Raw genomic sequence first — 48,026 nt, 5'->3', positions numbered from 1 at the left:
TGCTGCGCGGCGCGGAGAGAGATCCGAAACAAGGCGGCGACCTCGAGCGCGTCGAACTCGCCACCACTGGCCGCCGCGTAGACGGCGAGTTGCTCCAATGAGTGTCCCTCGTTCTGCCAGGCCGCTCGCGTGAACCCGCGTGCCGTCGCCAGCGGTATGGCCTCGGGGGTGGGGTCGTCGGGTAGATCGACAATCGGCTCGCACATATGGTCGATTCTACCCGAACCGCAGCACGGTTTCCGTTTCACAGCAACGGTTTCACCCCATCGAGTCGGCACACACCCACCGTGTCCGCAGGCGGAACTCCGACCGCCACCTTTCCTGGCCACTGACGTGACCAGCGAGCACGGGAACCGTCGCCGTGATCCCGCACCGGCGCAGATGACCACGGACAGCCACGGATAGCCCGGCTGGAGAAAGTCTTGGAGAGGACGACCTCTCCTACCGGAGCTCCGCTCCCGCTACCGGCACCGTATGGCATTGCGACTAGCCGCAGGTGGCGAGCTCGAACAAGGTGGCGAGCTCCTCGGTGTAGGCGCCGAGGTCGGCGTCCTGGTCGGCGGCGAGCCGGTTGAGCACGCCGTCCAGCACCGACTGGACGGCTATCGCCATCACGTCGACGTCGAAGAAGCGGAACTCGCCGTGGCGCTGCCCGGCCCGCAGGAGCCCTGCCAGGCCGGGCAGGTCCACCTGGAACGCCGGCTTGCGCTCGGCGCGGGCGACGTCGAGGGCGGCGAGCAGCCGGGTGCGGTGCTTGCTGGCGAACTCGACGTTGGCGGCGATGAACGCGCGGAGCTCTGCCGCCGGCCCGGCCTCGGCGTCCCTGCGTTCCTCGACGAACGCGGCGAACTCCGCGGCCACGAGCCGGACGACCTCGTCCATGAGCTCCTGCTTGCCGGCGAAGTGGTAGGAGATGAGGCCGGTACTGGACAGCCCCGCGGTGCGGGCGATCCGGGCGAACGATGCGCGGGCGAGCCCCTCGGCGGCGATCGTGTCGATGGCCGCCTCGATGATCTGTGCGCGGCGGGCGGTTCTCATCGGCTCATCCAAGCGAGACTTGCTCGTTCGACCAAATCCATCGTTGGCCGGGCGGCGGCGTGGGTATGCATGACCGACCCGCCAGCCTGCTCGGCGCGACCCCGCCGGCGGTGACCGACCTGATGCTGGCGGCCGCGACCCGGGCGGCCGGGGTCGGCGTGAGCGGCGCGGCGGCGCTGGTGATCCTCGCCGACGACCCCCGCCTGAGCGTCACCGAGCTCGGACGGTGCATCAGCCTGACCCAGTCGGCGGCGGCGCGGATGGTCGACTCGCTCACAGCCGCCGGCCTCGCCCAGCGCCACGGCACCGCCGGCCGCGCGGTCGGCGTCCGTTTGACGGCCCCGGACGTCGACGCGGCGGGCCGCCTGCTCGCCGCCCGCGCCGAGCCGCTGGCCGACTTGCTGTCCGATGTGGACGACACGGACCGCGAGCGGCTCGCCGAACGCTGTCCGCGCTGCTGGTGAAGCTCCACGACCGGGTGAGCCTGTGCGGTCGCCCCGCCTGCACGGCGGACGCGGTCTGCCCGGTCGGCGAGGCCAGCAGGCGAGCCGAGCTGATGGGAGCGCTGCTCGCTCGGGTCGTCGGTGCTCTACGGCATCGCGGACCTGGCCGGAGGCCTGCTGTCCCGGCGGGCGGGGTTCGCGGTGGTCGCCGCTAATCGGCCAGGCGGGCGGGTTCGTGCTGATGCTCCTGCTTACGCCGCTGCTGCCGGGGCGCGCCATACCGTGGCGGGCCTGGCTCGGGGCGCGTTGTCCGGGGTGGGGCACCGGGGTCGGCATGGCGTTCCTGTACCGCGGCCTGAGCCGGGGCGCGATGCGCGTGGTGGTGGCGGTGACCGCGGTCGGCGGACCGACCATGCCGGTGCGCGTCGGCATCGTCGTGCTCGACGACCGGCCGACGTTGCTCGCCATGGTGGGCATGGGGCTGGCAGTCCGGCGATGTGGCTCGTGTCCTACCGCGGGAGCGCGGAGGCCGGCGCCGCGGACGGCCTGCTGACGAGCCTCGCCATCGCGGTTCAGTACCTGGCCCAGGCCACCCCGGACGCGGGCCTGTGGCCGGTACTGGCCGGCCGCGTCACGGCGACACTCGCGGTCCTCCCGATCGCCTGGCGCGTCACCGCGCGAACCGACGAGCCCGCCGAGAACGCGAGAGCACGGCTCGACGCGGCCGCTGTCGGGTGCTGCGGCCACCCTCGCGCTCGTGGCCTACCTGCTGGCCACACGCGATCAGCTGGTGTCCGTCGCCATGGTGTTGTCCTCACTCCACCCCGCCATTCCCGTCCTGTCCGGGCTCGTCGTGCTACCCGAGCGCCTCGGGCAGCGCCCGGTCGTCGGGTTGGTGGGAGCCGCGGCGGCGGGGACGGCCCAGCAGTCGCCGGCCGGACTCCATGAGGTGCTGGCGCAGCTCATCGTCCGGCAGGTCGGTCAACGCCGGGGAGCCGCCGGCCAGCGCGATGCCAGCCAGGGCTACATGGGCGGCCACCGCCGTCGCCGGGTCGGGGTCCGGGCCCACCAGCAGCTCCGTCAGGCAGTCCTTCACGTTCTCCTCGCCGTGCAGCGACCGCTCGAGCGCCCTGGCCACGCCGGGATCGCTGGCGAACACCGCCGCGAGCGCGCGGTGGCTGATCACCATGTCCACGACGCCGGCGAGCACGTGGTCGACCTGCGCGCCCCGTCGCCGCAGCGCACCGGCCTCACGCACGATCGCGCCCAGGCGGCGCAGCGCCGGTTCGGCGACGGCCTCGGTGATCTCGTCCTTCGTCCTGAAGTGGTAGTACACCGCGGCCTTCGTGACGCCCAACGCGTCCGCGATCATCTGCAGCGACGTGCCCTCGACCCCGTGCTTGGTGAACAACGCCAGCGCGGTCTCGAGCAGCCGGGTCCGAGTATCACCGTCGCGGGCCGCCATGGCCGTCATCGTGACCTCCTCGCTGAGAGTTCGACCCTACTCTCTCAGCTAGCCATTCGACAAGTCGACAACTAGCCGTGCGGCAAGTCACAAACTTGCCGATCGGCTTGGCGCCTGCTTGCCGTTCGGCTAGCTTCGGAAGGGAGCACATCAACGAAGGAGTCCACAGGTGGCGACATTCCTCTACCGCCTCGGCCGCGCGTCCTTCCGCCGCCGGTGGCTGGTCACCGGCGTCTGGGCGGCCCTGCTGATCGTCCTCGGCCTGGGCGCCGTCGGCCTGTCCGGCCAGTTCACGAACGCCGTGAGCATCCCCGGCACCGAGGCCCAACGCGCCATCGACCACCTCAAGACGACCTTCCCCGAGGCCGGGATCGGCGGCGGCACCGCGCGGGTCGCGATCGCCGCACCGGAAGGTCAGACGCTGACCACGCCGGCCAACCAGGCAGCGGTCGAGCGCGTGGTCGCCGCCATCGAGGACGCCCCCGAGGTCGCCCGGGTGGCCGATCCGTTCCGGACAGGGGCCGTCTCGCGGGACGGCACGGTCGCCCTGGTTCAGGTCGGCTACGACCAGCAGGCGTTCGAGCTGACCGACGCGGACCGCGACGGGCTGGAACAGGCCGCCCGGTCCGGCCAGGACGCGGGCCTGACCGTCGAGCTCGGCGGGGACGCCACCCGTGCCGCGCCCGAGACCGGCGCCACCGAGATCCTGGGCGTGCTCGTCGCCGCGCTCGTCCTCGTCATCACGTTCGGCTCGCTGCTCGCCGCCGGGCTCCCGCTGATCACCGCGCTCGTCGGCGTCGGCGTCGGCATGGCCGGCATCACCACCGCGTCCGGCTTCCTCGAGCTCAACGCCAACACCCCGGTGCTCGCGCTGATGATCGGCCTCGCGGTCGGCATCGACTACGCGCTGTTCATCGTGTCCCGCTACCGCCACGAGCTGGCCCGCGGCGAGAGCCACGAGCGGGCCGCGGGCCGCGCGGTCGGCACCGCGGGCTCGGCCGTCGTCTTCGCCGGGCTCACCGTGATGGTCGCGCTCGCCGGCCTGACCGTCGTCGGCATCCCATTCCTCGGCGAGATGGGGGTCGCCGCCGCGATCACCGTCGTCGTCGCGGTCCTCATCGCGATCACCCTGCTCCCCGCGATCCTCGGCTTCGCCGGTGACCGGGTGCGCGGCGCCCGGATCCGTGGCCTGCGCGGTGGGCCCAAGCCGGGCCGGACCAGCATGGGCGAGCGCTGGGCCCGCCTCGTCGCCCGACGCCGGGTGCCCGCCCTGCTGATCGCGCTCGCCGGCCTCGCGCTGGTCGCCGTGCCGGCCGCGAGCATGCAGCTCGGCCTGCCCAACGACGCCAACTCCGCACCGGAGTCCAGCCAGCACAAGGCCTACGAGCTCGTGAGCAAGGGCTTCGGCCCGGGCGCCAACGGTCCGCTCACCGTCGTCGTCGACACCGCGGACGCGACCGACCCGCGGGCCGCCGTGCAGCAGACCGTGCAGCGGATCGACGCGCTGGGCGTCGCGGCGATCCCGCCGCCGCAGCCCAACCGCGCCGGTGACACCACGCTGCTGACGGTGATCCCGCGAACCGGTCCGAGCGACGCCGCCACGGAGGATCTGGTCACCGACATCCGCGCGGCCGCCGGCACGCTGCACGACACGACCGGCGCGGAGATCTCGGTGACCGGCCAGACCGCAGCCAACATCGACGTCTCCGACAAGCTCGCCGGCGCGATGGTCCCTTACCTCGCGCTGATCGTCGGGCTCGCGTTCCTGTTGCTGATGCTGGTGTTCCGCTCGGTGATCGTGCCGCTCAAGGCGACGCTGGGCTTCCTCGCCTCGGTCGCCGCGACGTTCGGCGCGGTGGTCGCGGTGTTCCAGTGGGGTTGGCTCGCCGACGCGCTCGGCGTGGAGAGCATCGGGCCGATCATGAGCATGCTGCCGATCCTGCTGATCGGTGTCCTCTTCGGACTCGCGATGGACTACCAGGTGTTCCTGGTGACCAGGATGCGCGAGGAGTACGTGCACGGCGCGCCCGCGGGCGAGGCGATGGTGGCCGGCTTCCGGCACGGCGCCCGCGTCGTGGTGGCCGCCGCGCTGATCATGACGAGCGTGTTCGCCGGGTTCATCTTCGCCGAGGACACGCTGATCCAGTCGATCGGCTTCGCGCTCGCGGTCGGTGTCGCGGTGGACGCGTTCGTCGTCCGGATGACGATCGTGCCCGCGGTGATGTCGCTGCTCGGCAGGCGCGCCTGGTGGCTGCCCCGCAGGCTGGACCGGGTGCTGCCCAACGTGGACGTCGAGGGCGAGCGGCTCGCCGAGCCGCCGCGCGAGGACCAGCCGGACCGGACCCCGGTGCCGGTCTAGCCGGTCGCGGCGCGCACCAGCCGGAACCGCTCGGCGACCACCAGGGTGTCATCGTGAACGGTGAACCCGGAGTCGCCGAGCTCCGCGCGCACCTCCGGGCCGTGCCAGAACCGTTCGTGCCCGGCCCGCCACTGCGCGACGGACTCGTAGCCCTCGCCCTCGTCCACGGCGTGCCGCAGGTCGACGTCGGCGAGCCGGACCACGCGCACCTCGGTCACCTCGATCTCGGCGACCCGCCGGTCCGCGGAGTCCACGATCGCGAGCCGCTGGCCGGCCACCGGCAGCGGCTCGTTCTCGCGCTCGTAGTCCATCACCAGGCCGGAGGTCGAGGTCTTCGCGCCGGACAGGATCGCGGCCACGAGCTGGTCGCGCAGCGGCCCGGGGAACGCGAACTCGACCCGGGGAAGATCATCGAGAGCCATGCCGCCCAGGGTACGGACCTAGGACAGTCCGGCGCGCAGGGTGTTGACCCTGGCCAGCGCGTCGCCGAAGGCCCCGCTGTCGAGGGTGCCGTCGGCGAGCGCGTCGGCCAGGGCGTCGGCTGCCTGGTCACCCTGGTTCACGTCCCGGGCCGAGGCCAGGATCAGGTCGACGCCCGCCTGGGCGGCGAGCACCGCGCGGTTGCCGGTCGAGCCGTAGTCGCGCAGGGCACCCGCCTCGAGCGCGTCGGAGACCGTGACGCCGGTGAACCCGTTGCGGGAGCGCAGTTCCTGCCGGACTACCACGGAGGACAGCCCGGCCGGGCGGGAGTCCAGCGCCGGGTAGACCGCCCAGGACAGCATCACGAGCTTGGCCCCTGCGGAGATCGACGCCTGGTACGGCGCCTCGTGCACACTGCGCAAAGTGGACAGTGAGACGTTCAGCGTGACCGGGCGGGTGTCGGTGTTGTCGGCCGCGTTCGCCGTGCCGAGGCCGGGAAAGTGCTTCACGGTGGCGGCCACGCCCTCGGCCTGCTGCGCGCGCACGTAGTTGGCGCCGAGCGTGCTCACCGCGGACGAGTCCGAGCTGAACGACCGCTCGTACTGGTCCATCAGGTCACCCGGCGCGTGGAAGACATCGAGCACCGGCGCCAGGTTCACGTTCATGTCGACACCGGCGAGGTTCTGCCCCGCACCGTGGCCGGCGTTCGTGGCCGCCGCGCCGGGGTTGGCGGACTGACCGATGTCCTTGTGCGACAACGCGGGCTCGCCGGGCAGCCTGCGGATCTGGCCGCCCTCCTGGTCGGTCATGAGCAGCAACGGCTCCTGCGCCGGGCTCTGCGCGGCCGCGGCCCGGAGCTGCGCCACGACCCCCGAGATCTGCGTCAGGCTGGACACGTTCTCGCCGAAGAAGATCACGCCCGCCGCCTCGCCCGCGCGGATCCGGGCGAGCAGGCTCTCCGGCGGGGTGAGCCCCGGGTAGGAGTAGACGACCCGCTGCCCGGCCGCCTGCCGCGCGAAGGCCATCACCTCGGCGTCCACGGCGTCGACCGCGCCGGCCGCGCCCCTGGTCGCCGTGACCGCTCCCGCCACCAGGAGCACCGCCGCAAACCACCGGAACACCCGACCACGTCCCATCGGACCCGACCTCCTCGACGCTGCGTAGGTTAACGATAACCCATCGCATCAGTAGATCGTGAGTTTCCAACAAACGGGTCAGGGGACCACGACCACCGGCCAGTGGCCTGCCTTGATCAACCGGTTCGCCACCGAGCCGGCGAACCGGTGGCCCGCGCTGGTCGACGCGCCGACCACCACGGTGTCCGCATGGGTGCAGTCCGCCGCGTCACGCAGGGCCGTCACCGGGTCGCCGTGCACCATCAGGAACGTCACCGGCACACCCAGCTCCTCCGCGGCCGACCGGACATGCGCGCTCAGCTCCTCGCGCAGCTGTTGCTGGGTACGGAGCTCGAACGCGGCCGCCGGCCCGGTCAGGGTGAGCCCCGACCGGGTCGCGACGAAGGCCACCAGCAGCCGGCAGCCCTGGCGCCGGGCGAGGCCGAACGCGTAGGCCGCGGCCCGCATCGCGGTGTCGCTGCCGTCGACGCCGACGAGGATGGTCCGCCCCGGCCCCGACGGGGGGCCGAACCGTTCCACCGTCGGCTCGTACGCCCGGGAGGGCTCGCCCAGGTCGGCCGCACCGCCACCCACGAACAACCACCTATCCCACGATCGGGTCGGACACCGGGTCGTCCTGCTTCACCTTCTCGAGGTCGATCGTGGTGCGCAGGGTAATCGGCTTGAGCAGCAGCGCCGCGATGACACCGACCACCGCCGCGGCCGCCGAGATCAGGAAGATGTGCGCGGTCGCGTCGCCGTACACGGTGCGCACCACGTGCTGGATCTCCGGCGGCAGCGCGGCCAGATTCAGCGCGCTGGTGTTCCCGCCGCCGGACGTGAGCCCGTGCCCGCCGAGCGCGGCGGTGAGGTCGGCGGTGACCCGGTTGGCCAGCACCGCGCCGAGCACCGACACGCCGATCGTGCCGCCGAGGGAGCGGAAGAACGTGACCGACGCGCTGGCCGCGCCGAGATCGCGCAGTGCGACCGAGTTCTGCACCACGAGCACCAGGTTCTGCATGGTCATGCCGACTCCGGTGCCGGCGAGTGCCATCCCGCCGCCCACGAGCCACAGCGACGTGTCGTGGTCGATCATGCCGAGCCCGAGGAACCCGATCACCAGGATGACGGCGCCGGCCACGATGTAGGGCTTGATCACCCCGGTGCGGCTGATGATCCGGCCGACCACCGTGGACGCCACGAACACGCCGGCCATCAGCGGGATGGTCAGCAGACCCGCCTCGGTGGGCGTGTAGCCGCGGCCGACCTGGAAGTACTGGCCGAGGAACACCGCGCCGCCGAACATGGCGAGGCCGACCGCGAGGCTGGCGACGATCGCGAGCGCGGCGGTGCGGGTGCGCACGATGTGCAGCGGCACCACGGGTTCGCGCACCCGGGACTCGACGATCACCGCTGTGCCGAGCACGAGCACGCCGCCGATGACCATGGCCGCGGACTGCCACGACATCCAGTCGAAGGAGTTGCCCACGAAGGACACCCAGATCAGCAGGTCGCTCACGCCGACCGCGATGAGTGCGGCGCCCGCGTAGTCCACGTGCACGTTCTGGCGGCGGATGGTCTCCAGGTGCAGCGTCTTCTGCAGCACGATGAACGCGACCAGCGCGATCGGCACGCCGACGAAGAAGCACCACCGCCAGCCCATCCACGGCACGTCGACGATGAGACCGCCGAGCAGCGGGCCGCCGACGGTCGCCACGGCCATCACGGCGCCGAGGTAGCCGTTGTACCGGCCGCGCTCGCGAGGCGGGATGATCGCCGCGATCACGACCTGGACCAGCGCCTGCAGGCCGCCGACGCCCAGGCCCTGGAACGCGCGGGCGGCGATGAGCTGCTCGGCGTTCTGCGCGAAGCCCGCGGCCACAGAGCCGAGCACGAAGACCACGATCGCGATCTGGACGAGCGACTTCTTGTTGAACAGGTCGGCGAGCTTGCCCCAGATGGGCGTGCTCGCGGTCGCGGTCAGCAGGGTCGCGGTGACCACCCAGGTGTACTGGGCCTGCGACCCGTTGAGCGAGCCGATGATCAGCGGCAGCGCCGTGGACACCACGGTCGAGCTGATCATCGCGACGAACAGCACCAGCAGCAGGCCGCTCAGTGACTCCAGCACCTGCCGGCGGGGCATCACCTCGTCAGCCGCGTTCCCCTCGGCCATTCCCTTCCTGCCTCCTCCTCGAGTACCCGTTTGGCACAATTCTTGCGCAGAGTGCAAAATTGCACAACAGGAACTTACCACCACCGATAGGGTGAGCACTGTGGAGTCCGTGAGCCCGCTCCGTGAGCGCAAGAAGGCCGCGACCAGGCTGTCCCTGCACGAGGCCGCCCTGCGCCTCGCGATGGCCGGCGGGCTGGACAGCGTGACGATCGAGGACATCGCGGACTCGGTCGGCGTCTCGCGGCGGACGTTCTCGAACTACTTCGCGAACAAGGAGGATGCGGTCCTGCACGCGGACCGCGAGCGGACCCACCAGATGCTGGACCTGGTCCGCAGGCGGCCGGCGGCCGAGAAGCCGTGGCTCGCGCTGCGGCGGGCGGCGGGTGAGCTGTACGGACACCTGACCCTGCCGGACCCGGACTGGGTGGCGCAGCTACGGCTGCTGCGCAGGCATCCGTCGCTGCTGGCCCGGCAGGCGGCCGACCAGATGGCGTTGGAGCGCGACCTGGCCGAGGTGCTGCTCACCCGGGGCGACCTCGACCTGGAGGTGGCCCGGCTGATGGCCGCGACGTTCCTGGCGACGGTGCGGACGGCGGGCGCGCTGTGGCTCGAGCAGGCCGGCGAGTTCGCACTGCCGGATCTGATCGACCGCCTCCTGCACCGAGTCCGCTTCCACTGACCGCCCCGCGCACCCGACCCGCGAGTCCCTCGTTCCCGACCCGCGAACGTTGGACTCGCGGGTCCCGAACGTTGGACTCGCGGGTTCTGGGTGTTGGACTCGCGGGTTCTGGGTGGGTCAGGCGATGTTCTCGTCCGGGCGGCGGTGGTAGGTGTTCACGTACTCCTGCTGGGACAGCTCGCGGATCGCGGCCATCACCTCGTCGGTGACCGCGCGGCGGGCGCGCAGGTTGCGCTCGGTCACCGCGGTGAAGTCCAAGGGCTCGCCGAACCGCACCGCCACCCTGGCCGGCCGCGGGATCTTGCCACCGCGGGGCATCAGCTTCTCCGTGCCGAACAAGGCCACCGGCACCACCGGGGCACCGGTCGTCAGCGCGAGCACCGCCACGCCCGTGTGGCCCCGGTGGAGCCGGCCGTCGCGCGACCGGGTGCCCTCTGGGTAGATCGCGAACACGCCACCCGCGTTCAGCGCGTTCTGGCCGGCGTTCAGCGCGGCGAGGCCGGCGTGGGCGTTGCCGCGCTCCACCGGGACGAAGCCGAGCGCGTCGACGAACGCCGCCATCAGCCGGCCGCGCAAGCCGCGACCGGTGAAGTACTCCGCCTTGCCCAGGAAGCGGACCTGCCGGCGGACCACCAGCGAGATCACCGCCGTGTCGAGGACCGCGCGGTGGTTGGCCGCGATGATCACCGGGCCCGACGCGGGCACGTTCGACAAGCCCTCCACGCGCGGCCGGTAGCCGAGCCGCGCCAGCGGCGCCAGGACATAACGGACTAGGCCATGTCTCGCGGATCTTGGATCGTGGTATTCGCGCCCAGCTGCCCCCTGGCCGCGTTGTCGAAAGGCCCGAATACAACCCGGTATGCGCGACCTTCCGCCGCCTTGCCAGGAGACATCTGGATCACGAATCCCATCGACCAAGACCCACGAGACACGCCCTAACTGGGTCAGCAAGGCCCTCTCCCGTCTCGACAAACCGACCCAGGATACAGAACTACAGCTCCTGGCCCGCCTCCCGCGCCGCGTCCGCCAGCAGCGGCGCCAGCTCACCGATCCGCTCCCGGGAACACCGGGCGGACGGCGCGGCGATCGCCATCGCGGCGACCGTGCGGCCCGTCGCGTCGATCACCGGGCAGCCGATCGCGGAGATGCCGCGCTCGCTCTCGTTGATGTTGGTCGCGTAGCCGCGGCGGCGGACCTGCGCGAGGTGACGGATCAGCGCGGGCAGCGTCGCGACCGCGTTGTCGTTGCTGCGCGGCAGACCCCGCGGGTAGAGCGCCCGCAGGTCGTCCGGGGACAGCGCGGCGAGCAGGGCCTTGCCTCCCGATGTGCAGTGCGCGGGCAGCACCACGCCGGTGCGCGGGCCGACGCGCAGCGTGTGCGGACCCTCGACACCGTCGACGAACCGGACGCCGTTGCCTTCCAGGACCATCAGGTGCACGGTCTCGCTGACCTGCTTGCTGCAGCTCAGCAGGTGGTCGTGCAGCGCGCGGCGCAGGTCCGGCAGCGTGCTCGGGGTCGACGTCAGCGCCCGCAACGCAGGGCCGGGCCGGTACACCCGCCGGCCGTCCTGCACCGCGAACTCGCGCGCCCGGAGCTGGTTGAGCAGCCGGTGCGCGGTGGACCGGGCCACCCCGAGCGCGTCCGCTGCCTCGCTCACCCGGATCTGCTGGGCCTCGTTGAGCAGCAGCACCAACGCCAGTGCCTTGTCGACCGACGTGGCGCCGGAGGTGTCGTTCCCCATACTCGAACTGTATTGCCGCCATGTTCCGCTGGGCAATACTCGGCGTACGCTCCCCGCATGTCCGAATCGACCAGGCTCGTGGTCGGCATGTCCGGCTCGAGCGCCCCGCAGCTCGGCGTGACGTTCCTGAAAATCGCCCGCGAGCTCGGCGCGGTCGAGACCCACCTGGTGCTGTCCACCGGCGCGCGCAAGAGCATCGAGCTGGAGCTGCGGACCGACCCGGCGGAGGTCGAGAAACTCGCCGATGTCGTCTACGACGCACATGACCTGGGCGCGTCGATCTCGTCCGGCTCGTTCCCCGTCGCCGGCATGGTGGTCATCCCGTGCTCCATGCGCACGCTGGCCGCGGTGGCCACCGGCAACTCGGACAACCTCGTGGCTCGCGCGGCGGACGTGACGCTCAAGGAGCGCCGCCCACTCGTGCTCGTCACCCGCGAGACCCCGCTGAACCTCATCCATATCCGCAACATGGAGACGGTCACCCTCGCCGGCGGCACGATCCTCCCGCCGGTGCCCGCGTTCTACCACCGGCCGGAGACGATCGACGACCTCCTGCGCCAGACCTGCGGCAAGGTGCTCGACCAGTTCCGCATCCCCAACGCCACGTTCCGCCGGTGGACGGAGTGAGCCCGGACCTGAACCCTGGGTTGGCCCGCCTGCTGGAGCCGTGGCCCGAACCGGACCTGGACGAGCAGGCGTTCCCGTTCGTCACCGTGGACGAGGCGGGCTTCCCGCACGTGATGTTGCTGTGCACCCCGGAGCTCCTGCCCGCGGGCGACGCGCTGCTCGTCGCGATCGCCAGCACGACCGCGCGGGCCAACCTCACGCGCACCGGCACGGCCACGCTCATCGCCGCCGACGGCGAGGTGGCGCACTACGCGAAGCTGCGCGTCCTGGCGACCGAGGAGCACCCCGGGTTCGCCTGCCTCACCTGCGAGGTCGTCTGGCACATGCGCGACTCGCTCGGCATCCCGTTGCGTCCCATGGAGTTCCACGCCACGCCGGCGATCGCCGCGAACGAGCGGTGGGCCGGCACCCGGGCCGCCCTCGTCGCGCTGCGCGACCGGTCCGTTCGGCCGTGATTCCGCTGTGTCGAATTTCGTCGGCTCCTAGTTCCACATAGCGAACGGCCGACCTACCGTTCCCTTCGTGAACGTGACGATTGTCGGGGCCGGAATCGGCGGGCTCACCCTCGCGTTGCAGCTGCACCGCGTGGGCATCGACTGCCGGGTCGTCGAGGCGGTCGACGAGATCGCCGGCATCGGGGTGGGCATCAACGTGCTGCCCCACGCCATGCGGATCCTCGCCGACCTCGACGTCGACACCGCGCTCGCCGGCGCGGGCGTGGTCACCCGGGAGTCGGTGTTCTTCAACCGGTTCGGCCAGCTCGTGCACCGCGAGCCGTGCGGCACGCTCGCCGGCTTCGACCACCCGCAGGTGTCCATCCATCGCGGCGACCTGCAGAAGGTGCTGCTCGACGCGGTGCTCGACCGGCTGGGCCCGGACCGGGTGCACACCGGCCACCGCTGCGTCGGGCTCACCGAGGACGAGTCCGGTGTGGACGTCCAGGTGGACACCGCGGGCGGTGCGCGGACCTTCCGCGCGGACGTGCTCGTCGGCTGTGACGGCATCCACTCGGTGGTGCGCAGGCATCTGCACCCCGACGAGGGCGCCCCGGTGTACTCGGGCATCAACATGTGGCGCGGCACCACCCGCGGCAAGCCGTTCCTCTCCGGCGCCAGCATGGTCCGCGCCGGCTGGTTCACCACCGGCAAGCTCGTCGTCTACCCGATCCGCGACGATGTCGACGCCGAGGGCAACCAGCTCCTCAACTGGGTGGTCGAGATCGAGACGCCGCGGCACGCCACCCGGGACTGGAACCGGCGCGGCCGGCTCGCCGACTTTGTCGACGCCTTCGCCGACTGGACGTTCGACTGGCTCGACGTACCGGCCATGTTCCGGTCCTCGGAGACCATCCTCGAGTACCCCATGGTGGACCAGGAGCCGCTGGATCGCTGGTCGTTCGGCAGGGTCACCCTGCTCGGCGACGCGGCCCACCCCATGGTTCCCCGCGGCTCCAACGGCGCCGGGCAGGCCATTGTGGACTCCGAGGTGCTGGGCCAGGCACTCGCGGCGGCCACCGACCCGGCCGCCGCACTCGCCGCGTACGAGGCCGAGCGACTCCCGGCCACCGCCGAGGTCGTGCGGATGAACCGGACCAACCCACCGGACGCGATCCTCCGAGAGGTGTGGCAGCGTACCGGTGACCGTCCATTCACGACCATCGAGGACGTGATCAGCGAACACGAGCTGGCGGAGATCGCGGACCGGTACCGCAAGATCACCGGCGCGGCCAGATCCGGCGACGGAACCTGACGCGGACCGTCCGCAAAGGAGCGGTGGCATGACATACCACGAATACGACGAGCCCCACGCCGACCTGCGTGAGCTGATCAGCCGGATCGACAAGTCGGGCGAGCTGGTCCGGGTGTCCGGTGTGGACATCGACCTCGAGCTGGGCACGCTGGTCGAGCTGATCGCGCACCACGGCGGCGAGGGCGGCCCGGCGGTGCTGTTCGAGGACGTCGTCGGCGCCCCGAGCGGGCACCGGCTGATGTCCGGCGCCACGAACTCGGCCAACCGGCTCGCGCTCACCCTCGGTCTGCCGCGACCGGGCCACCCGATGGACGTCGTGCGCAGCTACCGGGACCGGATGAAGACCCACGAGCCGATCCCGCCGGAGTATGTCGACGACGGCCCGATCCTCGAGAACGTCCTGCGCGACGACGAGGTCGACGTCACCGCGCTCGGCGCGCCGACGCTGCACGAGCTCGACGGCGGCCCCTACATCGGCACCGACGACGCGGTGGTCATGGCCGACCCGGACGACGGCTGGGTGAACGTCGGCACGTACCGGGTGCAGGTGCACGGACCGGACCGGGTGGGCCTGTGGACCTCACCGGGCAAGCAGGGCCGGCAGATCCGCGACAAGTACTTCGCACAGGGCAAACCGTGCCCGGTGCTGATCTCCTGCGGTCATGACCCGCTGCTGTTCCTGGCCTCCGGCAACGAGATCCGCTACGGACTGTCCGAGTACGACTACGCGGGCGGGCACCGCGGCCGCCCGTTCGAGGTGGTCCGCTCCGAACTGCACGGGCTGCCGATGCCGGCCCGCGCGGAGCTGGTGCTCGAGGGCGAGCTGTACCCCGGCGACCTCGCGCCGGAGGGCCCGTTCGGCGAGTTCACCGGCTACTACGCGGGCGGTCGCAGCGACCAGCCGGTGGTGCGGGTCCGCCGGATCTACCACCGGACCGACCCGATCATGACCGTCGCCTCCCCCATCCGGCCACCGTCGAACTTCTCCTACAGCAAGTGCGTGATGAAGGCCGGGATGATCTGGGACGAGGTCGAGCGGGCCGGGCTCGCGGGCGTCACCGGCGTGTGGTGCCACGAGGCGGGCGCGGCCCGGATGTTCAACGTGATCGCGATCCGGCAGGCCTACGCCGGGCACGCGAGGCAGGCGGGTCTGCTGGCCGCGAGCTGCCAGTCGGGCTCCTACCTCGGCCGGTTCGTGGTCGTGGTGGACGACGACATCGACCCGGCCAACACCTTCGACGTGCTGTGGGCGATGTCCACCCGCTGCGACCCCGCCGAGGACATCGAGATCGTGCGGGGCGCGTGGAGCGGGCCGCTGGACCCGCGGCTTCCGGCCGGGGTCAACCGCAACTCCCGCGCCGTGGTCAGCGCGGTGCGCCCGTTCGAGCGCATCGCCGAGTTCCCACCCGTCGCGGAGGCGAGCCCCGAGCTCCGGGCGCGGGTGGCCGACAAGTTCGCCGCCGTTCTGGACGGTCTGGCCGGTGTGAAAGAAGGACGACGATGAGACAGCGCAGTTTTCTCACGTGCCTCGCGGTGCTGCTCGGCGTGCTCGGCGTGACCGCCGGCTGCGGCAGCTCGTCGACCGGCTCGGACGACCCGCAGGTGATCAAGTACGGCATGTACGAGCCGGGTACCGACGCCGGGTACCTGTTGATGGCGCAGGAGAAGGGCTTCTTCGAAAAGCACGGCGCCAAGGTCGAGGTGGTCAAGTTCAAGAGCGCGCAGCAGGCGTTCCCCGCGCTGCTGTCCGGCCAGGTCGACATCATCCAGGGCAACCCGAGCGAGGCGCTGCTCGCCAAGCAGCGCGGCGCGGACATCAAGTTCATCGGCTCGACCATGCCGGGGCTCAACTACGTCATCTACGCCAAGCCCGGCCACAAGGACCTGGCGAGCCTGTCCGGCGCGACCGTCGGGATCTCGACCCCGACCGCGCTGCCGGCGATCGTGGCCAAGGAGATGCTGTCCCAGGCGGGCGTCGACCTGAAGACGGTGAAGTTCGTGAACTCCGGTGGGTCGCCCGACCGGTACAAGGCCGTGGTGTCCGGCCAGATCGACGCGGCCTCCTCACCGCTGGACTTCATCGCGCAGGCGCGGAAGGACAACGTGACCGTGCTGGCCAAGGCCAGGGACGTGGTGCCGGACTACCCGCGGTACGCGCTGATCGCCCGCTCGGACGTGCTGAAGCGCGCGCCGGACGCGGTGACCGGGCTGATCGCCGGGCTCGTCGAGGGCATCCGGTACGCGCTCGACCACGAGGACGAGGCGAACGCGCTGACCGCGAAGGCGTTGAGCCTGCCCGCCGACGCCGAGGAGATCACCTCGACCTACACCGAGTACAGGGACGGCGGCTACCTCGCGGCGAACGGGTCGATCCCGGTGCGCCAGATCGAGTACCTGGCCGACCTCCAGCAGCGGCTCGGCCTCGCGGAGGCGCCGGTGGACACGGCGTCGCTGATCGACGACTCGTTCCGCGCCAAGGCGATCGCCGACCTGGGCGAGGTGCCGGAGACCTACTACGGCGCGAAGGAGTCCTGATGTCCGCCGCCGTGACCGTGTCGCAGGTCAGCAAGGTGTTCCCGGGCCGCCGCCGGCCGGACGTGCACGCGCTGGACGACGTGTCGTTCGACGTCGGCGCCGGGGAGATCGTGGCCCTGACCGGGCACTCCGGATGCGGCAAGACGACGCTGCTGCGGATCATCATGGGGCTCGACACGGCGACCTCCGGACAGGTGAGCGCCGACGGCAAGGTGGTCACCGGCTGCGGCAACGACCGCGGGATCGTGTTCCAGCACGCCGAGCTGCTGCCATGGCGGACGGCGCGGGGCAACGTCGAGTTCGGACTCGAGGCACGTGGGGTGCCGCGTGCCTCGCGCCGCGCGGTCGCCGAGGAGTACCTCGCGCTCGTCGGACTCTCGGACGCGGCGGACCGCCGGCCGGACGAGCTGTCCGGCGGGATGCGGCAGCGGGTCGGGATGGCCAGGGCGCTGGCGATCGACCCGGCCATCCTGTTGATGGACGAGCCGTTCTCCGCGCTGGACGCGCAGACCCGGGAGAGCATGCAGGCCGAGCTGCTGCGCATCCACGCGGCGACCGGGAAGACGATCGTGTTCGTCACCCACGACCTGGACGAGGCCGTGCTGCTGGCCGACCGGGTGATCGCGATGCGACCGTCACCGGGGCGGGTCCAGTCCATTCTGGACACCGGGCTGGACGTATCGCGGCCGGTGGCGGAGCGCCGCGGCTCCACGGAGTTCATGGAGCAGCGGCACCGGCTGTACCAGCTGATCCACGGCATCGAGATCGAAGGAGCGTTGCGATGACCGCCGTCGTCGTGCCGACGGAGACGCAGGCCGCGGCAACGCCCGTGCGGTCCCACCGGCGGCTCGGGATGCGGGCGGTGACCGCCCTGTCGGTCGTGGTGCTGCTGGTGGTGTGGGAGATCGTCGGGCGTTCGCTCAACCCGATCCTGGCCGCTCCCCCGTCCCGCGTGTGGTCCGCACTGGTGTCGATGGCGCAGGACGGGACACTGTGGACGGCCATCGGCGCGACGTCCCGCCCGTTCCTCACGGGTTATGTGCTGGCGGTGGTCGTGGGGATCCCCGTCGGCCTGCTGATCGGCCGGTTCCGGGTGGTCGAGGCGGCGCTGGGGTGGCTGGTGGTGGCGGGCTACTCGCTGCCGATGATCGCGCTGACCCCGGTGTTCGTGCTGTGGTTCGGCCTGGAGGACACGGTCAAGACCGCGATCGTCGCGACGATGACGGTGTTCGCGATCGTCATCAACACCTGGCACGGTGTGCAGGCGATCCCGCGGACGCTCACCGAGGTGGGCACCGCGTTCTGCGCGTCGCAGCGGCTGATCCTGCGGTCCATCGTGCTGCCCTCGGTGATCCCGTCGATCATGACGGGCTTGCGCATCGGCGTGGGCAAGGCGGTGATCGGCATCGTGATCGCCGAGTTCTTCACCGCGCTCGGCGGCCTCGGCGGCGTGATCGTCGAGGCGGGCCACACCTTCCAGCCGGACCGGATGTTCGCCGCGGTCGTGGTGCTGATGGTGGGCGCCCTGATCCTGACCGGGCTGGTGGGCCTGCTGGAGCGGTGGATCGCGCCCTGGCATCGCTCGCTGACCGGCCGCGACGGCTGACTACGCTGATCGCCCGTGATCACCGTTGGCGGCCTCGACCCGACCGACCGGCCGGCGTGGCAGGACCTGTTCGAGGGCTACAACACCTTCTACGAGCGGGTCCTGCCCGCCGCGGTGTACGACCGGGCGTGGCGTGAGTTCCGGGCCGGCACGCTGATGCGCGCGCTGGGCGCCCGGCTGGACGGCCGACTGGTCGGCATCGCGCACTTTCTGGTGCACGCGAGCACGACGGCGCCGGACGCCTGCTACCTGCAGGACCTGTTCACCACCCCGGCCGCCCGAGGCCACGGCGTCGCCCGCGCGCTGATCACGGCCGTCCAAGAGTGGGCCCGCGAGCAGGGGTGTGCCCGGCTGTACTGGCACACCAAGGCGGACAACCACACGGCACGCCGGCTCTACGACCAGGTCGCCGAGAACCGCGGCTTCATCCAGTACGTCGTTCCACTCGGCTGAGCCGGCTACAGCCAGGCCGGCAGCGCCGGGCGGCCGGCGGGCCGGGACCGGCCGGTCACCCAGGCGGCGAGGTCGGCCACCGTGCCGGTCACTTCGGCGCCGCCGCCGGCCAGGGGCCAGGAGTGCGGGCCGGCGACCAGCCGCAACGCCGGGCAGCCGGCCTTGCCGCCGACCGTCCGGGTGGCGTCGTCGAGCAGTGGCTCGAGGAACTCCGCCGGGAGGTCGTCGAAGGTGACGCCGAGGTCCAGGTCGACCAGGTGCACGAACGACTCACGGGCGCGCATCCACGGCACCTCGGCCGCGGTGATCGACCGGCCGAGCGCGCTGCGCACCGGGTGGTCCCACCGCGCCGGGGTCAGCTCGGTCATCGCGTCGAGGAGCGACGCCGACGACTCGCGCATGGTCGTCACCAGCCAATCGTCCGGGCGTTGGACGTCGCGGCCGATCTGTTCCGCGCGGGCCGCGCGGGTGGCGTACATCGGGGTCTCGACGCCGGTCCGGGCCCAGGCCAGCAGGTTGCCCAGGGCGCCTGCGTTGCCGATGAGGTGCGCGACGAGGTGCGCGCGGGTCCAGCCCGGCAACCCGGAGGGCGCCCGCAGCCGAACGGGCCGGTCGAACGCGGCGAGCAGCACGCGTTCGCCGGCCCGGGCCAGGTCGAGCGCGGTCACTTCGCGGATCGGCAGACGTTGCGGCACTCCCCCACGCCGGCGACCGTCGTGGTGAGGACCGCACCGTCGGTCAGGTAGCGGGCGGGAGTGCGGGCGTGGCCGACGCCGCCGGGGGTGCCGGTGGCGATGATGTCGCCGGGCAGCAGCGTGATGATCTCGGAGACGTAGGCGAGCAGGTCGGCCGGGCCGAACACCAGATCGCCGGTGCTCGCCCGCTGGACCACCTCGCCGTCCACGGCACAGCTCAGCGCGTGCTCGGGCGCGCCGTCCGGGGTGACGACCCACGGGCCGACCGGCGTCGTGGCCTCGAACGTCTTGCCCTGCAACCACTGTGCGCCGCGGTACTGGTAGTCGCGGGCGGTCACGTCGTTGACCACGGTGTAGCCGGCGATGCCTGCCGCGGCCTCCTCGGGCGAGGCGTGCCGCAGCGGCCTGCCGACCACGACACCCAACTCGGCCTCCCAGTCGACGGCCGAGGACACCGCGGGCAGCGTGATGTCGTCGTACGCGCCGATGAGCGCGCCGGTGTACTTGGCGAACAGCGTCGGGTGGGTCGGCAGCTCGCGGCCCATCTCGAGGATGTGGTTGCGGTAGTTCAGACCCACGCAGATGACCTTGTCGGGACTGGTGACCGGCACCGCGTAGTCCAGCTCGCCGACCGGGTGCCGGCGGCCCTGCGCCTCGGCCGCCTCGGCCCGCCAGTCCGGACGCCGGAACAGCTCGCCGAGGTCGGCGTGGCCGAGCTCGACCGCGTCGGTCTCCTCGACGCGCACCGCCCGGGTTCCGGTGGCGGTGCGGATGGTGGCGAGGCGCATCAGACGTCCTCCCGCCGGGCCAGGCCGAGTGCCTCGTACACCGGGTCGTCGGAGAAGCGGAACGCGTCGAGCTGGTCGTCGGCCTCCACGCGCAGCGGCGCCCACGACGGCACCGCGAACAGGTCGCCCGTGGCCACCTCGTAGGTCTGGTCGCCGACGTGTGCCCGGCCGGTGCCGGCGAACACCTGCCACACGGCCGAGCCGACGACCCGGGTGGCGGCGGTGGCGTGCCCGGAACGGAGCCGGTGCATCTCGGTGCGGATCGTGGTGAGCGCGTCCCCGCCGGTGGCCGGGTTGGTGAAGCGGACCGCCGCGTGGCCGGGCGTGACCGTGGCGTCGAGCTCCAGCTGCGCGGCCAGCGCCGCGTCGGTGTGCTCCCAGCGGTAGGCGGCGAGCGGCGAGCTGGCCGACCGCGGTTGCGCGCCCACCGGCCGCAGCCCCGGGTGCCCCCAGAGACGCTCGTTGCGGGAGCGGGCCGGCGTCTCGGTGGTGCCGAGCCGGTCCGGGCCGAACTCGAAGAACCCGGCGTCGAGCTTGCTGACCAGCGGGATGTCCAGGCCGTCGATCCAGGCCATCGGGTGGTCGGTGGTGTTGTGGTGCTCGTGGAAGTGCCAGCTCGGGGTGAGCAGCAGGTCGCCGCGGCGCATGGCGACGGCGTCGCCCTCGACGTTGGTCCAGACGCCCTCGCCCTCGACCACGAAGCGGAACGCGGTCTGGCTGTGCCGGTGCGACGGCGCGACCTCGCGCGGGCCGAGGTACTGGATCGCGGCCCAGAGCGTCGGCGTGGCGTACGGGTCGCCGGGGATGGCCGGGTTCCGCAGCGCGATCGCCCGGCGCTCGCCGCCGCGGCCGACCGGCACCAGCTCGCCCGCCCGCTCGGCCAGCGGGTACAGCGTGGACCATCGCCAGAGCGCCGGCACGGCCTTGGGCCGGGGCGACTCGGTCATCAGGTCCTCGCGTTGGGTCCACAGTGGAGTCATGTGGGCCGCCTCGAAGTCGGCGTACAGCCGCGCCAACTCCTGGTCCACCGCGGTACTCGTCATGTCCGACACCGTACCCGTGTGTTTCTTAGGAGAGAATGTTGGCGAGAATGATTCGACGATGCGGAACAAGGCACAATGGTTCGGTGATCGACATTCGCCTCGCGCACACGGCGCTGCTCGACGCCACCGACCGTGCGGCCGCCCGCGCGCTGCTCGACATCGTCTTCGACGGGCTGCTCGACGACGACTGGGAGCACGCGACCGGCGGCATGCACGTCCTCGTGCGCGACGGCGCCGACCTCGTCGCGCACGGCTCGGTGGTGCAGCGCAGGCTTCTGCACGGCGGGCGGGCACTGCGCACGGGCTACGTCGAGGCCGTCGGCGTGCACCCGGCCCGGCGCGGCGAGGGGCACGCGGCCGCGGTGATGACGGCCGTCGAGGAGATCATCCGCGGCGGCTACGACCTCGGCGCGCTCGGCTCGTCGGAGATGGCCCTCGGGTTCCACAAGGCCCGGGGCTGGCGGGTGTGGCGCGGGCCGACAGCGGCGCTCACGCCCGACGGGGTGCGCCGCACGTCCGACGACGACGGCGGGGTGCACGTCCTGCCGGTCGACGGCGTGCCGCTCGACCTGGACGGCGAGCTGGTGGCCGACTGGCGCGACGGCGACGTCTGGTAGTCACCTGTCCGGCGAACGCGGCTCACCGCGCCTCACCGGTCCACTGGATCAGCGCGACCGTCATGGTCAGTGCGCGGCGGACGGCGTCCAGGCCGGTCAGCGGGTCCAGCTCGCGCACCGCGAGATCGAGCTGGAACCGCGCGTCCTCCGGGCTGCCGTTGAGGTCTGCGAGCAACGCGCGGACCGTGGCGCGGGACTGCGGTACCAGGTCGTCGATCGCCACCGGGTCGTCGGTGTCGTCGCGCAGGTCGACCCCGAATGCCATGGTGTCGGTGGTCGGGCCGATGGTGTCGCGCATCGCGGTCGTGGCGACCTGGATCAGCTCGGCCACGACCTCGCGCACGTAGTCGGCGAGCCGGTCGCCCTGCACCACCACGACCTCCAGGGCGTCGGTGAGCCCGTCGGAGTCACTGTCGAGTACACAGTGGACCAGTTGGTGGGCGGTCGCCTGTGCGGTTCTCTCGCCGCGCATCGGTCCGTGTTCCTTCCGTGCGGTCACTCGGCGGAAAGGGCCCGGTCCAGGTCACCGACCCGCGCCTGCTCCAACGCCCTGGCCACGTCGGCCTGGGCCACGATGCCGACGAGCTGGTCGCCGTCGAGCACCGGCACGCGACGAACCTGGTGCTCCGACATGGTCCGCAGCACCTGCGCCACGTCGTCGTCGGCGGCCACCGTCACCGGCGTGCCCTGGGCGAGCTCACCGGCATGCACGGAGCGAACGTCCTTGCCCTCGGCCAGCACCCGCACCACGATGTCGCGGTCGGTGAGCATGCCCTTGAGCTTGTTGTCCTCGCCGCAGATCGGCAGCGCTCCGACCGAGAGCCGCGCCATCGTGGTCGCGGCGTCGTGCACCGTCTCGCTGGCTCGCACGCAGGTGGGGGTCGGGGGTCATGATCTCGCGTGCGACTGTCATGTCCTCGCCTCCTTCGTTGCCGGACCCGAGGGCTACCCGAACCGGATCGGTCACAAACTCGGCCGGACGGCGGGTTTCACCGGGAAGGTCACGGGTAACTCACGGTCCGTAGTCCGACGAGAGGTGCAAGCCGTGGATACCAACAGCTATCTGGCGTTCTTGCTGATCGGTACCCTGCTGGTCCTGGTCGACGGTCAGATCATCTACCGCAACGGCCGCAGGTTCCTGCAACAGTCCGCGCCCAGCGCCTCCGCGGAGTCGCTGACCAGACTGGTGTCGGTGCTGTTCCACCTCGCGGTGCTGGGCGTGCTCGCGCTCATCTCCGTGATCGACGTGCCGGTGGACAACGCGGTCGAGGCGGTGGTATGGCGGTTGGGCATCGTGCTGATCATCATCGGGATCGCCCACTGGATCGCGATCAGCGCGCTCACCAGGATCAGGGACCGCGAGGAGTTCGACGAGTTCGCCCACGAACGGGAGGCGCGCCGGATCGCGAACGACCAGGCCAACGCCGGGTACGGCACGCGCGTGCCGGCACCCGGCGAGAGCCCGGCGTACAACGGAGAACGCGCGACCGCGGCGGTCAACCGCCAGCGGCCCTACCCGCGCGGGTGATCAGGACGCGTCGAACAACGCGCTGACCGACTCTCCATTGTGGATCCGTCGCATCGCCTCGGCGAGCGCGGGCGCGATGGAGAGCACGGTCAGCTTCGACGTGCGCTTGCTCTCCGGGATCGACACGGTGTTGGTGCACACGATCTCCAGCACGTCCGGCTGCTCGCCGATCCGCTTGAGCGCGCCGTCGGCGAACAGCCCGTGCGTGCAGGCCACCCGGATGGACCGGACCCCGCGCTCGCGCAGCCGGTCGAGCAGCTCGATCACCGTGCTGCCCTTGGCGATCTCGTCGTCCAGCACGATCACGTCGCGACCGGACACGTCGCCGATGATCGAGCTGATCTCGACCTTGTCGTCGGCGAACCGCTGCTTCGCACCGGCCGCCACCGGAACCTCCAGCAGGCTCGCGAAGTGCGAGGCCTCCTTGGCGTTGCCCAGGTCCGGCGAGACGACGATCGTGTTCCCGAGGTCGTAGCGGCGGAAGTAGGCGGCGAACTCGCGCAGCGCGTGCAGGTGGTCCACCGGGACGCTGAAGAACCCGTGCACCTGCGGGGAGTGCAGCGTCATCGCGAGCACCCGGCTCGCGCCGGCGGCGACGAGGAGGTCGGCCACCAGCCGGCCGCCGATGGAGATGCGCGGCGCGTCCTTCTTGTCCGAGCGGGCGTAGGCGTAGTGCGGCATCACGACCGTGGTGCGTGCCGCGGACGCCCCCCGCGCGGCGTCCAGCATGAGCAGCAGCTCGACGAGGTTCTCCTGGACCGGGGCGACCAGCGGCTGGATGAGGAAGACGTCCCGCTCCCGGCAGTTCGCCTGCAGCTGCACCTCGAGGCAGTCGTTGGCGAACCGCCGCACGCGGACCGGCCGCAGTGGCACCTCCAGATGCGCGCAGATCTCGTCGGCGAGCTCCGGATGCGCACTACCACTGAAGACGGCGATCTCCCGCACGAACGTCTCCCCTGCTCAACCGCACCGATCAGCTGAGCCGCATGCTACTTGCGGCAGAGAGTCGCGCCGGCGGGAGACCGTCGCCGCTCAGCCAGGGGTGAAACCGCCGATGACGGCGGCCACCACCTCGACCGTGCCGATGGAGGTCAGGACGATGACGGTGACCGCCAGGATCTTGAGCACCGTGCGCCACCAGGCCATCATCATGAGCACGACGATGATCACCAGGAGCAGTGTCGATGTAGCGATGGCGGACATTGGGGTTCCCTCCTAAGTGGTGGGTAGGAAGAACTCCGTGACGAACCGCAGCTGCTGTGTATGATCAAACAACATCTTTGTATGACCATACAAAGATGATAGGCAGACCTACTGTCTGGCGACAACCTTTTTGCCAGTTGACCTGTGGAAGTTGTAGAACCGTTGCTGATTCCGCGTGCGGCGTTCGATTCTTATGTACGACGGCTCACCCCCGGCCCCTCGTTGCCCGTTCCAGGGGTCTTCAGGACGCCTGCGCAGGCGCGATCGACCGGGCAGTTGTGCGGACGTACAAAGTCAGGACCGTCCGTCTAGCGATACGCGACCGCCGTTTGTGTGCGCATGGTCTATCGTTGCCGCGTGACTCTGACCGGTCAGGTCCAAATGTCGGCGCGAGAGGCCATGCGGGCTGCCCTCCGCACGCTGCTCGTCGATCACAACGTGACCCAGTCGGCGCTGGCCAAACAGCTCACCGACGCCGCGAGGACGCATCAGCTCACGCGCGGCGACAGCGACCGGGCGGTCCGCTACGACCCGGCCATGGTCAACCGCTGGCTGGACGGCAAGCTGGTGATGAGCCGGCAGGCGGCCTGGTTGCTCGACCTCCTCTACGCCCAGGACGTCGGCGACGAGACCTTCCAGGACATGCGCGACCGGTACGTGCTCGCCAGCGACCGTGACCAGGTGCCAGACCCGGCCCCGGCAAGCGAGGCGCCGCTGCTGGAGGGAACGCAGTGCGCGGCCGAGTTTCTCGTCCACCGCCGCCAGCACCGCCAGCTGGCGCTCGGCTCCGACGAGGTAATGGCCATCGCCCTGCTCTCGGTGGTCGACACCGAGGAGGCCCGGCAGATCGTCGGCGCGATCGTCGACCAGACGCCCGAGGTCCGGGCGGTCGCGATGTACGACGTGCTCGGTCGCTGGGACGTCATGGTGAAGCTGGCCGCGCCGGCGGGCTTCGACTTCGACGCGTTCTACATCCACGTGCACGACGAACTGGTCGCCAACGACATGATCGGCCCCGAGGAGACCCCGACGGCCGACGTCAGCGAGTTCACCGGCCACCGGTACCTCATCACCGACGCCAGCCGGATCCGCCGGCCGGGTTCGAAAAAGCCCCCGAGCTTCCTCATCCTGGACAAGCCCGAGGACTACGACCTGATGCGTGTGCAGCGCGCCTTTCTCTTCGTGGAGCTCAGGACCGTGCCCGAGCTCCGGCGCACCATCGCGCAGCAGCAGATCGAACGGCTGATCAGCGGCGAGGACATGCCGCAGGCCTGCCGCCAGGTCATCGAGGCGATCACCTTCAGCGACGACGCCGTGATCCTCGAAGTCGCCATGACGTGCGCCAACGGCATGCGACGCCTCAACCAGCTGAACCGGATCATCGGACGCGAGCTGACCCGGTTCAAGGCCCAGAAATACAACCTCACGGTGTTCGAGTCCGACGAGCGCGGCTGGGTTGCGGACGCCCGATAGGCACGACCCGATTCTCCCGGCGGCCGTCACGGCCGCCGGACCTGCCATTTCCCCTTCCTACCCTGGAGACACGTATGGACACGACCGCTGTCAAGAAGGTCGAGGCGGCGACTGAGGAGTCACTCGCCCGGATCAGCGACCACCGTTTCATCCGGTTGGCCCACGAGCGGGCGCTGAGCAAGGACCAGGTGCTCCGCTGGATACTGTGCGCAGGCCGGGAGAGCGAGACGTTTCCCACCATCCTCGTTCGCATGCTCGAACGGGTCACCGATCCTCAGCTCGTGGTCGACGTCCTCAAGGAGAACCTCGATGACGAGTACGGCAACGGCGATCCGAACGAGGCGCACTTCCAGCACTACATCCACCTGCTGCACGCGGTGGGCCTGACCGAAGGCGACTTCCGCGGCTACCGCGAGCGCGCCGGCATCCGGCTCGCGCTGGATCTCGCCGGCAACGTCTCCACCCAGCCCGTGCCCGAGATCGCGATCGGCTACATGCTGGTCAACGAGGGCATGACGCCGATCACCTACGGCGCGGTCGACGTCGCGATCCACAAGTATTACCCAGAGCTCGACAACAAGTTCTTCCAGCTCCACGTCGAGGTCGACGAGCATCACGTGCGCGAGCTGTACCGCGCGGTCGGCGCTCTGGACGAGCGCGCTCTCGACGACGTGCTCTTCGGTATCGCCCTGGGCGAACGCGGCATGGCCGTCCTGCTCGACGAGGCCCTGGGCGTGTTCGACGCCGTATCCTGAGCCCCACGGTCGGGGTCGCCGGCATCGAACATCACACCTCCTGATGCCGGCGACCCCGGACAGCCTTGGTTGAGCGATCTTCGACTGAAACTCGAACGCCATGCTGCATGGTCCCGGGCCTCATCGCTGAATTCCGCAGAAAACACCCCACCACGCGAAACAGGGCCGCATGGAAGCCGTGGAAGAGTGCGGAAACTCGGACAGTACTGAACGAGTATCGACGTGGCGTCGTCCCACGAAAAGACCAGCTGACGAGGTAGCGCACGCGCTGAACTTCGCTCGCCTTCGCGCCCCGCGCCGACCGACATGCCCACACCTCGCCCATGCGACTCGATGACCAGCTCTGCCACGCTTGACATCCTGTACGTACAGGATGACATGATGAGGGCTCCGTCTAGGTGGAGGTGGTCGTGGTCGGGTCCGTGGAGCCGTCAGGGATCGAGGTTCTCAACCCGGCCACCGGGGAGGTCATCGGTGTCGTGCCGGTGGCTCGGGAGGCCGAGGTCGCGGCGGTCGTCGACGCCGCTCAGCACGGGCGGCGGGCGATGGCGGAGCTCCCCGCCCACGCGCGGGCCGCGCTGCTCAACGCCGTCGCCGACGGGATGCGGCTGCGGTTCGACGAGCTCGCCCGGCTGCTCACGACCGAGAACGGCAAGCCCATCGAGCAGACGCGCGGTGAGCTGACCGCCGCGATCGGCATCTTCCGCGGGTTCGCCGAGGAGGCCAAACGACTGTTCGGACGCCAGATCCCGCTCGACGTCTCCCCCGGCCTGGAGCGGCACCTCGCCATCACCATCCGCGAGCCGCTCGGGGTCGTCGCGGCGATCGTCCCGTTCAACTACCCCGTCGAGCTCTACGCCTACAAGGCCGCCGCCGCGCTCGCGGCCGGCAACGCGGTCATCGTCAAGCCGCCGGAGAAGTGCCCGCTCACCCTCCTCGAGGTCGCCGAGATCGTCGAGCGGGCCGGGCCACCGGCCGGCGCGCACCAGCTGGTCACCGGAGGACCGGAGGTAGCACAAGCCCTGGTCAGCAGCCCGGGGGTGCGGATGGTCAGCCTCACCGGCAGCACCGCCGCCGGGCGCGAGGTCGCCGCGATCGCCGCCAGGACGCTCAAGAAGGTCCAGCTCGAGCTCGGCGGCAACGACCCGATGATCGTCTGCGCGGACGCCGACGTCGACCGGGCCGCCGAGGCCATCGTGCTCGGGCGGCTCGCCCGCGGGAACGGGCAGATCTGCTGTGCGGTGAAACGGATCTACGTCGAGGACGCCGTCTACGACGAGCTCGCCGCGAACCTCGTCGCGCGCACGAAGGAGCTCACCGTCGGCGACCCGCTCGACGACGCCACCGACGTCGGCCCGCTCATCACCGAGCAGGCCGCGCGCGACGTCGAGGCGGCCGTTCGGCGGGCCGTCGCCGACGGTGCGACGCTCGCGGTCGGCGGCACGCGCGAGGGCAACTTCGTCCACCCGACCGTCCTCACCGGCGTGCGCCCCGAGGAGCCCGAGATCGCCAAGGAGATCTTCGGCCCCGTCGCACCCCTGGTCCGGGTCAAGGACGCCGAGGAGGCCCTGCGGCACGCGAACGACTCGGACTTCGGGCTCCAGGCCGCGATCTTCACCAAGGACATCACCCGCGCCTTCTCCATCGCGCGACGGCTGGAGGCCGGTGGCGTGATCATCAACGGGTCGACCGCGTTGCGCTCGGAGCACCTTCCGTTCGGCGGCGGCAAGAACACCGGCGGCAGCCGGGAGAGCCTGCACGACACGCTCCTCGAGATGACCGACGAGAAGACGATCATCGTGATGGAAGCGCTCGCCTGATGCTGTCGCTGCGGGGCGTGCGCAAGTCCTACTCCGGCGTCGAGGTGCTGCATGGCATCGACCTCGACGCCGACGCCGGCGAGGTCCGCGCGATCGTCGGTGCGAACGGGGCCGGCAAGTCCACGCTGATCAAGATCCTCTGCGGCGCCGTCCAGCGCGACGCGGGTGAGATCGACGTCGCCGGCCGGCCGGAGCAGCTCGGGAACCCGCACGCCGCGCGGAAGCTGGGCATTCGGACCGTGCACCAGGAGCTCACGCTCGTGCCCGACCTCTCCGTCACCGAGAACGTCCTCCTCGGCGACCTGCCCAGACGCCGGGGCCTCGTCGACTGGCCCGCCGCCCACGCCCGAACCCGCGCACTGCTCGAGCGGACCGGCTTCCGCGGCATCGACGTCCGCACCCACGCCCGCCGGCTCTCCGTCGCCCGCCAGCAGATGGTCGAGATCGCGAAGGCGATGGCCGACGAGCCACGCGTGCTCATCCTCGACGAGCCGTCGGCGGTCCTGGCCGGCGACGACCTCGACCAGCTGTTCGCGCTGATCCGCTCGCTGCGTGCGGACGGCGTGCTCGTGCTGTACGTGTCGCACCGGCTCGAGGAGGTCATGGCGATCGCCGACCGGGTGACGGTCATCCGGGACGGCACGGTCACCGCCACCACCACACCCGCCGAGACGAGCGAGGCCGAACTGGTCCGGCTCATGGCCGGCCGGCGGCTCGACCAGATCTACCCCGACCGGCGTACCGAGGCCGGCGCGGAGCTCCTGCGCACCGAAGGGCTGGCCCGCGACGGCGCGTTCGACGACGTGTCGATCACCGTGCGGGCCGGCGAGGTCGTCGGCATGTTCGGCCTCGTCGGCAGCGGCCGCAGTGAGCTGGCCGAGGTGCTGTTCGGCGCGTTTCCGCGCACCGCCGGGGAGATCCTGCTCGCCGGCCGACCAGCCCGGCTGCGCACGCCCAAGGAGGCGATCGCGGCCGGGGTCGCGCTCGTCACCGAGGACCGCAAGCGCAGTGGTCTCGTGCTCGACCTTTCCGTGCGGGACAACGCCTCCCTCGCGACGATGCGCGCGTTCCGCAGCCACGGGCTCATCGACCGGGTCCGCCAGGGCCGGTCCGTCGAGGACATGACCGACCGGCTCGACGTGCGGCCGCGCGGCATCGGGCGGCCGGCGAAGCACCTCTCCGGCGGCAACCAGCAAAAGGTCGTGCTGTCGAAATGGCTGCTGGCCGAGCCCAAGGTGCTGATCCTCGACGAGCCGACCCGCGGCGTGGACGTGGCCGCGCGGGTCGACCTGTACCGGATGGTCGACGAGCTGACCCGGGCAGGACTCGGGGTGCTGATGATCTCCTCCGACCTCACCGAGGTGCTCGGGATGAGCGACCGGGTGCTGGTGATGCACGAGGGCCGGGTGGTCGCGGACCTGCCGGCCGACCGCACCGACGAGGAGGAAGTACTGGCGTACTCGATCGGGGTGGCGACATGAGCACCGTCAGCGAGTTGTCCACTGTGGCCGGACCGCGGGACCCGGGGGACGGTGGGCGCAAGGCGCGCAACCGGGCGCTGCTCATCAACGGTACGTTCGCCGTCGCGTTCGTGGCGCTGCTGGGGGTGGCCGCGACCACGACCGACTCGTTCCTCACCGACGACAACCTCACCAACCTGCTGCGGCAGTCGGTCACCACCGGCCTGCTCGCGCTCGGCATGCTGATGGTCATCCTCACCGGCGGCATCGACCTGTCCGTCGGCTCGGTGGTGGCGCTCACCGGCATCATCGCCGCCGGACTCGCCGCCGACCTGCCGGTGCCGCTCGCGATGGCCGTCGGCGTCGCGGCCGGCGTCGCCTGCGGGGCGATCAACGGCGTGCTGGTGGCGCACTTCCGGCTGGCGCCGTTCGTGGTGACGCTCGCCGCGCTGACCACGATCCGCGGTCTGGCCTACGTGTACTCGGAGACCCCGATCACGCCGACCGAGATCAGCTTCCTCTCCCTCGGCACCGACTCGATCGGGCCCATCCCGATCGCGACGGTCATCATGCTGGTCGCGTTCGCGCTGGCGTGGCTGTCCTCACCCGCACCACGACCGGCCGGTCCGTCGTGGCCATCGGCGGCAACTCCGAGGCCGTGCGGCTGGCCGGCATCAGCGTGCCCCGGCACGTCCTGCTGACCTACGCGATCAGCGGGCTGCTCGCCGGGCTCGCCGGGGTGATCCTGGCCTCCCGGGTCGGCATCGCCCAGCCCAGCGTCGGCGTCGCGTTCGAGCTCAACGCGATCGCCGCGTGCGTCATCGGCGGCGCCCGCCTGTCGGGCGGCCGCGGCAGCGTGCCCGGCACCCTCGGCGGTGTCGTCCTGCTCGCGCTGATCGACAACCTGCTGACGCTCTACGAGGTGCAGAGCTACTGGCAGCAGGTCCTCAAGGGACTGATCATCGTCGCCGTCGTGCTGGCCCGCCGGCGCGAGGACGCCTGAGTTTTGCACTCATACCAACCAAGGAGAGCTGCCATGCGGCGACTCACAGCCATGATCGGCGTCGCGACAACGATGTTGGCGGCCGTGGCGTGCGGGTCCGGCGACGATGCCGGGTCGGACCAGCGCACCATCGGCATGGTCAACTTCACCCTCGGCGCGCCCTACTTCATCGGGATCTCCAAGACCGTCGAGCGCGCCGGCGACAAGGCCGGCGTGGACGTGCGGGTCACCGACGCGAAGGGCGACGCGGCCACGCTGACCTCGAACGTGTCGGAGCTCCTCGCCCAGGACGTCGACGGCGTCATCATCTCCGGCGGCCCGCTCGAGGCGGCCCCGGCCGCGCTCAACGCCATCAAGCAGAAGGGCATCCCGGTTGTGCTCGTGGACCGGAAGTTCCAGACCGGCGAGTACACGAGCTGGGTCGGGCCGGACAACACGGCGCTGGGCGAGCAGAACGGCGAGTTCATCGCGGAGAAGCTCGGCGGCACGGGCAAGGTCGCGATCATCAAGGGCGGCCCGGCGGACAACTCGATCGGCATCGCCCGCACCGAGGGGCTGAAGTCGGTGCTGGACAAGGAGTCCGGCATCGAGCAGGTCGAGGCGCCCGACTTCGGCGAGTGGAGCAGCGACGGCGGGCTGCGAGTGATGGAGAACCTGCTGGCCCGGCACGCCGACATCGACGCGGTGTTCTGCGAGAACGACTCGATGTGCCTCGGCGCGCAGAAGGCCGTCGCGGACGCCGGCAGGACCGCCGCGATCTTCCTGGCCGGGGTCGACGGCCAGAAGGAGGCACTGGCCGCGATCGCGGAGGGTGGCAACTACGCGGTGACCGGCCTCAACAACGCCGTCGAGATGGGCAACGCGGGTTACGAGCGGCTCGTCACCATTCTCGACGACGGTTCCACCCCGGAAAAGGACACGGTAATTCCGTCCCCGCAAATCACCGGCGAGAACGTCAACGAGTACTACGACCCCAACAGTGAGTTCTAAAAGGAGAACGGGCTGATGAGTCGACGAACGAGAAGCCTCAACGTGGTGGCTGTCGCGACATTGTTCGTGACCGGTGTGGTGACCCCCGCCGCGGCCGCGCCGACCGACGCCGACCAGGCCGGCCGGGGTGGCGGTCGGGCCGAATGGCAGCTCCTGTACGCCGAGGACTTCAGCGCACCGTTACCGAACGAGGCGCAATGGGCGCGGGACAACTACGACGACCCGTTCGACACGGTGATGGACGACGCCGGGCTGTGGTACGAGAACGACTACGGGCAGGCCTGGGTCGACCAGCTGAACAGCTTCAACACCTACCGCAAGGAGTACCGGCTCGGCACGAACGGATGGCTCACCGCGTCACAGTCCGCACGGGACTGGAACGCGGACGGCGTGATCGAGGCCGAGCCGTCGATCACGACCGAGAACATGCGTGGTGAGGGCAAGGTCGCGCACATCGACGTGCCGGACCACACCGGCGGCGCGATCTTCCGGCCCACGAACCAGCTGCCGCAGGAGTACCGGATCGAGTACAAGCTCAAGACGCTCGACTTCGGCGGCAAGCGCGCCGGGCAGATCTCCTACGACGGCCGGGAGAACGGCTACTCCACCGAAGGCTGCAAGACCCAGCACCCGTGGGCGGAGGGCCCGTTCACGCCGGGTTGGAGTGGGGACGCGTCGGCGCCGTACTGCGAGTGGCAGGACGTCCGAAGTGGACCGTACGGGTACAACGGGTTCCACTTCATGACCATTGTGGACTTCGCCAACCCCGCGCCGCGCAACAACCACTTCTGGCACTACCGGCGCAAGGTGCTGATGGACTCCTTCGCCCAGCACCCGGACCGGGTCGGCACCGGTAGCGGTGGCCGGATCTGCGACGCGTCGACCGGACAGTACTACGACTACCGGGACAGCAACTTCAACACGGTCAACATGTGGATCTCCGGCATGCCGAACTACACGCCGGGCCGCGGCGGGCTCACCGGCAACTCGCAGTGGTTCATGACCTCGTGCTCCGGCGGGGTCGCCGAGCAGCAGCTGTCCACGGCCGGCGAGATGCTGCCCGAGCTGATGCCTCAGAACGACTACACGGTCGCCATCGAGCGCAGCAAGACCGCGTACACACTGGAGATCAGCGGCCTGTTCGCCCGGTCGGGGCAGCAGACGTTCCGGTTCACCCGCCCGTTCGTCGTGGACGACAAGCCGATCTGGCACTACAACGTGACGCCGGACGAGTACGACGGCCGGTTCAACGGCGACCTGGAGCAGAACGGGGTCGTCGGGCAGCGGACGTGGCCGGACCAATGGGTGAAGGGTTCGGCCTATCCGGACTACTTCGTCATCGGTGACCTTTACACCAATGTCTACGAAGGCAGCGCGTCGCTCGACGACATCAAGCTATACGTGCCGAAGAAGAAGCGATAGTCGGCTCGGAATCGGGTGCGGCGGCGCGTCGCACCCGATTCCGGGAAGGGGAATAAGTGGAGGCGTATCGTACGCGGGTGTCCAAGGACCGAATCGACCGCGACTCGCCACTGCCGTACTACGCGCAGCTCAAGCAACTGCTCGACGAGCAGCTGGACAAGCACTGGGAGACCGGCACGAGGCTGCCCGGCGAGGTGACACTGTGCGAGCAGTACAACGTGTCGCGGACCGTGGTGCGCCAGGCGCTGGACGAGCTGGAGGCCGAGGGACGGGTCGTGCGGCGCAAGGGCCACGGCACGTTCGCCGCGGCCCGCAAGGTCGACGAGACGCTGTTCCAGTCGCTGACCGGGTTGCACGAGGACGTCACGGCCCGCGGCGGGACCCTGCGGTCGACGGTCCTGCAGCAGGAGCTGGTCCCGGCGCCGGCGGGGGTGGCCGCCGAGCTGGGTCTGGCCGAGGGTGACCCGGTGGTCTGCCTGGAGCGGCTGCGGTATGCCAACGGGGAGCCGTGGGTCCTGGTGCGGACCTACCTGCCGCCGGCCATCGCGCCCGGGCTGCTGCAGGACGACCTGACGGAGCAGTCGCTGTACGGGTTGCTCGAGCAGAAGTACGGCGTGGAGCTCGACAACGGCACCCGCCTCCTGGAGGCCGTGCCGGCCAGCGCGACGATCGCCGAGGCTCTGCGCCTCGACCCCGGCGACCCGGTACTGCTGCTGCACAGCACGGCGTGGGACGTGCTCGGCCGGCCGGTGGAGCACTTCATCGCCTACCACCGCGGGGACCGCAGCCGCTTCCAGGTCCGCCTCCGCCGCCGCAACGCCGCCTCGGTCCCGAACATGCTCGTCCACTCGGAGCCGGCCGACTCCCACTAACCCACGCGTCGCGAAACGAGTCACGCCGCTGGTCGAGCTCTCGCTTGCCGTCGAGCACCGGCGTGGGCACGGCGCCCCTGCATGACTTGTTTCCCGCCAGCAGGTTTCGCGCTGCGACGACGGCCGTATCGTGCTGGCCATTGATGATTCCCCGAGTGGCCGTACTCGTTCGTCGCGGCGCTCGAACCCGGGCGCTACCTCGTGGACGGCGAGCCTCGACGCCCAGCGGCTGGGTCCCGACGACGAGGGCACGGCCGGCGCCGCCGCCCAGCTGCGCGGTCCCGGGCGTGGGGCGGCCACCCGGGTAGGGCCTGCTGGTTGGGATGCGGAAGCTGACAGGCTGCTCGGTCGGGTGGCGGGTCGGTTCGCCCGTGTTGAGACCCGTCGACGGGCTCACGGGTTCGTGTGCGGGTTGTTGGCCGATCTGCCGCGGAAGAATTGCTGGTCGATCGTCGAGCACGCTGGTGACACCGATCCGCATGGCATGCGGCACCTGCCCCAATACACCGGCACCGCCGGGCGGATCGAGAACGCTCAGGTCGCTGTCTGCCTGACCTACGCCAGTGGCCGTGGTCACGCGATGATCGACCGCGAGCTCTACCTACCGAAATCGTGGACCACCGACACTGAACGGTGCGCAGCGGCTGGAGTACCCGAGAACGTCACGTTCGCCACCCAACCCGCACTGGCCCAGGAGATGGTCCTGCGCGCCCTGGACGCGACGGTTCCCGCGCGCTGGGTGGCCGGTGACGAGGTCTACGGCGCCGACCCGAAGCCACGCAAGGCACTGGAGGACCGCGGGTTCGGCTCCGTGCTGGCCATCGGCTGCAACCGGCGCGTCCCGACCCCCGACGGGCCACAACGCGCTGATGAGATCACCAAAGGGCGGCCGGAACGGTCCTGGCAGCACCTCTCAGCCGAGCCGGACGCGAACGGGACAGCGGTTCTACGACGGGGCCCTCGCCACCTCGCCCCACCCACCCCACCAGACCGGCACCCACCAGACCGGCTGCTGGTGAGTGCTCGTGCGCCGCCACCGCCGCAGCGGTGAGCTGGCGTACAACCGCTGCTTCAGCCCGGACCCGTCTCGTTGCCGGAACTGGTCCCCCACCGGCCAACACCGGCCGGGCTGATCGCGTTGACCTGCAACGAAATCCGCCGACTCCTTACCACGCTCGTCATCGAGCCCACCCGCACCGTAGCCAGCCCACACGCTTGGTCACACTGGCGACGACACCACCAACACCGCGCCCAGACCAGTCACGATGTCGGCGACGGCCGCTGGCCCGCCGATCGATCAGTGGTCACGGTGGGTGTGTGCCGACCCGATGGGGTGAAACCGTTGCTGTGAAACGGAAACCGCGCTGCAGTTCGGGTAGAATCGACCATATGTGCGAGCCGATTGTCGATCTACCCGAGGATGCTTCCCCCGAGGCTGTGCCGTTGGCGACGGCACGCGGGTTCGCGCGGGCGGCCTGGCAAAACGAGGGACACTCACTGGAACAACTCGCCGTGTTCGCCGCGACCAGCGGTAGCGAGTTCGACGCGCTCGAGGTTGCCGCCTTGTTTCGGATCTCTGTCCGCGCCGCGCAACACCGCCTCGATCTCGCGGTCACCCTGTCCACCCGGTTGCCGCGCACGTTGGCGGCGGTCAAGGCGGGTCGTCTCGACCCGTATCGGGCCTCGAAGATCGCCGACGCCACCCTGCCCCTGTCGCTTGAGGCTGCGGCGGTGGTGGAGGGAGAGATCCTGGACCGGGTCGAGGAGATGCCGGCCGTGAAGCTCTGCCGCGCACTGCGGCGGATTGTGGCTCGGGTGAACGCCGATGCGTTGCGGGCGTTGCATGAGCAGCGGGTGGCGCAGCGGCGGGTGGACATGTATCCGACCGAGGACGGGTGTTCCGTGTTGACCGTGCACGGCCCGGCCGCACGGATCCAGGTCGCTGCCAAGCGAGTCGATGCGATCGCCCACCAGCTCCGGGACACCGGCGGCGCTGATGGGCGGACGATGGACCAACTCCGCTCCGATGTCGCCCTGGACTTGCTGGCGGGTAAGGACTTCGAACACGCGAAGATCATCGTGCAGGTCACGTTGCCGGCCCGGGCCGCGTTGGGGGTGGACAACACTCCAGGGCATCTGGTCGGCTACGGCGACATCGCCGCCCAGCAGGCGGTTGATCTCGCCTACCAGGCGGATGCGACCTGGCGGCGGATCCTGACCGAACCGGCCACCGGCCGGGTGCTGGATGTGGGGCGGCGCCGCTACAGCCCACCCGCGGCGTTGCGCGACCACATCCAGGCCGCCATGCCGACCTGTACGGGGCCGGGCTGTGTCCGGCCCGCCGCGCAGTGCGATTTGGATCATCGCGAGCCGTTCCCGGCGGGGCCGACCGACGAACACAACGTGCACCCCGCCTGCCGCAGCCACCACCGGGGCAAGACCTTCGGCGGCTGGAAGATCATCAAACGCGGCGGGATCCTGGAATGGGTCTCACCCTGCGGGTTCCACTACCCCCACCACCCCGAGCCCCTCACCCACCCCGAACCACCACCACCACCCTTCTGACCACCGGTGGAGCGGACTGCCCCGGGTTCTACGGGCCCTGAGCCAAAGCGAGCCCGTGAATCCCGGATCCCCAGGTAGACCCTGGAAGATCCGGTCCGGCCGCTGCGAACGAGCGAGCCGGGCGCGCATATCCACCAACACCGTGTGCACGAGCCCGGGATAGTCGAAATCAACCCACCTGCGGCCGACAGGCCCTCGCTGAGTTGCACCACATCACACCGCCACGATCATCGGCGGCACCGACCGGCGGCCCACATCAGTGAACGGATCCGCGAACATCACGTCCGGGAACAGGCGGTCCTGGCAGTAGTCCACGGTCGACCGCCGCGCGGGAGACGGGCAGGCCATGCGGCTGCAGATCGCGCTCCACGCGGGCGAGGCCACGTATACCCCGAGGGCACGTCGCCGAGTCCTGGGCCGTGCACACGCGCGACGCCGAGGTCACCGCGAAGGTGCTCGAGGGAGTCGGCCCGGTCGCGGCCCCCGATCTTCGCGGAACGAACATCTGGAGCTGGTCGACGACCACGCGCTGGATTTCCCGACGCTGCGGGATCCCAGGACGTGCATGTCGGCGCATCTGGAACCGCGGATACCGAACGTTGGCGCCCATCGCTGACCTCCGCAACCTGGTCCGCCTGGAGATCTGCGGCTACCGGACCCGACGTTGGCACCGATCGCGGACCTGCCGCGGCTCGACGAGCTGTCGATCGTGCATGGTCAGTGCGCCGAGCGGGCGAGGTCGGTCACCCGGGGCTGGTGACCTGCTCCGCTGCTGGGCGCTGGGCGTAGCGAGGCTCAGCAACCACCCGGACCCCGAGATCACCCGCCTGAACGAAGCCCTCGACGCTGACGGCCCGCCGCGCGCTTGCCGCCGTCTCGTGAACAATGTCGGGCACGGTGCTCGGCGTCGAACCTGTTCGGCCAGGCCGGGCCGTGACTGCGGAACGGCGAGGCGGAACACACGATGATCGTCGCGCACGATCTGGGGACCACCGGGGACAAGGCGTCCCTGCACGAGGACGACGGGCGGATCGTCGCCTCCGTCGCCGTTCGGTATCCGACCGACTTCGGCGCGGGCGGGGTGGCCGAGCAGGATCCCGAGCACTGGTGGGACGCGGTCTGCGCGGCCACGCGCCAGCTCCTCGAACGCACCGGCACCTCACCCCACGACGTCGAGGCCGTGGGGTTCTCCGCGCAGATGATGGGTGCCGTCCTCCTCGACGGCGGCTGCCGCCCCGTCCGGCCCGCCATGATCTGGGCCGACCACCGCAGCACCGCGCAGGCCGACCGGCTCAACGCGGCCTTCGGTGCCCGCCGCGCCTACGAGACCCTCGGCCACCGCGTCCACCCGACCTACTCGCTCACCAAGATCCTCTGGGTGCGCGAGCACGAGCCGGAGACCTTCGACCGGACGAAGCACGTCTGCCTCGCCAAGGACTACGTCGTCCACCGGATGACCGGGACGCTGCTCACCGACTGCTCCGACGCCTCCAGCACCAACGCCTACGACCAGCGCGCCGGCAAGTGGTCCGCCGAGATCCTCGACGCCGCCGGGCTCGCCCCCGCGCTCTTCCCGCCGATCGTGCCGGCCAGCACCGTCGCGGGCGGGCTCCGTGCGGACGCGGCGTCGGCGATCGGCCTGCCCGAAGGCACTCCGGTGGTGCTCGGCGGTGGGGACGGGCCGCTCGCCGCGCTCGGGGTCGGCGTCATCGACCCGGAGGACGGCGCCTACGCCTACCTCGGCTCGTCGTCGTGGGTCTCGGTCGCGGCCACCGAACCGATGCTCGACCCGATGATGCGCACGATGACCTTCGACCACGTCGTGCCCGGCCGCTACGTCCCCACCGCGACGATGCAGGCCGGCGGCGCCTCGCTCGACTGGGTCGCCGAGGTGCTCCGCCCCGAGGACCCGACCAGGTTCCGGCAGTTGCTCGACCGAGCAACCGACGCCGACACCACCGGCCTGTACTTCCTCCCCCATCTGCTCGGCGAGCGTTCTCCGCACTGGAACCCCGCCGCGGCCGGCGCCTTCCTCGGCCTCGAGCGCCATCACGGCCCGGCCGAGCTCACCCGGGCCGTGCTCGAAGGCGTCGCGTTCAACCTTGCCACCTGCGTGTCGGTGTTCCGCGACGCAGGCCACCCGGTGCGCCGCGTCGACGCGATAGGCGGCGGCGCGGCCAGCGACCTGTGGCTGCAGATCCTCGCCGACGTCTGGGATGCGACCGTGCGCCGCCGGTCCGTCGTCGAGGAGGCGAACAGCCTCGGCGCCGCCGTCACGACCGCCGTCGGTGTCGGGCTCGTCGACGGGTTCGGGGTGGCCCGCGAGCTGTCGCGGGTGGGCGCCGAGTTCACCCCCGAGCCCGACCGCGTCGCCGACTACCGGCGCAGGCACGCGGTGTTCCACGACGCCTACCGCCGGCTCGAGCCCTGGTTCGAGAGCCGCTAGAACGCCGTCGGGAACGCCGGGTGCCGCTGCGCCTGGAGCGCGCCGCGCACGATGACCTCCTTGTACAGCGCCGCGAGCCGGCCGGTCAGCACGGCCTCCTTCGGGCTGTCGTCCCCGCGGACGAACTGGATGAGCCCGTCCCGGCGGCCGAGGCTGATGCACTGGTTGACGTACCGGAACCGGAACGGCTTGGGCTCCTTGCCGGCGAGCCGGGCGGTGACCGCGCGGACCGCCGCCTGCGCGACCGGCAGGCCGGTGGCGCACGCCATCCGCAGCTCCTGGCCGTCCGCCCGGCGCACCGCGGCCGCGTCGCCGATGCCGTAGACGTCCGGGTGCGACACCGAGCGCATCGTGTCGTCGACGATCATCCGACCGGAGACGTCGACCGCCAGGCCGGCTTCGCGGGCGAGCGGCGGCACGGTGAAACCCGTTGTCCACACGACGAAGTGCGACCCGACGTGCTCGCCGCCGACCAGCTCGACGCCGTCCGCGCGCACCGCCGCGACCCGCACCTCGTCGCGGATCTCGATCCCCAGCCGGTCGAATGTACGGCGCAGGTAGCGGCCGCCTCGCTCGGACAGCCGCGCGCCGAGCACGTCGCCGGTGAGCAGCCGCACCTTCAGGTCCGGGTGCGACTCGGCGAGCTCGGTCGCCGCCTCGATGCCGGTCAGCCCGCCGCCGACGACCGTGACCGTCCCGCCGGACGCGAGCCGGTCGCGCAGCCGCACCGCCTGCTCGGCACCTGCCACGGTGAACGCGTGTTCGGCCACGCCCGGCACCGACTCCAGGTCGGCATGGCTGCCGAGCGCGTAGATCAGCGTGTCGTAGTGGAGCGGCTCGCCCGCCGCCAGCTCGACGGTGCGGGTCCGCGGGTCGATCCGCGTGACCCGGTCGACCACGAGCGACGCGCCACTCCCCCGGAGCAGGTCGGCGATCTTGCGCTCGCGCAGCTCCTGCCCCGCGGCGAACTGGTGCAGCCGAACCCGCTCCACGAACCGGTCCCGATCGTTGACCAGCGTCACTGTCGCGTCGGCCCGCCGGGCAGCCAGGTTCGCCGCGATCTGCCCCGAGTAGCCGGCGCCGAGAACCACGATGTGCGTCATGACGTTCTCCCTGTGGAAACGATGATGTCGCAAGGTTGACTGGGCAGCCTCAGGATCCGTGACAGGTCACGGGCGCGACGCCGATCACACCCGGTACGGTCGCCGTAGAGCGAGAAGGAGGTCGCGACATGAAGGTCGTCACGGACACCGCCCGCTGCGTCGGCGCCGGGCAGTGCGTGCTCACCGAGCCGGCCGTCTTCGACCAGAGCGACGACGACGGCACCGTCGTGGTGCTCGTCGAGCACGTCGAGGGCGAGCGGCTCGCGAGCGTCGAGGAGGCCGTCGACATGTGCCCGAGCCAGGCGATATCGCTCACAGCCGACTGACGCCGGGTCAGAAGCCCGCGTCGACGTCGGCCCGGGTGAGTGGCCGGCCGGGCAGCGGGTCCGCGGCCGGCGCGCGCAGGCCCTCGAGCATGATCGCGAGCACCCGGCCGGGGGCCATGCGCGCGGCCTCCGCTGGCAGGTTGTGCGGCTGGTGCACCACCGACACGAACAGCATCGTCAGGTCGCCGACGTCCACGTCCCGGCGAAGTGTCCCTTCCGCCTGTGCCCGCGCCATCACCTGCTCCAGCACGTCGACCGCCGCGCGGCGGAAGCGCTCGGACTCCTCGTCGGCCTCGACGATCGCGGCGACCGCCGCCGAGTAGGCATGCAGCCGCATGGACAGCCGCAGGTGCGCGGACTGACCCATGATCCGCACGAGCGCGTCCCACGCGGTCGGCTCCTCCTCGAGCGCCGCCCGCGTCTCGGTGGCCACCGTGCGGAAACTGTCCCGGAACACCGCGCGGATCAGCGCCTCGCGGTCGGGGAACCGGCGGTAGAGCGTGCCGACGCCCACGTCGGCCCGCCGCGCGATCTCCTCCATCGGCACGGAGACGCCCTGCTCGGCGAAGATCTCCTTGGCCACGCGCAGGATCTGGTCCCGGTTGCGGCGCGCGTCGGACCGCAGCGGTGTCGCGGCGTCCGGCGTCATGCCGCTGAGTATCGCACCCCGTCCCTGGACGGAGCGCGTCCGAATGACTACCGTCGGGAGCAACCGGACGGAAATCTTCCAGATCCGCAAAGGTGCCAGATCCGCACAAGGGGGACATCGATGACGGAGCCGACCTTCCCGCCGCCGCGCGGCTGCCCCTTCCACACCACCGACGGCCACCTCGTCCGCCGCGAGGCCGGGCCGATGACCAGGGTGACGTTGAAGTCCGGGCAGCAGGCGTGGGCGGCGTCCCGGCACGAGGACGTCCGCGCGCTGCTCACCGACCCGAACGTCAGTGCCAACCGGTTCAACCCGAACTTCCCGATGGTGATCCGCAGGCAGGAGCGGCAGTCGCGGCCGGAGCTCAAGCCGTCGCTGATCTCGATGGACCCGCCGGAGCACGGTCCGGCCCGGCGCGCGGTGCTCGGCGAGTTCACCGTCAAGCGGCTCGCGGCCCTGCGACCGCGCATCCAGCAGGTCGTGGACGAGCACATCGACGCGATGCTCGCCGCGCCGCGAGCTGCGGTCCTACATGGACGAGCTGGTGAAGGCGAAGGAGGCCGACCCCACCGACGACCTGATCGGCCGGCAGGTCCTGGCGCGCAGGGCCGACGACCGCGAGGACCACGACGCGCTCACCAGCCTCGCGCTGCTGCTGCTCATCGCCGGGCACGAGACCACGGCGAACATGATCTCGCTGGGTACCGTGGCGCTGCTGGAGAGTCCCGACCAGCTGGCCGCGATCCGGCGGGACCCGTCGAAGACGCCGAACGCGGTCGAGGAGCTGTTGCGGCGCCTCACGATCGTCGAGTGGGTCACCTCGCGCGTGGCGGTGGCCGACACCGAGATCGGCGGCGTGCCGGTCAAGGCCGGCGAGGGCGTGCTCACGGCGAACCTGTCGGCCAACCACGACCCGGCGGTCTTCCCCGACCCCGAGCGGCTCGACATCGACCGCGGCGCCCGCAACCACGTCGCGTTCGGCTTCGGCGCGCACCAGTGCCTCGGCCAGAACCTGGCCCGCGTCGAGCTGCGGGTCGTGTTCGACACGCTGTTCGCCCGCATCCCGACGCTGCGGGTGGCCGTCCCGCTCGACGAGCTGCCGGTCAAGGACGACGCGACGGTCTACGGGCTGCACAAGCTCCCGGTCACCTGGGACTGACGCCCGGCGGTACAGCAGACTCGTGCTCGTGCGCCTTCCCGCGGATCTGCCCGAGCTGCCGGTACGCGCGGTCCTCGACGACGTGACGGCCGCGCTGGCCGACCACGGCACCGCGGCGCTGGTCGCGCCGCCCGGCACCGGCAAGACCACGATCGTTCCGCTGGCGCTCGCGGCGACGACGGCAGGCAAGGTGGTGGTCGCCGAGCCGCGGCGGCTCGCGGCCAGGGCTGCGGCCGCGCGGATGGCGGCCCTGCTCGGCGAGCCGGTGGGCGCCACCGTGGGCTATGCGGTGCGCGGCGACCGGAAGACCTCGCGCGACACCCGCATCGAGGTGGTCACCACCGGGCTCCTGGTCCGGCGGCTGCAGTCCGACCCGAGCCTGCCCGGCACCGACGTCGTGCTGCTGGACGAGTGCCACGAACGCCACCTCGACGCGGACCTGCTGCTGACGCTCGTGCTCGACGCCCGCGCCGGGCTGCGTCCGGACCTGCGGCTCCTCGCGACGTCGGCCACCGTCGCCACCGACCGGCTCGTCGAGCTGCTCGGCGACGGCACGCCGGTGATCCGCGCGCACGTGCGGACCTTCCCGGTCACCGTGACCCACACGCCGCCGGCCCGCGGCGAGCGCATCGAGGCTTGCGTGGCCCGCGCCGCGCGGATCGCACTGTCCGAATCGGACGGTGACGTGCTGGTGTTCCTGCCAGGGGTCGGCGAGATCGCCCGGACCACCGCGCTGCTCGGCGGCGTGAACGTCGTGCCGCTGCACGGCCGGCTCCCGGCCGCGCGCCAGGACGCGGCGCTGCGGCCGGGCACGGAACGCCGGGTGGTGCTCGCCACCGCGGTCGCCGAGTCCAGCCTCACCGTGCCGGGCGTGCGCGCGGTCGTGGACTCCGGCCTCGCCCGGGTGTCGCGGATGGACCACCGCCGCGGCCTGTCCGGGCTCGTCACCACCAGGGTGTCGGCGTCGGTGGCCGAACAGCGCGCCGGCCGGGCCGGACGGGAGGCGGCCGGGCGGGTGTACCGATGCTGGCCGGAGCACGAGCACACCACGCTGCCGGCCCAGCCGGAGCCGGAGATCCGGACCACCGACCTCACCCGGCTCGCGCTCGAGCTGGCCTGCTGGGGCACGCCCGACGGCGCCGGTTTGGACTGGTGGGACCCGCCGCCGCCCGGCGCGCTGGCCGCCGGCCGGGCCGTGCTGACCGCGTTGGGCGCGCTGGACAAGGCGGGCGCGGTCACCGACCGCGGGCGGCGGATCGCCGGCATCGGCCTGCACCCCCGGCTGGCCAGGGCCCTGCTCGACGGCGCGGACGCGATGGGCGCCACGGCCGCGGCCGAGGTGGTGGCCCTGCTCGACGACGACACCCTCGCCACGAGCACCGATGTCGCCGACTCGGTGCGCGCGCTGCGCCGGGACGGCTCCCCGCGCTGGCGGCAGGAGGTGCGGCGGCTCGCCGCCCTGGTCCCGGACCGCCCGGCCGGGACAGCGGACCCGGCGCTCGTCGTGGCGCTCGCCCATCCCGAGCGGCTGGCCCGCCGGCGCGCGGCCGGGTCGCGGGTCTACCTGATGGCCGGCGGCACCGCGGCCGAGCTCGACGGCGCCGCGGACGCCGAGTGGCTGGCCGTCGCGAGCGCCGACCGCCAACCCGGCCGAACCCAGGGCAAGATCCGCCTGGCGGCCCGCGCCGACCAGGCCCTCGCGGAACGCGCGGCACCGGCCCTGCTGTCCACTGTGGACGAGATCGGCTGGGTCGGCGGCGACGTGGTCACCCGCCGGGTCACCCGCCTCGGCGCGATCGTGCTGCGAGAGCGCCCGCTGACCGACCCGGACCGCGAGCGGCTGCGGGACGCGCTCCTCGACGGCCTGCGCGAGGAGGGCCTCGGCCTGCTGCGGTGGACCGACGCCGGCACCCGCCTGCGCGCGCGGCTCGCGCTGCTGAACCGTGCCCTCGGCGATCCGTGGCCCGCCATGGACGACGCCGCCCTGCTCGACGCCGCGCCGGTGTGGCTCGGGCCGGAGCTCACCCGGGCCCGGCGCCGGGCAGACCTCGCCAGGGTCGACGCGCACGACGCGCTGTCCCGGCTGCAGCCCTGGCCGGCGGCGGGCCGGCTCGACGAGCTCGCGCCGGACCGGCTGGCCGTGCCGTCCGGCGCGCGGGTCAAGGTCGACTACACCGCCGACGAGCCCGTGCTCGCGGTGAAGGTGCAGGAGGCGTTCGGCTGGACCACGACGCCGACGATCGCCGACGGCCGCGTCCCGGTGCTGCTGCACCTGCTCTCCCCCGCCGGCCGCCCGGTCGCGATCACCCGCGACCTCACCTCCTTCTGGCGCGAGGGCTACCAGCAGGTCCGCACCGAGCTGCGCGGCCGCTACCCGAAGCACCCCTGGCCGGCCGACCCGACCACCGCGACCCCGACCGCACGCACGACCCGGCGGGGTACGATGGGCTGATGTGGGCCTGGCTCGGTGAGTACTGGCGGATCGCGCTGGTCGTGCTGAGCGGCCTCGCCGTCCTCGCGGTCCGCCGGCGCGTGCCGCGCTGGGTGCTCGGGGGGTGGGCCGTGGCGGTGGCGGCCGTCGTCGTGGGGTGGCTCGTCGACATGGCCTGGCGCGGCACCCTGGTGGTGTTCGTCGGAATGGTCCTGATCGCGTCGGCGTACTGGCTCCGCGCGGAGGAGCACCAAGCGGCGGCACGGACGTAGGCCGATACAGTTCGATCACACCGATCGAAGTGGAGGGCCCATGCGACACGAGGTGAGCACGCCGATCGACGCGCCGGCCGAGCTGGTGTGGCAGACGATCACCGCCGTCGAGAAGTGGCCCGAGTGGACGCCCACGATGACCGAGATTCGCCGGCTCGACGACGGTGAGCTTCGGGTGGGCAGCAAGGCGGAGGTCCGCCAGCCGAAGCAGCCCGTGCGAACCTGGACGGTCACCGAGCTGACCCCCGGCACATCCTTCACCTGGGTCACCTCCGGCACCGGTCTGCAGCTGTCGGCCGACCACGTCATCCGCACCGACGAGCGGGGCGCGGTCGTCGCCGAGCTGACGTTCACCGCGCGCGGGGTGCTCGCGCCGGTGGCCGGCCTGCTCGCCGGCAAGGCCGTCCGCGCCGCGGTCGACACCGAAGCCTCCTCGCTCAAGAAGTGGTGCGAGAGCCACGGCTGACCCGGGGTGGTCCTCCGATGCGTGGTGCTCTTCGGGTTGCTCGGACTGTTCCAGTCGACGCTGGGACCGCTCATCCCGATCGTCCGTGACGACAACGGGCTGACCGGCGCGACCGCCGGGCTGCTCGTCAGCGGGTTCTTCGCCGGCTCGCTGGCGAGCACGGTGATCGGCGGCGTGCTCACCGAGCGGTGGGCGCGGGCCTACCTCGTCGTCGGGCCGGCGGTGCTGTTGCTCCTCGGGAGTGCCGGGCTGGTCGTCCGCGGTCCGTGGCCGCTGCCGCTGCTCGCGGTGCTCGTGGCGGGACTCGGCTTCGGCGGGCTCGTGCTGGTCGTCAACACCGCGATGGCGAGCCAGCCCGGTCAGCGCGGCGTGACCCTCACCAACGTCGTCAACGGCGTGTTCGGCCTGGGCGCGGCGGCCGGCCCGGCGCTGGTGGGCGTGACCCGGGGAGTCGGCTACCCGTACCTGTTCGGCGTGCTGGCCGTCGCGATCCTGCTCACGCTGCCGGCGCGGGACCTCGGCGGGGTCCGGCCGCGCGACGCCCCGCCGGCCGGTGGCGACTCGCCGGCGGTGGTGGCGCTGTTCTGCGCCCTGCTGTTCTGCTACGCCGGCCTCGAGACGGGGCTGAGCAGCTGGGAGACCGTGCACCTGGAGGCGCACGGCTACGCACCAGGTACCGCCTCGGCGCTGACGTCGCTGTTCTGGCTGGGCATGGCCGCGAGCAGGCTGGCGATCCCGCTGCTCACCGCGGGCCGGCCACCGGCCCGGATCATCGCGGCGACCCTGACCGCGGCCTTCTGCGCGCTCGCGCTGATCGCGGTGCCCGATGTCGCCCCGGCCGGCTACCTGCTGGCCGGCGCCCTGGCCGGTCCGGTGTTCCCCACCGCGCTGGCGTGGCACGCGTCCACGCACCCGGACCCGCGCCGGGGCAACGCCGTGCTGCTGACCGCCGCCATGATCGGCAACGTGACGCTGCCCGCCGCCATCGGCTACTCGATGCAGGCGACCTCGGAGCTGGCCCTGCCCGCGCTGGTCGCCGTTCCGGTGGCCGTGTGCCTGACGATCACCCTCGTGCTGCGGCACCGAGCCGGGCGCGCACCGAGCGCCCGGTCGGAACCGGGAGGAAGCTCCGGATAGGACTCACCAGCGGTCGACGTGGAGGACCTCGTCGACGGGCTGGCGGGCGGCGGGCTTGAAGGTCTCACCCGTGTAGTACGCGGTCGGGATCAGCGCGGCCTGGTGGACGCCACCGGGGAGGTCGAGGATCTCGGCGACCTCCCGCTCGTGGGCCAGGTGCAGGGTGGTCCACGCGGTGCCGAGGCCGAACGAGCGCGCGGCGAGCATGTAGCTCCACGCCGCCGGCAGGACCGAGCCCCACAGGCCGGCCTGGTTGCCGGCCTGCAGCGGCCCGCCGGTCCGGATGCACGGAACCACCAGGACCGGGACGTCGCCCATGCGGTCGGCCAGGTGCGCCACGCTGTCGTGGACCCGCCGCTGGACCGCCGACCGCACCGGGTCGTCGGCGAAGAGGTTGCCCGCGGCGCCGCCGGTGGCGAGGTAGGCCGCGCAGGCCTTCGCGTACACGGCGCCGATGCGGGCCCGCTGCGCCGCGTCGGTGACGACCAGCCACTGCCACGTCTGGCGGTTCGAGCCGCTCGGGGCCTGCAGCGCGATCTCGAGAGCGCGCCGGACGAGGTCCAGCGGCACCGGGCGGTCGAGATCCAGCCGCTTGCGGACACTGCGCGTGGTGGTCAGCAACACCTCGGGCGTCATGCCCCGACGCTACTTCGGACCGGGCGGGCGGTACTGCCCCGCACCACCAGCCTCGGCGGCACGCCCTCGAAGTCACGCACGGCCTGGCCGTCGAGATCGTCGTCCAGCAGCGCGAGCAACCGCTCCGCCACGTGTACGCCGTAGCCGGTGATGTCCCGGCTGACCGCGGTGATCGGCGGGTGGACGATCTCGCACAGCACCGAGTCGTCCCACGCCATGATCGACAGATCGCCCGGAACGTCGACGCCCATCTCGTGCGCCACCGACACTCCGGCGACCGCCATCACGTCGTTGTCGTAGACGATCGCGGTGGGCCGGGTGCTCGCGGACAGCAACCGCCGGGTCGCCTGCGCGCCCTCCTCCGGGCTGTAGTCGGTGTTGATCGTGGTCGACCACGCCAGCCCGATCCGCGCCGACACCTCGTCGAAGGCCTCCTTGCGCACCTCCGTGTGCAGCATCCCCGGCACGCCCGCGACCCGCGCGATCCGCCGGTGCCGCAACGCCGCCAGGTACTCCATGACCATGACCATCGCGCTCGTGTCGTCGATCCACACGCCGGGCAGGGTGCCGTGGTTGCCGGGTCCGCCGACGACCATCGCCGGCAGCTTGAGCTCCTCCAGCACCGGCACCCGCTTGTCGTGCACCTCCAGGTCGATGAGGAACACCCCGTCGACCCGCCGCTCGGCCCACCAGCGGCGGTACGTGGCGATCTCCGCGTCGTGGTCGGCGACGACCTGCAGCAGCAGCGCGGTTTGCGACGAGGC

50 protein-coding genes and 3 pseudogenes (1 of these 53 cut by a window edge) are annotated in these 48,026 nt (G+C 71.4%); 32 read left to right on the top strand and 21 right to left on the bottom strand.

Features of this window, described 5'->3' with window-relative positions; translation table 11 throughout:
- Positions 1-206 (bottom strand): hypothetical protein (locus tag GEV28_RS02280; protein ID WP_291408040.1); only part of this gene is annotated, 206 nt, incomplete at its 3' end.
- 280 nt (positions 207-486) lie between these two features.
- The gene (locus GEV28_RS02275) at positions 487-1,038 is read right to left on the bottom strand and encodes a TetR/AcrR family transcriptional regulator (RefSeq protein WP_291408038.1); all 552 of its coding nucleotides are present in this window, start codon (positions 1,036-1,038) and stop codon (positions 487-489) included.
- Positions 1,039-1,103: 65 nt separating this feature from the next.
- Between GEV28_RS02275 and GEV28_RS02270 the strand changes: the two genes are divergently transcribed.
- Entirely contained in the window at positions 1,104-1,502 is a 399-nt protein-coding gene (locus GEV28_RS02270) for a MarR family winged helix-turn-helix transcriptional regulator (protein WP_291408035.1), read from the top strand.
- 220 nt (positions 1,503-1,722) lie between these two features.
- Complete coding sequence (locus tag GEV28_RS02265) at positions 1,723-2,034, top strand: hypothetical protein (RefSeq protein ID WP_291408033.1); 312 nt, start codon at positions 1,723-1,725, stop codon at positions 2,032-2,034.
- A gap of 303 nt (positions 2,035-2,337) precedes the next feature.
- Here the strand turns inward: GEV28_RS02265 and GEV28_RS02260 are convergent, their stop codons facing one another.
- Positions 2,338-2,955, bottom strand: a complete 618-nt coding sequence (locus tag GEV28_RS02260) for a TetR/AcrR family transcriptional regulator (RefSeq protein ID WP_291408031.1) — start codon at positions 2,953-2,955, stop codon at positions 2,338-2,340.
- A gap of 160 nt (positions 2,956-3,115) precedes the next feature.
- On the opposite strand from GEV28_RS02260, the gene GEV28_RS02255 reads away from it, so the two are divergent.
- Complete coding sequence (locus tag GEV28_RS02255) at positions 3,116-5,305, top strand: MMPL family transporter (protein ID WP_291408030.1); 2,190 nt, start codon at positions 3,116-3,118, stop codon at positions 5,303-5,305.
- Here the strand turns inward: GEV28_RS02255 and GEV28_RS02250 are convergent.
- From GEV28_RS02250 to GEV28_RS02235, 4 genes are all read right to left on the bottom strand, one after another.
- Positions 5,302-5,727, bottom strand: coding sequence for an ASCH domain-containing protein (locus tag GEV28_RS02250; protein ID WP_291408028.1), 426 nt, complete (start codon positions 5,725-5,727; stop codon positions 5,302-5,304). The two genes, GEV28_RS02255 and GEV28_RS02250, sit on opposite strands and share 4 nt — an antisense overlap.
- Before the next feature lie 18 nt (positions 5,728-5,745).
- Positions 5,746-6,846 (bottom strand): glycoside hydrolase family 3 N-terminal domain-containing protein, encoded by a 1,101-nt coding sequence (locus tag GEV28_RS02245; RefSeq protein WP_291408026.1) that lies wholly within the window; start codon positions 6,844-6,846, stop codon positions 5,746-5,748.
- A gap of 93 nt (positions 6,847-6,939) precedes the next feature.
- Complete coding sequence (locus GEV28_RS02240; protein ID WP_291408024.1) at positions 6,940-7,434, bottom strand: universal stress protein; 495 nt, start codon at positions 7,432-7,434, stop codon at positions 6,940-6,942.
- A gap of 10 nt (positions 7,435-7,444) precedes the next feature.
- Entirely contained in the window at positions 7,445-8,983 is a 1,539-nt protein-coding gene (locus GEV28_RS02235; protein WP_291408048.1) for an MDR family MFS transporter, read from the bottom strand.
- 139 nt (positions 8,984-9,122) lie between these two features.
- Between GEV28_RS02235 and GEV28_RS02230 the strand changes: the two genes are divergently transcribed.
- Positions 9,123-9,692, top strand: coding sequence for a TetR/AcrR family transcriptional regulator (locus GEV28_RS02230; RefSeq protein ID WP_291408022.1), 570 nt, complete (start codon positions 9,123-9,125; stop codon positions 9,690-9,692).
- A 117-nt stretch (positions 9,693-9,809) separates the two neighbouring features.
- Here GEV28_RS02230 and GEV28_RS02225 read toward each other — a convergent pair whose 3' ends face one another.
- Complete coding sequence (locus tag GEV28_RS02225; RefSeq protein ID WP_291408020.1) at positions 9,810-10,415, bottom strand: 1-acyl-sn-glycerol-3-phosphate acyltransferase; 606 nt, start codon at positions 10,413-10,415, stop codon at positions 9,810-9,812.
- 268 nt (positions 10,416-10,683) lie between these two features.
- Positions 10,684-11,433, bottom strand: a complete 750-nt coding sequence (locus GEV28_RS02220; protein ID WP_291408018.1) for an IclR family transcriptional regulator — start codon at positions 11,431-11,433, stop codon at positions 10,684-10,686.
- 57 nt (positions 11,434-11,490) lie between these two features.
- Between GEV28_RS02220 and GEV28_RS02215 the strand changes: the two genes are divergently transcribed.
- From GEV28_RS02215 to GEV28_RS02180, 8 genes are all read left to right on the top strand, one after another.
- Positions 11,491-12,060, top strand: coding sequence for a UbiX family flavin prenyltransferase (locus GEV28_RS02215; RefSeq protein ID WP_291408016.1), 570 nt, complete (start codon positions 11,491-11,493; stop codon positions 12,058-12,060).
- Positions 12,048-12,515, top strand: a complete 468-nt coding sequence (locus GEV28_RS02210) for a hypothetical protein (protein WP_291408014.1) — start codon at positions 12,048-12,050, stop codon at positions 12,513-12,515. Before GEV28_RS02215 ends, GEV28_RS02210 begins: the two co-directional genes overlap by 13 nt.
- A gap of 67 nt (positions 12,516-12,582) precedes the next feature.
- A complete protein-coding gene (locus GEV28_RS02205) occupies positions 12,583-13,809 on the top strand; it encodes a flavin-dependent oxidoreductase (protein ID WP_291408013.1) in 1,227 nt (408 codons plus the stop codon).
- Positions 13,810-13,837: 28 nt separating this feature from the next.
- A complete protein-coding gene (locus tag GEV28_RS02200) occupies positions 13,838-15,313 on the top strand; it encodes a UbiD family decarboxylase (RefSeq protein WP_291408011.1) in 1,476 nt (491 codons plus the stop codon).
- Positions 15,310-16,344, top strand: coding sequence for an ABC transporter substrate-binding protein (locus tag GEV28_RS02195; protein ID WP_291408009.1), 1,035 nt, complete (start codon positions 15,310-15,312; stop codon positions 16,342-16,344). Before GEV28_RS02200 ends, GEV28_RS02195 begins: the two co-directional genes overlap by 4 nt.
- Positions 16,344-17,129 (top strand): ABC transporter ATP-binding protein, encoded by a 786-nt coding sequence (locus tag GEV28_RS02190; RefSeq protein ID WP_291408007.1) that lies wholly within the window; start codon positions 16,344-16,346, stop codon positions 17,127-17,129. Before GEV28_RS02195 ends, GEV28_RS02190 begins: the two co-directional genes overlap by 1 nt.
- A complete protein-coding gene (locus GEV28_RS02185; protein ID WP_291408005.1) occupies positions 17,126-17,950 on the top strand; it encodes an ABC transporter permease in 825 nt (274 codons plus the stop codon). The genes GEV28_RS02190 and GEV28_RS02185 overlap by 4 nt, the downstream gene beginning before the upstream one ends.
- 15 nt (positions 17,951-17,965) lie before the next feature.
- Positions 17,966-18,403 (top strand): GNAT family N-acetyltransferase, encoded by a 438-nt coding sequence (locus tag GEV28_RS02180; protein WP_291408003.1) that lies wholly within the window; start codon positions 17,966-17,968, stop codon positions 18,401-18,403.
- Between the two features lie 5 nt (positions 18,404-18,408).
- Here the strand turns inward: GEV28_RS02180 and GEV28_RS02175 are convergent, their stop codons facing one another.
- The 3 genes from GEV28_RS02175 to GEV28_RS02165 are packed head-to-tail and all read right to left on the bottom strand — an operon-like array spanning position 18,409 to position 20,866.
- Entirely contained in the window at positions 18,409-19,071 is a 663-nt protein-coding gene (locus tag GEV28_RS02175; protein WP_291408001.1) for a maleylpyruvate isomerase family mycothiol-dependent enzyme, read from the bottom strand.
- Positions 19,068-19,886: a fumarylacetoacetate hydrolase family protein gene (locus GEV28_RS02170; RefSeq protein WP_291407998.1), complete on the bottom strand. Its 819-nt coding sequence runs from the start codon at positions 19,884-19,886 to the stop codon at positions 19,068-19,070. The genes GEV28_RS02175 and GEV28_RS02170 overlap by 4 nt, the downstream gene beginning before the upstream one ends.
- The gene (locus GEV28_RS02165) at positions 19,886-20,866 is read right to left on the bottom strand and encodes a cupin domain-containing protein (RefSeq protein WP_367115016.1); all 981 of its coding nucleotides are present in this window, start codon (positions 20,864-20,866) and stop codon (positions 19,886-19,888) included. The genes GEV28_RS02170 and GEV28_RS02165 overlap by 1 nt, the downstream gene beginning before the upstream one ends.
- Positions 20,867-21,012: 146 nt before the next feature.
- Between GEV28_RS02165 and GEV28_RS02160 the strand changes: the two genes are divergently transcribed.
- On the top strand, positions 21,013-21,546 hold the full coding sequence (locus GEV28_RS02160) for a GNAT family N-acetyltransferase (RefSeq protein WP_291407995.1): 534 nt from the start codon (positions 21,013-21,015) through the stop codon (positions 21,544-21,546).
- A 22-nt stretch (positions 21,547-21,568) separates the two neighbouring features.
- Here the strand turns inward: GEV28_RS02160 and GEV28_RS02155 are convergent, their stop codons facing one another.
- Both GEV28_RS02155 and GEV28_RS02150 read right to left on the bottom strand, forming a co-directional pair.
- Entirely contained in the window at positions 21,569-22,018 is a 450-nt protein-coding gene (locus tag GEV28_RS02155) for a hypothetical protein (RefSeq protein ID WP_291407993.1), read from the bottom strand.
- 23 nt (positions 22,019-22,041) lie between these two features.
- Positions 22,042-22,459: pseudogene (locus GEV28_RS02150) on the bottom strand (CBS domain-containing protein).
- A gap of 132 nt (positions 22,460-22,591) precedes the next feature.
- Between GEV28_RS02150 and GEV28_RS02145 the strand changes: the two are divergent.
- Positions 22,592-23,074, top strand: a complete 483-nt coding sequence (locus tag GEV28_RS02145) for a hypothetical protein (protein ID WP_291407991.1) — start codon at positions 22,592-22,594, stop codon at positions 23,072-23,074.
- On the opposite strand, the gene GEV28_RS02140 is transcribed toward GEV28_RS02145, so the two are convergent.
- Both GEV28_RS02140 and GEV28_RS02135 read right to left on the bottom strand, forming a co-directional pair.
- The gene (locus GEV28_RS02140; protein WP_291407990.1) at positions 23,075-24,019 is read right to left on the bottom strand and encodes a ribose-phosphate pyrophosphokinase; all 945 of its coding nucleotides are present in this window, start codon (positions 24,017-24,019) and stop codon (positions 23,075-23,077) included. It abuts the gene before it with no gap.
- Positions 24,020-24,106: 87 nt separating this feature from the next.
- Positions 24,107-24,277: a hypothetical protein gene (locus GEV28_RS02135; RefSeq protein WP_291407988.1), complete on the bottom strand. Its 171-nt coding sequence runs from the start codon at positions 24,275-24,277 to the stop codon at positions 24,107-24,109.
- Between the two features lie 399 nt (positions 24,278-24,676).
- On the opposite strand from GEV28_RS02135, the gene GEV28_RS02130 reads away from it, so the two are divergent.
- The 11 genes and pseudogenes from GEV28_RS02130 to GEV28_RS02080 all read left to right on the top strand — a co-directional run bounded on the left by GEV28_RS02130 (position 24,677) and on the right by GEV28_RS02080 (position 36,637).
- A complete protein-coding gene (locus tag GEV28_RS02130; protein ID WP_291407986.1) occupies positions 24,677-25,750 on the top strand; it encodes a hypothetical protein in 1,074 nt (357 codons plus the stop codon).
- Between the two features lie 74 nt (positions 25,751-25,824).
- A complete protein-coding gene (locus GEV28_RS02125) occupies positions 25,825-26,505 on the top strand; it encodes an iron-containing redox enzyme family protein (RefSeq protein WP_291407984.1) in 681 nt (226 codons plus the stop codon).
- A gap of 410 nt (positions 26,506-26,915) precedes the next feature.
- Entirely contained in the window at positions 26,916-28,325 is a 1,410-nt protein-coding gene (locus tag GEV28_RS02120) for an aldehyde dehydrogenase family protein (RefSeq protein ID WP_291407982.1), read from the top strand.
- A complete protein-coding gene (locus GEV28_RS02115) occupies positions 28,325-29,806 on the top strand; it encodes a sugar ABC transporter ATP-binding protein (RefSeq protein WP_291407960.1) in 1,482 nt (493 codons plus the stop codon). The genes GEV28_RS02120 and GEV28_RS02115 overlap by 1 nt, the downstream gene beginning before the upstream one ends.
- Positions 29,803-30,486: an ABC transporter permease gene (locus GEV28_RS02110; RefSeq protein ID WP_291407958.1), complete on the top strand. Its 684-nt coding sequence runs from the start codon at positions 29,803-29,805 to the stop codon at positions 30,484-30,486. The genes GEV28_RS02115 and GEV28_RS02110 overlap by 4 nt, the downstream gene beginning before the upstream one ends.
- Positions 30,417-30,788 (top strand): ABC transporter permease, encoded by a 372-nt coding sequence (locus GEV28_RS02105; protein WP_291407956.1) that lies wholly within the window; start codon positions 30,417-30,419, stop codon positions 30,786-30,788. The genes GEV28_RS02110 and GEV28_RS02105 overlap by 70 nt, the downstream gene beginning before the upstream one ends.
- A gap of 33 nt (positions 30,789-30,821) precedes the next feature.
- A complete protein-coding gene (locus GEV28_RS02100) occupies positions 30,822-31,778 on the top strand; it encodes a substrate-binding domain-containing protein (protein WP_291407954.1) in 957 nt (318 codons plus the stop codon).
- Positions 31,779-31,793: 15 nt separating this feature from the next.
- On the top strand, positions 31,794-33,200 hold the full coding sequence (locus tag GEV28_RS02095; RefSeq protein WP_291407953.1) for a hypothetical protein: 1,407 nt from the start codon (positions 31,794-31,796) through the stop codon (positions 33,198-33,200).
- A gap of 77 nt (positions 33,201-33,277) precedes the next feature.
- Positions 33,278-34,072 carry a GntR family transcriptional regulator gene (locus GEV28_RS02090; RefSeq protein ID WP_291407951.1) on the top strand — a complete coding sequence of 265 codons (795 nt, stop codon included), beginning with the start codon at positions 33,278-33,280 and terminating at the stop codon, positions 34,070-34,072.
- A 340-nt stretch (positions 34,073-34,412) separates the two neighbouring features.
- Positions 34,413-35,031 (top strand): annotated as a pseudogene (locus GEV28_RS02085) (IS701 family transposase); the annotation flags it as partial.
- A gap of 430 nt (positions 35,032-35,461) precedes the next feature.
- Positions 35,462-36,637 (top strand): HNH endonuclease signature motif containing protein, encoded by a 1,176-nt coding sequence (locus GEV28_RS02080; protein WP_291407949.1) that lies wholly within the window; start codon positions 35,462-35,464, stop codon positions 36,635-36,637.
- A 213-nt stretch (positions 36,638-36,850) separates the two neighbouring features.
- On the opposite strand, the gene GEV28_RS02075 is transcribed toward GEV28_RS02080, so the two are convergent.
- Positions 36,851-37,021 (bottom strand): hypothetical protein, encoded by a 171-nt coding sequence (locus GEV28_RS02075; protein ID WP_291407947.1) that lies wholly within the window; start codon positions 37,019-37,021, stop codon positions 36,851-36,853.
- Positions 37,022-37,601: 580 nt separating this feature from the next.
- On the opposite strand from GEV28_RS02075, the gene xylB reads away from it, so the two are divergent.
- On the top strand, positions 37,602-39,083 hold the full coding sequence (gene xylB / locus GEV28_RS02070) for a xylulokinase (RefSeq protein WP_291407945.1): 1,482 nt from the start codon (positions 37,602-37,604) through the stop codon (positions 39,081-39,083).
- On the opposite strand, the gene GEV28_RS02065 is transcribed toward xylB, so the two are convergent.
- On the bottom strand, positions 39,080-40,186 hold the full coding sequence (locus GEV28_RS02065) for an FAD-dependent oxidoreductase (protein WP_291407943.1): 1,107 nt from the start codon (positions 40,184-40,186) through the stop codon (positions 39,080-39,082). The two genes, xylB and GEV28_RS02065, sit on opposite strands and share 4 nt — an antisense overlap.
- 128 nt (positions 40,187-40,314) lie before the next feature.
- Between GEV28_RS02065 and GEV28_RS02060 the strand changes: the two genes are divergently transcribed.
- Positions 40,315-40,512 (top strand): ferredoxin, encoded by a 198-nt coding sequence (locus GEV28_RS02060; protein ID WP_291407941.1) that lies wholly within the window; start codon positions 40,315-40,317, stop codon positions 40,510-40,512.
- 7 nt (positions 40,513-40,519) lie between these two features.
- On the opposite strand, the gene GEV28_RS02055 is transcribed toward GEV28_RS02060, so the two are convergent.
- Positions 40,520-41,161 (bottom strand): TetR/AcrR family transcriptional regulator, encoded by a 642-nt coding sequence (locus GEV28_RS02055; RefSeq protein ID WP_291407939.1) that lies wholly within the window; start codon positions 41,159-41,161, stop codon positions 40,520-40,522.
- A 120-nt stretch (positions 41,162-41,281) separates the two neighbouring features.
- Here GEV28_RS02055 and GEV28_RS02050 point away from each other — a divergent pair.
- The 5 genes and pseudogenes from GEV28_RS02050 to GEV28_RS02030 all read left to right on the top strand — a co-directional run bounded on the left by GEV28_RS02050 (position 41,282) and on the right by GEV28_RS02030 (position 46,626).
- Positions 41,282-42,320, top strand: a pseudogene (locus GEV28_RS02050) (cytochrome P450).
- Between the two features lie 28 nt (positions 42,321-42,348).
- Positions 42,349-44,772, top strand: coding sequence for an ATP-dependent helicase HrpB (gene hrpB, locus GEV28_RS02045; RefSeq protein WP_291407937.1), 2,424 nt, complete (start codon positions 42,349-42,351; stop codon positions 44,770-44,772).
- Positions 44,772-45,023: a hypothetical protein gene (locus tag GEV28_RS02040; protein WP_291407935.1), complete on the top strand. Its 252-nt coding sequence runs from the start codon at positions 44,772-44,774 to the stop codon at positions 45,021-45,023. The genes hrpB and GEV28_RS02040 overlap by 1 nt, the downstream gene beginning before the upstream one ends.
- A gap of 40 nt (positions 45,024-45,063) precedes the next feature.
- The gene (locus GEV28_RS02035; RefSeq protein WP_291407933.1) at positions 45,064-45,489 is read left to right on the top strand and encodes an SRPBCC family protein; all 426 of its coding nucleotides are present in this window, start codon (positions 45,064-45,066) and stop codon (positions 45,487-45,489) included.
- A gap of 21 nt (positions 45,490-45,510) precedes the next feature.
- Entirely contained in the window at positions 45,511-46,626 is a 1,116-nt protein-coding gene (locus GEV28_RS02030) for a sugar MFS transporter (RefSeq protein ID WP_291407931.1), read from the top strand.
- A 3-nt stretch (positions 46,627-46,629) separates the two neighbouring features.
- Here the strand turns inward: GEV28_RS02030 and GEV28_RS02025 are convergent, their stop codons facing one another.
- Both GEV28_RS02025 and GEV28_RS02020 read right to left on the bottom strand, forming a co-directional pair.
- On the bottom strand, positions 46,630-47,262 hold the full coding sequence (locus tag GEV28_RS02025; RefSeq protein ID WP_291407929.1) for a nitroreductase family protein: 633 nt from the start codon (positions 47,260-47,262) through the stop codon (positions 46,630-46,632).
- On the bottom strand, positions 47,259-48,026 hold the 3' portion of the coding sequence (locus tag GEV28_RS02020; protein WP_291407927.1) for a LacI family DNA-binding transcriptional regulator. 267 nt of this gene lie beyond the right edge of the window; the window shows 768 of its 1,035 coding nt (coding positions 268-1,035); its start codon lies beyond the right edge, outside the window; it ends in the stop codon at positions 47,259-47,261. Before GEV28_RS02020 ends, GEV28_RS02025 begins: the two co-directional genes overlap by 4 nt.

The sequence above is a fragment of the Actinophytocola sp. genome (genome assembly GCF_009379765.1).
GTDB lineage: Bacteria > Actinomycetota > Actinomycetes > Mycobacteriales > Pseudonocardiaceae > Actinophytocola.
Note: the sequence above shows the minus strand (reverse complement) of the source record. Positions and strands in the feature narration are given on the sequence as shown.

What these genes read in the sequence shown, in the direction of transcription:
- GEV28_RS02200 (WP_291408011.1), top strand. Translation starts at nt 13,838, where the DNA reads ATGACATACCACGAATACGACGAGCCCCACGCCGACCTGCGTGAGCTG.
- GEV28_RS02035 (WP_291407933.1), top strand. Translation starts at nt 45,064, where the DNA reads ATGCGACACGAGGTGAGCACGCCGATCGACGCGCCGGCCGAGCTGGTG.
- GEV28_RS02260 (WP_291408031.1), bottom strand. Translation starts at nt 2,955, where the DNA reads ATGACGGCCATGGCGGCCCGCGACGGTGATACTCGGACCCGGCTGCTC.
- GEV28_RS02170 (WP_291407998.1), bottom strand. Translation starts at nt 19,886, where the DNA reads ATGCGCCTCGCCACCATCCGCACCGCCACCGGAACCCGGGCGGTGCGC.
- GEV28_RS02250 (WP_291408028.1), bottom strand. Translation starts at nt 5,727, where the DNA reads ATGGCTCTCGATGATCTTCCCCGGGTCGAGTTCGCGTTCCCCGGGCCG.
- GEV28_RS02135 (WP_291407988.1), bottom strand. Translation starts at nt 24,277, where the DNA reads ATGTCCGCCATCGCTACATCGACACTGCTCCTGGTGATCATCGTCGTG.
- GEV28_RS02115 (WP_291407960.1), top strand. Translation starts at nt 28,325, where the DNA reads ATGCTGTCGCTGCGGGGCGTGCGCAAGTCCTACTCCGGCGTCGAGGTG.
- GEV28_RS02130 (WP_291407986.1), top strand. Translation starts at nt 24,677, where the DNA reads ATGCGGGCTGCCCTCCGCACGCTGCTCGTCGATCACAACGTGACCCAG.
- GEV28_RS02235 (WP_291408048.1), bottom strand. Translation starts at nt 8,983, where the DNA reads ATGCCCCGCCGGCAGGTGCTGGAGTCACTGAGCGGCCTGCTGCTGGTG.
- GEV28_RS02095 (WP_291407953.1), top strand. Translation starts at nt 31,794, where the DNA reads ATGAGTCGACGAACGAGAAGCCTCAACGTGGTGGCTGTCGCGACATTG.
- GEV28_RS02215 (WP_291408016.1), top strand. Translation starts at nt 11,491, where the DNA reads ATGTCCGAATCGACCAGGCTCGTGGTCGGCATGTCCGGCTCGAGCGCC.
- GEV28_RS02220 (WP_291408018.1), bottom strand. Translation starts at nt 11,433, where the DNA reads ATGGGGAACGACACCTCCGGCGCCACGTCGGTCGACAAGGCACTGGCG.
- GEV28_RS02270 (WP_291408035.1), top strand. Translation starts at nt 1,104, where the DNA reads ATGCATGACCGACCCGCCAGCCTGCTCGGCGCGACCCCGCCGGCGGTG.
- GEV28_RS02265 (WP_291408033.1), top strand. Translation starts at nt 1,723, where the DNA reads ATGCTCCTGCTTACGCCGCTGCTGCCGGGGCGCGCCATACCGTGGCGG.
- xylB (WP_291407945.1), top strand. Translation starts at nt 37,602, where the DNA reads ATGATCGTCGCGCACGATCTGGGGACCACCGGGGACAAGGCGTCCCTG.
- GEV28_RS02275 (WP_291408038.1), bottom strand. Translation starts at nt 1,038, where the DNA reads ATGAGAACCGCCCGCCGCGCACAGATCATCGAGGCGGCCATCGACACG.
- GEV28_RS02100 (WP_291407954.1), top strand. Translation starts at nt 30,822, where the DNA reads ATGCGGCGACTCACAGCCATGATCGGCGTCGCGACAACGATGTTGGCG.
- GEV28_RS02155 (WP_291407993.1), bottom strand. Translation starts at nt 22,018, where the DNA reads ATGCGCGGCGAGAGAACCGCACAGGCGACCGCCCACCAACTGGTCCAC.
- GEV28_RS02065 (WP_291407943.1), bottom strand. Translation starts at nt 40,186, where the DNA reads ATGACGCACATCGTGGTTCTCGGCGCCGGCTACTCGGGGCAGATCGCG.
- GEV28_RS02040 (WP_291407935.1), top strand. Translation starts at nt 44,772, where the DNA reads ATGTGGGCCTGGCTCGGTGAGTACTGGCGGATCGCGCTGGTCGTGCTG.
- GEV28_RS02125 (WP_291407984.1), top strand. Translation starts at nt 25,825, where the DNA reads ATGGACACGACCGCTGTCAAGAAGGTCGAGGCGGCGACTGAGGAGTCA.
- GEV28_RS02195 (WP_291408009.1), top strand. Translation starts at nt 15,310, where the DNA reads ATGAGACAGCGCAGTTTTCTCACGTGCCTCGCGGTGCTGCTCGGCGTG.
- GEV28_RS02080 (WP_291407949.1), top strand. Translation starts at nt 35,462, where the DNA reads ATGTGCGAGCCGATTGTCGATCTACCCGAGGATGCTTCCCCCGAGGCT.
- GEV28_RS02165 (WP_367115016.1), bottom strand. Translation starts at nt 20,866, where the DNA reads ATGACTCCACTGTGGACCCAACGCGAGGACCTGATGACCGAGTCGCCC.
- GEV28_RS02190 (WP_291408007.1), top strand. Translation starts at nt 16,344, where the DNA reads ATGTCCGCCGCCGTGACCGTGTCGCAGGTCAGCAAGGTGTTCCCGGGC.
- GEV28_RS02055 (WP_291407939.1), bottom strand. Translation starts at nt 41,161, where the DNA reads ATGACGCCGGACGCCGCGACACCGCTGCGGTCCGACGCGCGCCGCAAC.
- GEV28_RS02025 (WP_291407929.1), bottom strand. Translation starts at nt 47,262, where the DNA reads ATGACGCCCGAGGTGTTGCTGACCACCACGCGCAGTGTCCGCAAGCGG.
- GEV28_RS02060 (WP_291407941.1), top strand. Translation starts at nt 40,315, where the DNA reads ATGAAGGTCGTCACGGACACCGCCCGCTGCGTCGGCGCCGGGCAGTGC.
- GEV28_RS02185 (WP_291408005.1), top strand. Translation starts at nt 17,126, where the DNA reads ATGACCGCCGTCGTCGTGCCGACGGAGACGCAGGCCGCGGCAACGCCC.
- GEV28_RS02110 (WP_291407958.1), top strand. Translation starts at nt 29,803, where the DNA reads ATGAGCACCGTCAGCGAGTTGTCCACTGTGGCCGGACCGCGGGACCCG.